The organism is Mycobacterium asiaticum (genome assembly GCF_001673635.1).
GTDB lineage: Bacteria > Actinomycetota > Actinomycetes > Mycobacteriales > Mycobacteriaceae > Mycobacterium > Mycobacterium asiaticum_C.
Map to the genome: position 1 here is coordinate 1 of NZ_LZMH01000012.1, position 53,657 is coordinate 53,657.

Sequence of the window (53,657 nt, forward strand, 5' to 3'; positions counted from 1 at the left end):
GTGGCGACGGCTTCTCGCCCCTTACCGGTCCGGGCGGTAACGGGGGTCCGGCGGGCCTGATCGGCTCTGGCGGCCGCCCCGGCACCTCCCGCGCCGCCTCGGCCGCCAGAGCCGATCAGGCCGGCCGCCCCGCCGTTGCCACCGGCTTTCCCGGCCGTCCCGCTCCCCCCGGCGCCGCCATTGCCCCACAAAATCCCGCCGGCACCGCCGTTCTGGCCGCTGCCGGCGGCCGCGTCTGCGCCGTTGCCGATCAGCGGTCGGCCGAACTGCGCGTAGAAGGGTGCGTTTACCGCGTCGAGCGCTTGTTGTCCGGCGGTGGCCGCTTGGAGTTGCAGCTGCGCGAGATTGGTCGATTCGGCACTGGCGTAATTGATGGCGGCTGCGTGTAAGGCCTGCGCAAACCGCTCTTGAATTGCGGACAGGTCCGCCGCCAAACCCTGGTAGGCGACGCCGTGCCCGGAGAACAGCGATGCGACGGCCGCTGACACCTCGTCGGCTCCCGCCGCCAGCACCGACGTTATTTGGGGACCTGCCGCGAGATTGGCTGATCTGAGCACCGAATTGATTCCGGTTACGTCGGCGGCTGTCGACGCTAGCGTTTCGGGGGTCACTGACACGAACATTGCTGTCCTCGCTCTCGTGACAATCGAAGAGACGACTCTGCGTGCTCGTGGAGGCTATCGCTAATTCGCTCGCTGGATGACTTGTTCGAAAATTTCGGCGACCATTTCCCTTTAGAACTCGACAGGCTGTCCGGGGCAAATCGAGGTCGGGTTTTGCGCATTCTGCTCATCGCCGCGTGGTAGTGTCCCGGCATGCCCGGTCGCATCGACATGCGGCTCGCCAGCCGGGTGCTGTTGCTCCAGCTGGTGCTGGTCACGCTGACGCTGATCGTCGCATTCGTGCTGTTTGCCGAGTTCAACCGGCACCGGCTGGACCTGCAATACGGTGTGCACGCCATGGACATCGCCCGCGTCGTGGCCTCATCCCCCACGGTGCTGAACAACATCGCCCGGTATGACGACGTTGCGATCACGCCCGATCCCGCCACGGTGTCCGAGCTGGCGACCGGCCCCCTGCAGACCGTCGCCTCCCGCGTCGAGCAGCGCACCCACGTGTTGTTCGTGGTGATCACCAACACCCAAGGGGTACGCCTGGCCCATCCGCATCGCAACGAACTGGGCCGCAAGGTGAGCACCGATCCCGCGCAGGCGTTGGCCGGGCGCGAGCAGGTGCTCCATCAATCCGGCACCCTGGGCCGGTCGATTGTGGCGAAAGTGCCTGTGCTGGAACCTGGTACGAACCGGGTGCTGGGCATGGTCAGCGTCGGCATCTCCACCAAGGAGTTCGACGAACAGTTCTCCAAAAACCTGCGGGTGCTGGCCCCGCTCGGCGGCGCGGCTCTGCTGATCGGTGTGGTCGGCTCGGTGGCACTGGCGCGGCGGTGGCGCGGCATGACCCTGGGGTTGCGGCCGGCCGAGATGGCCGAGCTGGTTCGCACCCAGGCGGCGGTGCTGCACGGGATCGGCGAGGGTGTGCTGGCCGCCGACGAGACCGGCAACATCACCTTCGTCAACGACGAGGCGTGCCGACTGCTCGAAATCGGTAGCCGGCTGGGCGGCCGGATCGACGAGATCGGTTTGACACCAAGAGTTCTCGACGTGTTCCACGCCGCTGAAGCCGCACCGACGCTGGCCACCGTGGGTCATCGGATCGTGGTGGTGTCGGCGCGCAAGGTGCAGCGCGAGGGGCGCGAGCTGGGCACCGTGCTGGTAATACGCGACCGCACCGATGTCGAGTCGCTGACCCGGCAACTCGACGCGGTGCAAGTGATGAGCACCGCGTTGCGCGCCCAGCGCCACGAGTTCGCCAACCGGCTGCACCTGCTCAACGGGCTGTTGCACACCGGCCACCTCGAGGAGGGGCTGGAGTATCTGGAGGAACTGCTCGGTGCCGGTCCGCTGGGTGTGACCGTGCCCGGCCTCGACGCCATCCGCGACACCCACCTGCAGGCATTCCTGGCGGCGAAGGCCGCCGCCGCCCGCGAGGCGGGCGTGACGCTGAAGATCGGCGAGAACACCTGGGTGTCGGGTCGGCTCGAACTCCCAGTAGACGTCACCACGGTGGTGGGCAACTTGATCGACAACGCGATCGATGCGGCCCGGACCGGCGGCAACAGCACAAAGGCGGTGGAAGTAGACCTGCTGCAACAGGATTCGACCCTGCACGTCACCGTCGCCGATAGCGGCGACGGGGTGCCGGCTGACTTCATGGACCTGCTGTTCACCGAAGGCACCTCTACGAAGCCGGACTCCGGAATCCCGGGCGGCCGCGGAATCGGACTGGCGTTGTCCCGCCAGATCAGCCGTGCGCTCGGCGGCGAACTCTGGTTGTCGAGTCCGGGCGACCCGACTGCACCGCGGGGGCTGACCGGTGCGGAGTTCATCGCCCGACTTCCGGGTGTGATGGCCGAGGAGGAGCAATGGGCAGCGCAGACCTGACCGTGCTGGTGGTCGACGACGATTTCCGGGTCGCCAACATGCACGCGGGAATCGTCGAAGCCATGCCGGGTTTCACGGTGGTCGCCACCGCGAACACGCTCGCTGCGGCCCGGGACGCCGAGCCGGTGGACCTGGCGTTGGTCGATGTCTACCTGCCCGACGGCTCCGGTGTCGACTTCGTCCGCGAACTGCGCGGCGACAGCATGGTGCTGACCGCGGCCACCGAGGCCGAGACGATCCGCGCCGCGCTGGCAGCCGGCGCGCTGAGCTATCTGGTGAAGCCGTTCGCAACCACCGAGTTGGCCGCCCGGCTGGCGGGGTACTCGCGCTACCGCAAAATCCTGTCCAGCCCTAACCTCAGCGCCGCCGATGTGGACTCCGCGCTGGATGCGCTACGCCCCAGAGTCGCTGCCGCCCAAGCCTCGGCCCCCGTGACGTCCCCCACCAAGAAGCTTGTCCTGCAGGCATTGGAAGCGGCGCAGGCACCGATGTCGGCGGCGCAGGTCGCCGGTGCGATCGGTATCTCCAGGGCGACCGCGCAGCGCTACCTGGCCGCGTTGGCGACCACCGGCGAACTCACGGTGGGGTTGCGGTACGGGACCACGGGACGGCCCGAACAGGAATTCGCCGCGGCGCCCAAGCCGGCCGCGCGCCCTACGCGCTGACCCGCGGACCCGGCCCGACGTGGTTACGCCGCCGGCCACCGAGCCGACGTCGGCAGCGCACTGAACACCACCGCGCGGGCCGCCGATTCGTCGACGTCGATGTATGTCTGCGCGATCTCGATGAATGCCGTACCCGCGCGCATCAGTTCCTGCTGGGCCGCCGCGTGCAGTCGCAGCAGCGAGGCCGCTTCGTTCTGGAAGGCGGACGAAGCCAGTGCGGACACCTCGTCGCCCCCGGCCGGGGGCAGGCCGGTCACGGACAGCGACGAACGGTCACCGGCTTGGAGGGCGTCGCCGCCGAGTTGCACTACCTGCGCGCCGAGGTCGGCGACGACGGGGTGAAAAGTCATGGGTTCCATGTGTGTGCTCCCTCGTTTTCGCGAGTTGTCCGGCGGCGGCCGATCATTGGCGCCGCACTTCACGTGATGCGTTGAGAATCAACGTATGGCGCTGTCCGGGACCCGTCGCGCTTTGATGCGATAGTCGGCGTAAGCGACGATTTCGTAGTTTTGCGCATTGTGCTCATGCGCGGGAAAAGGTGCATCCGGCACGCGTAACAGACCTTAGAATTGATGTGTTGTCCAGCGCCGGTCGGAACGGAGGTTCCGGCGGAAGGTGCGGTCACATACACAGGAGCAAGACGCAGATGGCAATGGACTCCATGTCCCACAACCCAGCGGCGGGCGATATCGGCTCGCAGCTGGTCGACATAGGTAGCCAGGGCATCAGCGCCGGCTCGACGGCGGCGATGTCGGTGTTGAGTGGGCTTATCCCGGCTGGTGGCGAGGAGGTCTCCGCCCAGGCGGTGCTGGCGTTCGCGCAAGAGGCCGCGACCATGCTGGCGTCGAACACGGCCGCCCAAGAGGAACTGATGCGTACCGGTAGTGCGTTGACTGACATCGCCCGGATGTACGGCGAATCCGACGATAACGCCGCCGGCGCCCTGCTGTTCAGCGCGAACCCGATGTCCCGGCTCGGCTCGGCGGCGGCGTCGAGCGGCGGTGCCGGACTGGGTGCGGCCGCATTGCAGAGTGAACTCGCCGCGGCGGCGAGCAATCCTCTGGTCGCCGGAGCCGCCGAAGCGTCGACATCCTCGGTCACCTCTGCCACCGCGAATGCCGGGTCGGCGGCGTCGAGCGGCGCGGCCCCGCTGGGCAGCGGGATGGGAGCTGGTTCGTCGGCCGGCGGTGCCTCGAAACCGAGTCTGGCGTCGGCGACGGCGCCCGATGATTCGGACGACAGTCAGCGCGAAGATCGCCAGGATCGCGAGGACCTGCAGGACCGCCAATTCCTCGAGCGTCTGCTCTGATCGATCCCCGGGTGTCCGCCCCAGATCGCTCCCCCCGCGGGCGCGGGGTCTCCTACGCTAACGCTGACACTCGATCGTGAAGGAGCGGTTCTGTGACCGATGAGCCCGACATGGCCTCCATCCTGCGGCAAATGAAGGTCCCCGAGCGGATGACCGGCAGCAAGGCGCTGCGCGACTTCCTGCAGATCTATGTCGACGACCGAGAAGCGATCGAGAACAACCCCGAACGCCTCAAGCAGCTCAACGGGTTGCTCATCCTGTCGCAGCTCGAGGTCATCAACGCGCTCGGGGTGCTCGAAGAGGCCGCCGTGCAGCGGCACGCGCAGCGGTCCCGCAGGCGCCGGTGGTTCTGAACGGTCGTGCGCTGGATCGTCGACGGCATGAACGTGATCGGCAGCCGCCCGGACGGCTGGTGGAAGGACCGCCGGCGCGCGATGGCGACGCTGGTGGAACGTCTTGACGCGTGGGCGGTTTCCGGTAGCGAGGCGGAGCGGGTCACGGTGGTATTCGAGCGGCCACTCGCGACTCCCCTTCGCTCATCGGTGATCGAGGTGGCCTATGCCCCAAGGGCGGCCGCTAATTCGGCCGATGACGAGATCGTCCGGATGGTGCGGGCCGACCCCGCACCGGGCGATATCCGGGTGGTGACCTCGGATCGGGCACTGACCGAACGGGTCCGGCGCCTCGGCGCCGACGTGCACCGCGCCGAGGGCTTTCGCGACCTCGTCGATCCGCGCGATCCCAAACCCGGAGGCCCGCATGGCGGTTGACCAGACCCGGGACTCCGGGATCAACCGGCTCTGCGCGCTGGCGCGGGTCGAAATCCCGATCATCCAGGCGCCGATGACCTATATCGCCGGCGCTCAACTCGCCGCGGCGGTATCCAATGCGGGCGCGTTGGGCATCATCGAGACCACGTCCGAGCAGGGCCGCGCCGACGTGCAACGGGTGCACGAGCTCACCGACCGGCCGGTCGGGGCGAACATCGCGCTGCTGTTCAACCGGGACCCGGCCGTGGTGGACCTGTTGGTGGCCAACGACATTCGCTTCGTCACCACCTCGGCCGGCGACCCGAGACTGTTCACCGCGCGGCTGCACGACGCCGGCATCACCGTGTTCCACGTGGTGGGCACCCTGGCCGCCGCCAAGAAGGCCGTCGACGCCGGTGTGGACGGCCTGGTGGTCGAAGGCGTCGAAGGAGGCGGGTTCAAGAACCGGTTCGGCGCCTCGACCATGGTGCTGCTGCCGTTGGTGGCCGCTCATGTCGACGTGCCGATCGTTGCCGCGGGCGGTATCTGCGACGCCCGATCAATGGCCGCCGCGTTCGTGCTCGGTGCCGACGGTGTCCAGATGGGTACTCGCCTGCTGGCATCGGCGGACTCCCCCGTGCACGGCAACCTCAAGCAGGCGGTCGTGCGGGCGGACGAGACGTCGACCGTGCTGCTCCCCCTGGACGGCCGGCGCATGATGCGGGTCATCCGCACACCGGCCGCCGAAAAGCTGGACGCCTCAGCCTCTCTCGAAGAGGGCGGCGCCGCGTTGCAGCGGGTGCAGCGGTTGTATTTCGAGGGTGACATGGATGCCAGCGTCGCCAACACCGGTCAGGTGGCCGGCCGCATCGAGGACCTGCCGCCGGCGGCCGACATCATCGCGCACATGTGGGCCGGTTGCCGGCAGGTCCTGGCGGCAACCGCCGAGCGGTTGGCCGGCGGTGACGGGTAAGCCCCGCATCACTGCGGCGGCATCGCCGGTGGTGGGTATCCGCCCCGCAGGATCCACGGGAACCAGCTGATGGCGTACTCGACCTCGTCCGTGGCGTCGTAGTCGGGGCTGGGGTCGAGCGGAACGTTCTCCGGCAGGGCCACCACGGCGGGCGGCTTCGTCGTGCTCGGCGGTGCGGGGGTGGCGCCGTCTGGCTGTCCGTAGACGGCCACCACCACCGTGCGATCCGGACTGTTCTCCGACCACACCCCGACCTGGCTGTTGGCGCAGTTCGACATGATCGCGAAATACGCAGGCTGGTAATACCATTGGTTGAGGATCTCGACGCCGCTGATGGCCACGGCGGGATTGATCGCTACCGTCTCGGCCACCCGGCCGTGGAAACCGGCGGCCGCCGCCCGATCCTGCGGCATGGATCCGTCGGAGCCGTTGTCGCCGCCGAGGTCGCGGTGGCCCAGCAGGTCGGCGGCGTGCCATTGGGCGGCCAGTTGCAGGGGCGGACTGATCCTGACGTCGTTGGTGCAGCCGGCCTGGTGCTGCACTGTGTAGATGTTGGCCACCACGCTGTCGTTGAGGCGTTTGTTGTCGGCGTGTGCGGCGGGTAGTTCCATCACGGCGCCCACGGCCAGCACGATGGGTAGGACGAACAGCAAGCGTCGCATGATATCTCCCTTACCGGGCCGCTGACTTGCGCAGCTGCCAGATCAATGCCGGACAGAGTTCGTTGACCGCCTGGCTGAGCAGATACGAGGCCTGATACTCATCCGCGGTCGCGAAGTCGGACTCGATGTCGCCGAGGACTTGGGCATACCTGCGGCCCTGAGCTACTTTGTCGCACAGGGCGTGTCCGTAACTCAACGCGGCGTCGGCATTGGCGAAGTCGTACCCGGGTCGCATGGTCACATTGACCAGATAGGCGACCGTATCGGCGTGCGCACCGGGTGCGGTCAACCCGAAAAGCAGTGCGCCGGCCACAATCCCGGCGCGGATGGGTTTTCCGGTTCGGTGGCGTCGGCGTGGCATCGGGTAGGGCTCAGATCGGGTCGAACTGTGAGATGAGCCAGCGTCCGCCGATGCGCTCCAGGGTGACTCGCACGTTGGATGCGGTGCTGGTCGGAGCGTCCTGACCGACCACGATGGTCTGGTTGACGAACAACAGCACAACGGCGTGACTGGCCGAAGCTGAAACCGCCCCGGCGGCCGGCACGGTGGCCACCGCCGAGATCTGCTTCTGCTGTGCGCCCGGGATCACCACGTCGTGGGTCAACTGGGTGTAGCTGTTGAGGAACGTCCCGGTCAACCGGCCCCGCGCGGCCTCGAGATCATGTTGGACGGTGTCGGGCCGGTACGACAGCAGGGCGATGGTCGCCTGCGTGGCGGCTTGCACCGACTCGACGCGGGCAACGGCGGCGTCGCGCTCGGAGCCGTCCCGCCACTTCAGCGCGGCCGTGGCGGCTGTCAGCGACAGGGCCAGGACGGGCAGCAGCACGTAGCCGATTGCCTTCGGCCAGCGAATGGCTCTGCATAGCATACTTTTTGGCGCGACGGCGATCATGCCACGAACCCGACGTTGGCGACCTTGACCCCGGCGCCGATCCGTTGCACCGTGATCCGCATTCGCCACACTCGCGGAACCGGTTCTGGTGTGCCGGCGTTGGAGGTTTGCACGGACACGACGACGAGCGCCTGTGCGGTATCGGCGGTCTGCGATTCCAGCGCCGCCTCCGTGATGGTGCCGACCGTGCTGGCCTTGGCTTCCTGCAGGACCTCGATGAACGGCTGTGACCGCTTGGCGAAGTCGTTGTGGAACTCCCCGGTCGCACTGTCCAGTATCCGGCGCACATCGCCGTCGGCGTGTCGCCAGTCGATGGTCGTCAGATTCAGCGCCGCCTGCCGCGCTACCTGCAGGAACTGATTGCGCTGAGACAGTTCCTGCTGGTCTTGGTGGACGCGGAAGCCGAACCAGCACAACAGTGTTGCCAACGCGGTCGCGGCGGCCAGCCCGAACGCGATGGCCCGACGGGGTTGTTTCGCTGCCGTCCCGGGTGCGGCGATGTCCGCCGCAAGTTCCGATTCGACTTCGGATTCGGTTCCGAATTCGGATTCGGCTTCGGTTTCGGTTGACACCGACATCGGTCCTCCCTCAGCTGCCCGGCGGCAGCAGCATCGTCTGCCATGTCTTGTCTTTCGGCGCTGCCTGCGCCAGGTCGGATTGGGTGTAGCGTCGCCCGTCGGGTCCGATGTAGGTGCCGGTGGCCGGGTCGTATTCGGCTGCCGCGATGGGCGGTGCGGGCGGCAACTGGGGGATGTCTTGCCCGGACAGGGTGGCGTTCGGGTCGCCCTTCCAGTTGAAGCCGTCGTTGAGCGGCACGTACAGTTCGTTGCTCTCGCACAGTCTCACGGTCGGCGCGCGTTTGCCCGGCACCGTTTCGCAGGGGATGTTCCGGGCGCCGCGCACGTTGAGCGGCGAGTCCTGCGGCACCCGGCAATACAGGTCGCCCGCCGGGCGCGCCGGGTAGTCCTCGAAGGTGGGGACGCGTTGTTGTTGCGCGGGAAGGAATCCCGTGGTGCACGGCGGTGGCAGATTGAGATTGAGGTTGAAACTCAGGTATTGGCCCCGGTATGCCTGCTTGGTGTTCAGGTTGGCCAGGATGCCGGCTTGCTCGGCGCTGATCGCCATCGGGAACACCACCAACAGCTGCTCGATGTCGTTCTGGTAGGTCAGCGCGACCTGTCCGACGCTCACCAGGTTGGCCAGCAAGATCGGCAGAGTGGGCTGCAGGCGCTCGGTCAGCTCACGCACCTCCCCTAGTGCCGGGCCGCCCCGATCGATGACGGCCGCGACGGCCGGGTCGTGCGTCTGCAGTTCGGCGGTGACCGTGGCCAGATGCGCCGCCCATGAAGCGATCTCGTCGGAGCTGCGTGTCTGGGAATCGAGCACCGTTGGGGCACGGTCGATCAGCGCCACCAGGGGGTCGAGATTCTCGCGCGCATCGATCGCGAGTTTCGACGAGCCCAGCACCAGCCGGGACAGCTCCGGTCCGAGCCCGCCCACCGCGGTGTAGGACTCGTCGACGACCGTTTTCAATTTCTCGCGCGGGATCGCCGCCAGGGCCGTATTCGCTGCGCTGAGGAGAGCGTTGATGTCCGGCGGCACCGAGGTGTCGGCCAGCGTGATCACGTCCCCGTCCCGCAGTGGCCGTGATGTGGCGTTGCGGGGCAACAGGTCTAGATACGACTCGCCGATCGCGGTATGGCTGTGGACCTCGGCTCGCAGGTCGGACGGGATGTCGATGCCGGATTTGAGGGACAGCATCGCGACGACTCCCGTGCGGGTGCCGGCGCCGGTTTCGATGTCGGCCAGCCGTACCGATTCCACTCGGCCCACCTCGAAGCCGCGGTAGGTGACGTTCCCGGTGCCGTACAGTCCGCCGGCTTCGGGCAGCTGCACCGTCACTGTGTAGCGTCCGACGCCGAACAGCATGGCGGGCAGCTTGACGAAGTGCAGGAAAGTCACCGCCAGCACGCCGACCGCGATCGCGGTGAACACGGTCAGCTGAATGAAGATCCGGCGCGGGAGATGCAGCATCTAGGGCCCTTGATCCCAGTGGTAGGCAGTGGTCAGCGGGTTCCCTGGGGTGCCGCGGTATCCGGCGGTGCATGGGCTGGGGAACTGGCCGATGGTGCGCCCCCACTGCAGTTCGAGCTGAGTCAGGTGACACTCCCAGCGGGTTCCGGTGAACAGGCCCTGGTCGATTCGGCTGAGCGTGAGGTCGACGATGGCGGTGAGGTTGGCGTAGTCGCCGCGCTGGAAGTTTTCGAATGTCTCGTTGGGGAAGGGGAAGGTGCCCAGCAGCGACAACGACCGCGTGAGGCTGGGCCCGGCGTTGGCCAGCGATTCGAGCACCGGCCCGATATCGGTGAGTTCTTTGACCAGGTTCGCTTTGGTCCTGGTGACGGAGTCAACCGTCAGCGCTGCGAATTTGCTGAGTTTGTCGGCGGCCTCGACCAGTTTGTCCCGCTCCTCGTCGAGCACCGTGAGCGCGTCGGGGATGGTTGCCAGCGCCCGGTCCAGCACCGGTTGTTGGGCGGCGAACTTGCCGACGAGGCGATCGAGGCTGTCGGTGGCGGCGATGATGTCACCGGACTGGTCGTTGAGGTAGGCGGCGAACTTGTCCAGCTCGCCGATCAAACTGCGCAGATCGTGTTCGCGGCCGCGGAACGCGGTGCTCAATGCTTCGGTGATGTCCTGCAATTGGCCCAGCCCGCCGCCGTTGAGCACCAGCGACAGCGCGGCCAGCGTCTGTTCGGTGCTCGGGTAGGCGCCCCCGCGCGCCAGCGCAATGACCGATCCGTCGCGCAATCGGCCTTGCGCCGCTTCACCTTTCGGTGCGCCCAGCTCGATGTGGTAGGAGCCGAGCAGGCTGGTGGTGCCGATCTTGACGGTGGCGTTGGCGGGCAAATCCACGTCGCCGTTGAGCCGCATGGTGACCAGGGCGTGCCAGCCCTGCCGTTCGATCTTGATCACGTGGCCGACCGTCACGTCGGCGACGCGGACCCGCGAGTTGGCCTGAATGTTGTTGACGTCCGGCATCTGTGCCTGGATCACGAAGGAGCCCGGACCGTTGCCCTCGGTGCCGGGCAGCGGCAGCGAGTTCAGCCCCCGCCAGCCGCAACCGGACGCCGCCGCCACGATCATCACCAGGCTCACCAGCCGGCGGCAGATGTTCATGGGCCTGCTTCCGGGGGAATCATCAGGCCGCGCAGCCCTGCCGCGGGGTCCACCGGTGTGTTCGTGGCCGGCGGAACGAAGTCCGGCCGCATCCAGTTCTCGCTGTAGGTGACTTCGTTGGGCCGGGCCTGTGCCCCGACGAAGAGGTTCTCACCGATCGGCGGGAAGTTGTACTGGCGGTTCTTCACGATCGGCGCCATGTACTGCACACAGAGCTTCGCCGCTTCCTCTCCGCCCAGCCGGGAGGCGGCTTGAATCGCGCCGCACAGGAAGGCGATTGGGTTGGCCATGTTGGCACCGGCCAGCGCTCCGGTCAGCGAGCCGTTGGCCGGTTCGAAGATGTTGTTGAAGTTCTGCAGCACCGTCGGGCTGATGTGCAGGGTCTGCTTGAGGTCATCGAGGCTGGACACCAGCACCCTGGTGATGGACGTGAGTTTGTCCGACGCCGTGCCGATCGCCTCGCGATTGTCCGCCGTGAAGCTCTGCACGTCGTCGACCACGGCATTGAGGTCCTCGGCCGCCTGCGCGATCTTGGTGGGGTCGTCGGCCAGCACCGAGGAGACCGAGGCCAGGTTGTGGTTGAGCTGTTCGAGCAGATCGGCGCTGTCGTGCAGGGCGCCCACCAGAGTCGACAGATTCTTGACGGTGGTGAAGATGTCGTTGCTGTGGTCGGCGAGCGACGAAACCGCTTGGGAGAGTTTGACGATGGTGTCGCGGATGGTGGTGCCCTGGCCGCGCAGGTTGTCGGCGGCGGTGTTGATCAGGGCACCCAGGGTGCTGACGCCGCCCGGCTGGGTGGGTTTGAGCAGTTCGGTGAGTCGCTGCAGCTGGGTGCGCAGATCGTCCCACTCCACCGGAACCACCGTGCGTTCCTGCGGAATCACGGCCCCGTCGGCCAGCGTGGGCCCACCGGAATACGGCGGGGTCAACTGGATGGCGCGGCCGGTGACGAGTTGCGGCGACAGAATCGCCGCGTTGGCGCTGGCCGGAACGCGGTGCTTGCGGTCGAACCAGAACGTGATCTTGGACCGCAGCGGTTGCGGCTCTATCTTGGTGATCTTGCCGACCGGCACCCCTCGGATGCGCACATCGTCACCGGCGAACACACCGTTGCTGTTCTCGAAGTAGGCGATCACGACGGTTCGAGCGGTCTCGTCGGCACTGCGCATTGCGACGATCACCCCGGTCGTCAGCACCAGGGTCAGGATGGTCGCCAGCAGGGACCGCCGCCGCCTGAGTTCCCTTGTCACGGTTGACCTCCCGGCGGCAGCGGGGCCGGAGGCTCCGGGCGGTACGGGTAGCGGGGGTCTCCGGGGTTGCCGGTGATGGCATCCGGCAGGTTCAGTCGTGGCTCGCCGCCCTGGCCGGTGCGCGGATACGGGATCGGTAGCGCGGGCGTGCCGGGCTGCCCGGTCGGCGGGTCGGTCAACTGCGAGGGCAGCAGGGTGGCCGGGTCCAGCCCGAGGTCGGAGAACGCGGCACCGATGAACGGCTGCACGAACTGGCCGGGAAGCAAATTCACCACATACGCTTTGAAAAACGGCCCGGATGACAATGATTCACCCAGCGACATGACGTAGGAGTTAAGCAGCGGGATGGCCTGCTTGATGCGTTCCTTACGCTCATCCACGATCGACAGGACACCGTTGAGCTTGTCCAGCGCCGGTCGAAGTTGCTGCCGGTTTTCCCCGATGAAACCCTGAAGTTGCCGCGACACCGCCGAAATGTTTCCCCAGATCTGCTCCAGGGCCGCGCTTTGCGTCCGCAGTTGGGCCAGCAGCGCTGTCGTGTCCCGCACCAGACCGACGATCTGGTCGCTGCGTTTGGCCAGCACGCTTGTCGCCTTGGCGGCGTTGTCCAGCAGCCGGCGCAGCTGGGCGTCCCGGTCATCCAGTGTCTGTGCGAGCCGGGCCACGCCCTTCATCGCGTCGCGGAAGTCGGCCGGGGTATCGGCGAAGGTATGCGCCAGTGTGTCCAGCGATCGGGACAGCTGGTTGGTGTTCAGTCCGCTGATCGTGGTGGCCAAATCGCCCAGCGCGTCCGGCAATTGGTAGGGCGACATGGTGCGCTCGAGCGGGATGGGTCCTTCCAGGCGGCCATCGCCGCGGGGCGTGATGTCCAGAAACTTGCTGCCCAACAGCCCTTTGGTCTTGATCGCCGCCTCGGTGCGGCTGCCGAGGCGAATATTGTTGTCCACCTCGAATGTGACCAGTACGCCCGGTCCGTCGAGTTCGATGCTGGCCACCTTCCCGACCGGATAGCCGGAGACCTCGACGGTGTTGTCGGTGCGCAAACCACCCGCGTCGAGGAAGTAGGCGGCGACCGTTCGGCCCCGATCGCGGAAGGGCAGGTGCTGGTATTGCAGGGCGGCCGTGACCGCGCCGGCAACCAGCACGATGCCCACGGTGCCGATGACCAGCCGGTTGCGCTCGGCGAAGGATTTCATTTCGGCGCGCACCGCCCGGTGGCCTGCCCGGCCACCTTGACGTAGACCGGCTGACCGCCCTTGCCGTTGACCTTCAGCACGACATCGCACAGGTAGAAGGCGAAGAAGTCGCCGTACATCCCCTGGCGCACCAGCGCCTGATATTTGTCGGGCAGCGTGTTGAGCAGGTTGTCCAGGTAGTCGTGGTCGGCGAGCGCAATGCTCGCGACCCGATCCGTCTCGTGTACCGCCTTCGATATCGGCGTGCGGGCCTGGGCCAGCAGGTCCGCGATCGAACCCGTGGCGGCGTTGGTATAGGCCACCGCATTGGACAGATCGGCCTTGCGTTCGGCCAGTCCGTGCACCAACTGCGCCAGCGAGGTCACCGCCTGATCCAGCCGATCACTCTGGCCGCCAAGCGAACCCAGCACCACATTGAGGTTGTCGATCACCTGCCCGATCAACTGATCACGGTCCGCCAGGGTGTTGGTCAGGGCCGCGGCCTGCTCCAGGAAGGAGGTGATGGTGGGCCCCTGGCCTTGAAAGGCCTGCAGTAGTTGTTCACTCAGCGCGTTGACCTGGTCGGGATTCAGTGCGCGAAACAGCGGCTTGAAGCCGCCGATCAGCGCGTCCAGATCCAGCGCCGGTTTGGTGCGCGTCAGCGGGATCGTCTGTCCGGGGCGCAGCACCGCGAGCCCGCCCGCTCCTTCCTCCAAGGCCAGATAGCGGTCGCCGAACAGGTTGTCGTACCGGATCACGGCCAGGGTGCCCTCGGTCAGGACGACCGAATCCTCGGCGGTGAACTCGACCCGCACCGTCGCGTCCGGGTTGACCGAGATCTTGCTGACCTTGCCGACTTCGACCCCGGCGATGCGTACCAGCTTGCCCTGCCGGAGATTTGACACGTTGGTGAACTCGGCGTAATAGGTTTTGCCGTCACCGAATCGCACCTCGCCGAAGACGGCGACGAGCAGGAACGCGGTCAGCAGGCAGACCGTCAGGAACGCCGCGAGGCGTACGACGACGCCCCGGAGGTTCTCCCTCATGGGTGCTCACCCACTTGGACGTCGGGCTCATCAAGCGGGATTGCCGGCGGGATTCCGGGCCAGAGCGGCACTCCCCCCGGCCCGTACAGCGCCGCCCCGTACGGTGGCCCACCCGGATTCGGGCCGGGCGCCGGGCCGGGCAGGCACTGGCGGATTGACGGCGGTTTAGGCACCGCGCGCGTGACCGGGAAGTAATCCGCCCAGCAGGGATGCCCGAGGCCAGGATTGGGCCGGATGTCCAGTCCCGTTCCCCAGCCGGTGTCGGTAATCAGTTGGCGCACCGGGAAGTTCTTGGAGGCATCCGGCAGTGACCCGCAGCCGGGCTGTCCGCCCGGACCGCCCTTGGCCGCGACGCGTGGCAGGTTGTCCGGGGTGACGTAGGGGTCGTTGCCGAGGAGCAGCGCCACATCGAGTTGCAGGGTCCGGCCGTCGGCACCGCCCCACGCGGAGTATCCCCCATTGTCGAGGTACCACTTGGTGCCCTGCAGGAAGCAGGTGTACTCGGGGCTGTATTTGGACAGCAGGCTCATGGTCGGTTGGAGGACGTTGACGGAAGCCACCAGGCTGTCCCTGCTGTGGCCGAGCAGTGTGGTACCGCTGTCGGACAGTCCGATCACGTTGAGCAGCAGCGCATCCAACTGTTTCGCGTGGTCCGTGACGGTGACGCTGGTGGTAGTGGCGGCATTGAGGATCGCCACGATGTCGTGCGCGGCGGTGTCGTAGGTATCGGCGAAATTGCGGACCGACCGCCAGTTCCGGCCGATGGTCTCGCCACGCGCATTCAGCGCCTGCAGCACCTGGTTGAGGCTGGTGGTGGCCTGGCCGATCCGCTCGCCCCGGCCGCGAACGGCATCGGCTACCGCGGTCAGCACCGCGTTCAGCTTGAGCGGGTCGACCATGTTGAGCAGGTCCACGACGTTCTCGAAGACCGTGTTGATCTCCGTGCTGACGTTCCGCGAACGCACCACCGCCCCGCCGGATAGCCTGGCGGCGCTTGGGTTTTCCGGTATCACCAGGTCCACGAACTTGGCGCCGAAAGCGGTCGTCGCGCTGATCTGGGCCTCGACATTGGCCGGGATGAATTGGGTTTGATCCGGGTCGATCTCCAGCGCCAGGCTGGCGCCCTTGTTGTCCTGGCCGATCCGGCTGACCCGGCCGACCTGCACACCGCGCAACATCACCTTGGCGCCGGTGTCCATGACCAGGCCGGAACGGTCGGAGACCAGCGTCACCGGCACGAAGGAGCGCAAGGTGCCGGTGAAGGACACCGCGGTCACCAGGACGACCACACCGATCACCGCGAGCAGGATCAGCGTCCACCACCCGTCCTTGACCCGATGTCCCCCCGGCCCGCGACCCATGTAACTAGCTCGCCAGGTGGAAGTTCGGGGACTGGCCGTAGATGGCGAGCGTCATGATGACGATGGCGATCGAGGCAACGACCATCGAGGCGCGCACCGCGCGACCTACCGCTTCACCGACGCCGGCCGGTCCGCCGTGCGCGGTGTACCCGTAGTAGGTGCACACCAACATGATCATCAGCGCCACGACAACGACTTCCAGCGATGACCACAGCACGTCGGACGGTCGGAGAAAGGTGTTGAAGTAGTGGTCGTAGACACCGGACCCCTGCCCGTAGACCGCGGTGGTGCCCAGCCGGGCGGCTAAATAGGCCGTCATCAGACCCACGCAAAACAGCGGAACGGCCACCACCACCCCGGCCAGCACCCGGGTGCTGGCAAGATAACTGACGCTGCGGATCCCGATCACCTCGAGGGCGTCGATCTCCTCGTTGATCCGCATCGCCCCGAGTTGCGCGGTGGCCCCGGCGCCGACGGTGGCCGCCAGCGCGACCATCACGGTGCCAGGCTGGATCTCGCGGGTATTGAAGAACGCCGAAGCAAAGCCGGTCAGCGCCTCCACGCCGACTGAGGCGAATTGGTTGTAGCCCTGCACCGCCACGATGGCGCCGGTGGTCATGGCCAGGAAGCCGACGATGACCACCGTTCCCCCGATCACCGCAAGCACCCCGGTGCCCAAACCCATCTGGGCGATCACCCGTAGCAACTCGCCGCGGTAGTTCATCACGGCATCGGGAATCCCGGTCAGCGTGCTGACATAGAACCGCATCTGCGATCCCACCCGATTCCACTCGCCCGCAACGGTTTTTGTCAGTGTCATGGCCTCACCTCAGGACACCATGAACGGCATGCCGACGGCGGTGACGATGATGTTGATGACGAACAGGACGATGAAGGCGAAGACCACGGTTTCGTTGACCGCTCTGCCGACCCCGGCCGGGCCCCCGCCCACCGACATGCCTTTGTAGCAGGCGATCAGGCCGGCCATCAGCCCGAACAGCGTGGCCTTGATCATCGAGATGAAAACGTCGATCGTGTGGGTGAGCGTGGTCAGTCCCGTTACCCAGGCACCAGCCGAGACGTGCATGAGGAACACCGAACAGAAGAATGCGCCGATCAGACCGGTCGCGGTGACCACCGAACTCAATGCCAGCGAGACGGTCGTCGCTGCCAGCACCCGGGGCACGGCCAGCGCTTGAATCGGGTTGATGCCCATCACTCTTAGCGCGTCGAGTTCTTCGCGGATGGTGCGGGCACCTAGATCGGCGCACATCGCTGTGGACCCCGCGCCGGCCACCACCAACACGGTGACGATCGGTGCACTCTGGTCGACGGTGAAGATCGCGCAGCCGGTCCCGGAGAAGTCGGCGGCGCCGATGTCGGTCAGCAGCACGTTGAACAGGAATCCCGAGATCACCGCCCAGGGGATCGTCATCAGGATGCCCGGCAAGGTGGAAACCCGCGCCACGAACCAGCATTGGAACAGGTATTCGCGCCACGCAAAGGGCCGACGGAACATGCACACGAAGGTGTCGAGCGTCATTGCGAAGAAATCGCCCATCGCACCGAGTGGCTTGATGGCTGCGACGGGCGCCTTGCCGACCGCGATCACCATCTCGCTGCGCACCGCCGGTGAATCATCACGCTGGCCCCCCGGACAGGTCGAAGTGGACGAGTGACACCCGCGAGGTTACGCGGCGCGATACCCTCATGTCCATAGTCAATACGCAATAATTCAGGCAACCGCAGCGTAAAAACCGATGCAAATGGCCATATACGCTGTATGATGTATTTAGGCAGTACACGTTGTCTGTCATGCCGGCGTCAGTCGTAGTGCCCCCGACGGACACAACTTGACCGCCGTCCGCACCCGGCCCTCCTGGTCGCCCGGTACCTGTTGAGAGGCCAGCAGGACGATGCCGTCGGGGTGATGACCGTGCTGACCCGGCGCGAGGTCGAGGTCTTGCGGCTGATGGCGGCTGGGCCGCACCAACCAGCAGATCGCCGACGAGCTGGTGATCTCGGCAGGCACGGTGAAGTCGCATGTTAAGCGGGTGCTGCGGAAGCTGAACGCGACCAACCGCGCCGAAGCCGCGTCGGCTTACGTGCGGCTGGCCAGTGTGCCGGACATCAACTGAGCTACGCTAAGTCCATATTCAATAGCTGCGGTTCAGTCGATGTCGTCAATGAACAAGCATGTAATAGCGCATTTATCCCGCATCATGTAATTTGGTGATCCGGTAGATCAGAGGAGTTGCCGGATGCCTGACACCAAGGAAGCCAGCGAGAAGCTCGTTCGCGACTTCCTCGGGTCCTGGGAGGGGCGCAGCCTGGACACCATCTGCGCCGCCTTCGCCGACGACGCCATCTACCACAATGTGCCCGTCCGGCCGATCGAGGGCATTGCCGGTATCCGCGCGATATTCCAGGGATTCCTGGATGCCTTCGCGTTCGCCAAACTCGACATCGTCAAACTGGCCGCCGAGCCCGGACTGGTCCTCGCCGAACGCGTCGATTACTTCACGATGCACGACGGCCGCAAGGTCGTGCTGCCGGTGACCGGCGTGTTCGAGGTCGAGAACGGCAAGATCACCCGTTTCAGTGACTACTTTGACCTAGCGGACTTCGAGCAGCAAAGCGGACTCAAGCTGTAGCTGGGCTTAACGGAGGGGGTGTACGTCGATGGAGACCGCCGTTCAACCCGTGCGGCGCCGGCCGAAGGACCGAAAGCAGCAGATACTCGATCAAGCCGTCAAGCTGTTCATCGACCGCGGCTTTCACTCGGTCAAGCTGGAGGACATCGCCGAGGCGGCCGGTGTCACCGCCCGCGCTCTGTACCGGCATTACGACAACAAACAGGCGTTGCTCGCCGAGGCGATCCGCACCGGCCAGGATCAGTACCAGAGCGCGCGTCGCCTCACCGAGGGTGCGGCCGAGCCGACGCCCCGCCCGCTGAACGTCGACCTGCCCGATCTGATCGCCGCGGCCGTCGCATCCCGATCGCTGACCGTCCTATGGCAACGCGAGGCTCGCTATCTCAACGACGAGGACCGCGGGGAGGTTCGTCGGCGAATCAACGCGATCGTCGCCGGCATGCGGGAAAGCGTTGTGCTGCAAGTACCCGGGCTCAGTCCACCACACGCGGAACTGCGCGCTTGGGCGGTGTCGAGCACGCTGACCAGCTTGGGCAGGCATAACCTGACCCTGCCCGCCGCCGAACTCAACGAGCGGCTCTATGAGGCGTGTATGGCGGCGGCCCGCACACCTTCGGCCGCCGAACTCGTGCCGATCGAGGACGCCCGCGCCGGTGACGCCGATGTGGTGTTCTCCCGCTCCGAGACGCTGCTGGCCACCGGTGCACGACTGTTCCGGGCGCAGGGGTATCCGGCGGTCAGCACCAGCGAGATCGCCAAGGGGGCGGGGATCGCCGGTCCGGGCCTGTACCGCTCGTTCTCATCGAAGCAGGCCATCCTGGACGCGCTCGTCCGCCGTATCGACGAGTGGCGCAGCCTGGAAACGATCCGGGCGCTGCGTGCGAAATCCGATCCGGCACAACGGCTGCGGGACCTGGTCCGGGGTCACGTGCAAGTCAGCCTGGACTCGCCGGACCTGGTGGCGGTGTGCGTCACCGAGTTGTCGCATGCTTCCACCGAAGTGCGGGACGGCTACTTGCGCAATCAGGCTGACCGCGAAGGGATCTGGATAGACCTCGTCACCGGGCTGGTCCCGCAGACCAGTGCGGCAGAGGCAAGGCTGCTGGTCGCCGCGGCGATCAGCTTCATCGAAGACGCTGTCCGCACCTGGCATCTCACCCGCTACGTCAGCGTCGCGGACGAGATCACGGCGATCGCGTTGTCCATTCTCACCAGCCGGACCTGAGCCCCGACCGCTCACCAGAGCGCGGCGACGGTGCCGCCGTCGGCGATCTGCGTGGTCCCGGTGATCATGGCCGCATCGTCGGACAGCAGGAACGCCACAATGCCGGCCATCTCCTCGGGTGTGGCCATCCGGCCCTGTAGGCGGTCAATCATGTTGCGCGCCCCGCCTTCTCCGAGGGTTCGGTCGAACATCGTCATTGCGGTCTGCTGCATCGGCGTATCGACGAAGGCCGGCAGCAACGCGTTGGCGCGGATGTCGACGGCACGCAATTCTGCGGCGGTAACCCGGGTCAATTGGCTGATGCCCGCTTTCGACATGCCGTATGCGCCGGTCCCGGCCACCCCGATATGACCGGCCAGCGACGAGAGGTTGACGATCGCTCCCCCGCCACGCTCGATCATTCGTGGGACGGCGTGCTTGGTGCACAGCCAGGCGCCCCGTAGGTTTACCCCAATCACCCGATCGAAGTCCGCGACGGAGGTGTCGACAAGCGAAGCCATGTGCACCACACCGGCGTTGGCCACCAGTTTGTCCACCCCGCCGAACTCGTCGACGCAGGCTGCCACCATGGCGATGACTTCATCCTCGACGCTGACATCGGCCCGGTGACCCAGCGCGCCCGCACCCACCTTCGTGGCGGCGGTGTCGGCGGCGATGGCATCGATGTCCGCACACAGCACATTGCAGCCCTCGACGGCGAGCCGTTGCGCCACGGCCAGGCCGATACCGGCGCCGGCTCCGGTTACGATGGCGGCCTTGCCGGCCAGGCCTGAATGCCCCACCGATCAGCCCGCGACCGCGAGAGCCTGTGTACCGATGCCCCGCTCGCGAATCGCCCCGAACAACACAAGACCGAATCCTGGTACTTCCTCGGATAATTCGAGCGCGAACACCCCGAGATCGCGCAGCATCCAGGCGACGGTGTCCGAGATGTTCCGGTGGGTGACGGCGGTCGCGGGTGCGAACAGACCGCACGCGCGCGGTGGGCCGGACGGACGCAGGTACAGCACGACACCGCCCGCCTGTGCCCTCATTCTGGTCATGGCACGGTCGAGTTCGTCACCACACCGACAAGCGTTGGAGCCGAACACGTCTCCGGTCAGACACTCGACGTGGACGTGCAACGGCAGCGGCACCCCCGCACCGGCGGCTCCCACGATCAACGCCAGGTGTTCGCCGCCGTCGTAGACATCTCGGTATCCGATCGCCCGGCAGTTGCCCGCCCGGGTGGGCAGGATCGTCTCTGTCAGCCGAACCACCTGCGGTTCGGTTCGCCGTCGGTACGCCACCAACTCGGCCATGGACACCACGGCCAGTCCGTGCGCGACAGCGAATTCCACCGGCTCGGGGCCACGAGCCAGCAGCGCGGGATCGCGCCGCGAGACGATCTCACTGAAGGCCGCGCAGCGTCCCCGCCCCGCAAGGAATGCCAGATCGGCGGCAGCCTCCGCGGGCCCGCGTCGGCTCAGCACCCCGTTGGCCTCGACCCGGACCGGGATCACGTGACCCGGACGCTGCAGGTCCGAGGCGACCGTGGCGGGTGACGCAAGCGCGGCTATGGTCCGCGCCCGATCCGCGCCCGAGATGCCGGTGCCAGTGCCGCGGGCGTCCACCGACACGCAATGGGTGAGCGCAGCATCGGCGGCGTGCGACATCGGCGGCAGGTTCAGCCGCAGGCATTCCTTGTCCGGCAATGCGACTCGCACGTAGCCCGAGGTATGGCGGATGACGAAGTGCAGTAGCGCTGGGGTCGCGGTCTCGGCGGCGAACACCAGCTGGCCGTCGCCGTCGGCGCCGTCGCTGAGGACGACGGACCGTCCGGCGGCCATCGCGGTGATCGCACGCCGCACCCGTACATCGGTTGTTTTCATGCACTGTCCTGGAGTGCCAGCCGCCGAAACCGGCTGCCGTGGAAAACGAGCGGCGGTACGTGTGGATCGGCGGTCAACGAGCGAATTTCGAGCACCGCGATCAGGTGGTCCCCGGCCGCAAGCTCGTCGCGAAGGCGGCATTCCATGCGGGCGGTGGCTCCCGTGACGACCACGCCACCGCCAGGCAGTTCGGTCCAGCCGATGCCGACGAAGCGGTTGCCGTCCTTGCGGGACAGGGCGATACACGCCTCATCATGCTGCTCGGCGAGGACGCTGACCCCTAGATACGTCCGCTCGCGCAACCGCGGCCACGTGGTGGAGGAATGCTGGATACAGATGGACACCAACGGCGGGTCGAGCGAAACGCAGGTGAAGGAACTCGCGGCCATCCCGACCGGCACACCGTCGACTACCGCGCAGACCGCGACGACGCCGGACGGGAAGCAGCCGAACGCCCGTCGCAACGCTGCTTCGTCCAGTCGGTCAGTGATCATTATCGAAGTCCGTCAAGGAATTCCAGCAGTAACCGGTTGGTTTCCTCGGGCGCCTCCTGCTGAATCCAGTGTCCGACATCGGAAATCAGGTGCGAACCACGGTAGTCCGACATCACCTCGTCCGCCCGCTGCAGCGCCTCGGCCCCCCAAGTGGTCCCGACGTCGTATTCGCCGCCGATGAACAGCGCAGGCGGGGTCAGCGGCTTGCCTTCTTGGTCCGCCAGGTCATGCCAGTCGTTGTCGATGTTGTGATAGAAGCTCAACGGGCCGCCAAAGCCGGAGCGTTCGAATTCGCCTGCGTAGAAATCGACGTCGGCGTCGGTGAACCAGGCGGGCATCGTCTCGGGATAGAGGAACGCATCTTTGAGCTTTGCTCCCTGCGCCATGCACAGCGGGCCCGCCCGGATCACGTCGATCGGGTCCATCGACGCCAGGTCGACCCCGGCGTCGACGGCGGCCTTCGTCGCCGCCATCATTCCTTCGCCCGACACCGTATAAGTGAGGCCCAGCAGCCATGAGCGGACGTCTTCTTCGATCTCGGCGATGACGCCGTCCTGGGCTGCGAAGTAGTCCTGGTACCAGACCCGGCCCTCTCCGGCCAGTTCCAGGTGGTAGTCGTTCGGGCGGTGCTCGCCGAATGGGCTGCCCGGCAACCCGATCACACCGCGACCCGCGAACGGCACGCTGATGCCGACCACACCGGCACACCGGTCCGGGTGCAGCCACGCGAAGGTCCACGCGACCGGCGCGCCCCAGTCATGACCGACCACGTAGGCGTTGTCCTCGCCGTAGGCGTCGATCACACCGACGATGTCGCCGACCAGATCCTTGATGCGGTAGGCCGAATTCAAGAAGTACTTCGACGAGCGGCCGTAGCCACGCTGGTCAATGGCCACCACGCGGTAGCCGGCATCGGCGAGGGCGGGTAGCTGGTGGCGCCAGGAGTACCACGACTCCGGAAAGCCATGAATCAGCACCGCCAGTGGACCGGATCCCTGCTCCACGGCATGGATCCGGGTGCCCCGGCAGTTCAGCGTTCGATGAACCTTCGCCATGGTCGCCTCCCTCATGGTCTGCTGGCGCCGACCAGCTGGTCGGCGGGTTCGGCTGGTATGGGCCGATTTTGGTAATTCAGTGCGATCAGTGTCTTCTCGCCGGACAGCCGGGTGCGGGCCCACTTGCCGAGCACTCGTGACGCAATGCCCGGTTTCATCAGCGCCAGCGGCGGTTTGACGAGGTGGACCACGGCCAGGAACTCCCGGTACGCTTCGAGGTCGTCGTGCACCAGTTCCAGCAAACGATCCATGTACCAGGTCAGGACGCCGAAGTAGAACGGACGCTTCTTCTGCACGTCCTTCATCCAGTTGAACCGCAGATTCTGCTCACGGATCACGAACCAGGCGGTGTCGGCCATCTTGGCGATCGAGCGATAGTAGCGGTGCGGTAGCTCCCGGTGCCCCGGACCGTATTTGGCCAGCAGCACCTGCATCTCGCGAACCTCTTTGAGCGCCAGACTCATTCCCAATCCCGAGACCGGGTCGGCACTGGTGTAGGCGTCTCCGACCGCCACCAGTGCGCGGGGCAGGTTCCGCTTCTTCTCGTAATGCAGGCGCAGCATGTTCGGGTAACGGAAGTTGTAGATCGGCGACGCCGGTTCCAGCCCGTCGATGTTCTCGCCCACGATGGGCGACGGCATCCGATCGGCGAACTCACGGAACTCCTTCGCCGTCCGCGGCGGGGAGTAGCAGTTGTAGGCCACCAACGACGTGGACAGCAGCGTGCGGGAACTGTCGGTGTAATACTGCGCGGCATAGGTGTCTTCGAAGGGACGGTAGGCGTAGCAGATCACCATCACCTTGTCCTGCCACTGCCGCTCGGGCGGAACACGGTGCTGCATGGTCGAGTAGAAGCAGTTGATGATGTCCTGTTCGACTTCCGGCGCGCCGATACCCAAGCGCTCCAGGTACTCCGGCACCCGGGTGTTCTTGCCCGACGCGTCGACGACGAACTCAGCGGGAATGACCTGGGCGTCCTCTCCCACTGCGACGCCGATGACGCTGTTGTTCGCGCGGTCGAGTATTAGGTCGGTCACCTCGGACTCGTAACGGAAGTCGATTCGTGGCTCCCCGTCGAGCCGGCGCCGCACGCACCACTCGAGCAGCGGTCTTCCGGCGCAGACGATCTCGATGTCACTGGTGCCCGGTTTCTTCCACGACCCGCCCAGCCTGATCCGGTACTGCGCGGCCATGTCGACCCTGAACGCGCCCTCGCGGACCATGTCGTCGACAATGCCTGGGAAGAAACGCTCCAATTCGATCTGCCCGGCGGTGAGCAGGTGGTGCAGATGCCAGCCCTGAGCCGCGCCGGGCCGGCCTTCGCGGCGCCGGTGTGCGTCGTCTTGTTCCAGCACGATGACGCGCTCGAAGGTCTCGCTACACGCTTTCGCCGCGGCGATTCCGGCGATGCTGCCGCCGATGATCACGGCGGTACCACGACCGCGCCGCCTGATGTCATCGACATCGAGTCGGGCCTGATCAAGCCGGACCGGGGTGCGGCTTCTCGCCGCCCCGCTGGGAACGAACTTCTCGTAGTACAACCCGACGCGGTGGAACCCGTTGTCGCCCAGCCAGCTTCGGGTGGCCTCAACCATCGGCGCCGGGCCGCAGAGGTAGACGTCGGCGTCGCCACCGGCCAGCATCTGCTCGTCCAGCAGGTCGGTGACCAGTCCGGTGCGCCCATCCCACCCGTCGCTGGACTCGACCACGGTGACGCGCACGTCCACGGCGGCGACCCGATGCTGTAATTCCCTGAGTTCATCGAGCTTGCACAGATCCGCGGCGTCGGTCACTCCGTAGAGCAGGTAGACCGGCTGGCAAGTGTGAGCACTCAGGCTCTGCGCCATCGCCAGGATCGCCGAGAGACCGGTGCCGCCCGCGATCAGGATCACCGGCCGCGCCACGGGCCGCAGGTAGAAGCTGCCCTTGCTGCATCGCAAGGAGATTCGGTCCCCTGGCTTGGCGCGGTCGCGCAGATAGTTCGACATCACTCCGTCGGGGAGCAACCGGATGATGAATTCCAGTTCCCCGCCGCCGTCGGCCGGGTGGGCGTAGGAATAGTTGCGCCAGATGTCGGTGCCCGGCACCTGTAGCTGCGCGAATTGGCCGGCCTTGTAGTGCAGCGCTGTTCCCCAGCCCGAGATGTCGACGCGCAGCAGAGCGGTGCTGGGCGATATCAGCTCCACTCCACTCACCAGCGCGTCACCGGTGACCAACAGCGCGGCGTTGTCGTCGGCCGGATACTGCAACTCGATGCGGCAATCCGAGGTGGCGAACGTCTGACAAGTCAGGATCTTTCGGGCGGCACGCTCGACATCGGACAGGCCCTCGGTGCGTCCCATCTCATACGTGCCGGTGGTACATGAAGCGACGCAGGTGCCACAGATCCCACTCTGGCATTCGTTGACGATGGCGACGCCGTGCTCCTCGGCGGCATCGAGCATCGTCTGGTCCGGCCGGACCGGCATGATTTTGCACGTCCCGTCCGAATAGCCGACGGTGACCTGGCGAACCGGCATGACCGACACCGCTAGACGACCAACGCGACTGGCTTGCGGGCGATGCGGGCGTTGAGTCTGGGCATGACCTCCTCGGCCAGCAGTCGCAGCGATTCCTTCCAGGGACCGGGGTTCTCCCGGTAGTCGAACCCGAGCACCAGCAGATGGCCGAAGCCGCCGACCTGATCGTAGGTGGCCTCCAACTTGTCGACCACAGTCTCGACGGAACCGACCACAAACGTGTTCTCGGCGAGGTATTCCGCGGTCACGTCGTCGTCGGCGACGGACGGGTGGTGCTTGTAGAACTTGGTCATGCCGAACATGCGGAAGGTCGGCAAGGTGTACTCGCGCATGGCGCGCCCCATCGCGCCATCGACGGCGTAACGGAAGGCTTGCTCGTCGGTCTCGCCCACCAGCACCTCGCGTACCAGCCGCCAGTCGCGGCGGTCCGGCGTGCGGCCGCTGCGCTCGGCGCCTTCGAGTACCGCATCCCAGTGCGTGGCAACGTATTCGGTGTTGAGGTCGAGACTCATCGGCAGGTAACCGCGTTCGCCGGCCAGCTTGAGCGTCTCGGAGCCCGCGCTGAAGCCGGTGACACCGATGGGCGGATGCGGATTCTGGAACGGCTTGATGTGGCGCCGCATCAGACCCTCGAACATCGGCGCGATCCCGTTGGCGTTCCAATACTTTCCGCGATGTTCCCAGGGTGCGTCCTCGGTCCAGATGCGCAGCATGATCTCCAGCGCTTCGCGGGTCATCTCGCGGTGTTCACCGTTCTTGCCGTCAACGTCATAGAGCGCCCAGTCGCCGGGGATACCGCTGGCGCCTACGCCAAGCATGAAGCGGCCCTGGGCGAGGTGGTCGAAATACGCGACGCGGTGCGCCAATTCGACCGGGTGATGATAGGGCAGCAGGTGTGCGCCCGGTGCGACCTTGATGTTCTTGGTTCGCAGCAGCGCCTGCGCCAGCAGCAGATCCGGCGCGCAGATCGGCTCCCACGGCACGGTGAAGTGTTCGCCGACCCAGGCCTCCACATACCCGAGCTGGTCAGCCAGCTCGATGATGTCGAGATCCCACTGGGTCGCGTCGTACAGGGTGCGCTCCGGTGGATGGGCCGGCATCAGGAAGATTCCGATCTCCATCGTTAACCCTTCGTCGTCGGGTGCCAGGTCGGCCTGTCTGTAGGTCTATCACAGTACTAGCAAGATACTTCGTTGTACACAAGAGCCTTTTTGCTTGGTGATTCTTTCCGATCCACCCGCTAACAACGCGTACTGGCTATGGACATAATGCGGAATGCGCGCGTAATCTCGCACGGGTCACGCGTTCGCCGTGTGCATTGAGCAGCGAGGAGCCGTTATGAGCGTTACCGGGGTGAGTTCGATCGATCACCGGCCCAATGGGGAGCGGCCCGGAACCGACTTCAAGTTCCTGCGCTACGAGACGATCGACGACGGCCGGATCGCGGCAATCACGCTGGACCGGCCGAAGCAGCGAAACGCGCAAACCCGCGGACTGCTGGTGGAACTCGGTGCCGCGTTCGAGCTCGCCGAGGCGGACGACGCCGTCCGCGTGGTGATCCTGCGCGGCGCGGGCCCGGCATTCTCGGCCGGACACGACCTCGGCTCGGCCGACGACGTTCGCGAGCGCACGCCCGGACCGGACCAGCACCCCAGCTACCAATGCAATGGCGGCAGCTTCGGCGGCGTTGAGTCGCGCAACCGCCAGGAGTGGCACTACTACTTCGAGAACACCAAACGGTGGCGCAACCTGCGCAAGATCACGATTGCCCAGGTCCACGGGACGGTGCTGTCGGCGGGCCTGATGCTCGCGTGGTGCTGCGACCTGATCGTGGCCAGCCAGGACACTGTGTTCGCCGACGTCGTCGGTACCCGGCTGGGCATGTGCGGCGTGGAGTACTTCGGCCATCCGTGGGAGTTCGGGCCGCGTAAGGCGAAGGAACTTCTGCTCACCGGCGACTCGATCGGCGCCGATGAGGCCCACCGGCTCGGGATGGTCAGTAAGGTGTTTCCCGCCGGCGAATTGACGGACAGCACAATCGCATTCGCTCGCCGAGTCGCCAAGGTGCCGAGGCTGGCGGCGCTGCTCATCAAGGAGTCGGTAAACCAGACCGTCGACGCGATGGGTTTCACGACGGCCCTGGACGGGTGTTTCAAGATCCATCAGCTCAACCACGCCCACTGGGCCGAGGTGACCGGCGGACAGCTGTCCTACGGAACCGTCGAGTACGGCTTGGACGACTGGCGCGGCGCTCCCGAAATCCTTCCGGCCGACAAGCAGCGGCCCTGAGGGGCCCGCGACGTGGACATCACGTATCCGCCGGAGGTCGGGGCTTTTCGCCATCGCATCCGGGAGTTCCTGGCCGATCGGTTGCCGGTCGGCTGGTCCGGCCTCGGGGCCCTTGCACCCGATGAGCGCGAGGACTTCGCCGCCCGGTGGCGGCAGTCGCTGGCCGCCGCCGGACTGGTGGCGGTGTCGTGGCCCAAAGAGTATGGCGGCGGTGGCCTCTCCCCCCTCGAACAGGTGGTGCTCGCCGAGGAGTTCAACCGGGCGGGCGCCCCGGAACGCGCCGAGAACGACCTGCTCGGCATCGATCTGCTCGGCAACACGCTGATCGCCGTCGGGTCCGAGGAGCAGAAGGCGCATTTCCTGCCGCGCATCCTGTCCGGCGAGGACCGCTGGTGCCAGGGCTTCTCCGAGCCCGACGCCGGGTCGGACCTGGCGGCTGTGCGCACCCGTGCGGTGCTCGACGGCGACGAATGGGTGATCAACGGCCAGAAGATATGGACTTCGGCCGGTGGCACAGCGAATTGGATCTTCCTGTTGGCGCGCACGGACGCGACCGTGCCCAAGCACAAGGGGTTGTCGTTGCTGCTGGTGCCGATCGATCAGCCGGGCATCCTCGTCCGGCCGATCGTCAACGCCGCTGGCCATTCGTCTTTCAGCGAGGTGTTCTGCGCCGATGCCCGCACGGCGTCGGGCAATGTGCTGGGTGGGGTCGGCAACGGGTGGGCGACCGCGATGACGCTGCTGGGGTTCGAGCGCGGCTCAGCCGTGACGACGGTCGCCCTCGAGTTCGGTCGCGACCTGCAGCGGTTGTGCGACCTCGCGCGCGAACGCGGCCTGAACGCCGAGCCGCGTATCCGAGATAGGTTGGCATGGTGCTTCTCCCGCGTGCAGATCATGCGTTACCGCGGCTACCGCGGCCTGACTTCGGCGCTGAACGGCGAGCTGCCCGGCGCCGATGCCGCGATCAGCAAGGTCATCTGGAGCGAATACTTTCGCCGTTACACCGATCTGGCCGCAGAGATCTTGGGGCTCGACGCGTTGAGCCCGGACGGGCCGGGTAACGGCGCAGCGCGGGTGGTGCCCGAAGCCGGCACGCCGAACTCCCCCGCATGCTGGATGGACGAGTTGGTGTACTCCCGCGCCGCGACGATCTATGCCGGCAGCTCGCAGATCCAGCGCAACGTCATCGGCGAGAAACTTCTCGGATTGCCGCGCTGACATGGACTTTCAATACAGCACCGAGCAGGACGAGTTCCGCGCGGTGCTGCGCGGGTTCCTGCAGCGCCCCAGTGCTGAGGAATACGACGCCGCGCTGTGGCACCGGCTGTGCGGTGAACTCGAACTGCCCGGCCTGCACATCCCGGCCGAGTACGGTGGCGCCGGCGCCACCCTCGTCGACACCGCCATCGCGTGCACCGAGCTCGGCCGAGCACTTGCCCCAGTTCCGTTCGCAACCAACGCCTTTGCGGTCGAAGCAATTCTGCGACTCGGCGACGAGGAGCAGCGCAAAGAACTGCTCGCCGACCTGCTGTCCGGTGCGCAGATCGCGGCGTTCGGCGCCTGGGGCCCCGGCGCGGCGAGCGGCGCGACCGTGGTAGCCGAACGACGGGACGGGCACACCCTGCTCACCGGCACGTGCACACCGGTGCTGCACGGTCACGTCGCCGACGTATTCGTGGTGCCGGCCGTCGCATCCCTCGGTGAAATCACCGCCTTCCTGGTACGGGTCGATGCACCCGGCCTCACGGTCGAGCGGCTGCCGTCGTTCGATATCACCCGGCCCCTCGCGCGGTTGCGGCTGAGTCAGGTGCCCGCCGATGCGCTGTGGGCGGGCCGGCCCGGGGGCCTGTTGCCGGTCGTGGACATCGCCCGGGTGCTGCTCGCGGCCGAGATGCTCGGCGGCGCGGAAGCCTGCCTCGAGACGGCCGTCCAGTATGCGCGCCAGCGCACCCAATTCGACCGGCCGATCGGCTCTTTCCAAGCGGTCAAGCACATGTGCGCTGAGATGCTGGTCGAGATCGACGCCACCCGCGCTGCCGTGATGTTCGCGGCCATGAGCGCCTCCAGCGGCGAGGAGCTGGAGATCGCGGCGCCACTGGCGAAGGCGCAGGCCGCCGACACGTTTGTGCAGTGCGCCGAATCCGCCATCCAGATCCATGGCGGCATCGCGTTCACCTGGGAACACCGCCTGCACCGGTACTTTCGCCGAGCCAAGACCACCCAAGCGCTGTTCGGCAGCAGTGCGCAGCACCGGGCGCTACTTGCCGACCGCGCGGGATTGTGAGGCCCATGACGTCCACGCCGTCGTTGATTTCCCGAAACCGCGACGGGGAAGTCCGCGAAGTTGACATGCGATCGCAGACCGCGGAATGGGTCAGCGGTTGTCAACGTACTTGGCATGAATCATGTTCGCCATCAATGTGTTTCGAGTTCCACCAGGAATATAAGAAGTTCCCAGCAATTTCGAAACAGCTATTCCCGGCGAGGGGGCGCGACGCTAGCATTTCGCTGCAACCGACCCGAGGAGCCGAGATGACCGACAAACAGAGAACGCTGGCGGTCCGGGTGGCTTTGGGCGTGGTGATGACGGCCGTCGGCGGGTTCATGCTCGCCGGCTGCCCGGTCACCGCCCACCCGCCGCTTGAGCTTCGTGCGGCGGTCTGCGCGGCGCTACCGGGTTAGGACTGCAGGGCGCCGAGCGCCGCGTCGTAGTCGGGCTCCTGGGCGATCTCCGGCACCAGTTCGGTGTGCGCGACGTTGCCGTCGGGGCCGATCACCACGACCGCACGGGCCAGCAGACCTGCCATCGGGCCGTCGGCGATGGTGACGCCGTAGTCCTCACCGAAGCTGTCCCGGAACGCGGATGCGACGTTGACGTTCTCGATGCCCTCGGCGCCGCAGAATCGCTTCTGTGCGAACGGCAGGTCCTTGGAGACGCACACCACGGCTGCACCGGTCCCGGCGACCCGTTCGTTGAAGGTCCGCACACTGGTCGCGCACACCGGGGTGTCCACCGACGGAAAAATGTTCAGCAGCACAGCTTTCCCGGCGAACTGGTCCTTACTGACCGGGCCCAGGTCGCCGCCGGTCAGCGTGAAGGCAGGGGCCGGGGATCCAACGGCGGGAAGCTCGCCGACGGTGTTGATCGCATTTCCGCGCAAGGTTATCTGTGCCATGCGCACAGTCTGCCAAGAAGCGCAGTGCGGTTCTTGCCCGGGTCCGGCGTCGAACCCGCAGCGCCGCTCGTCGTGATGTCCTAATTCGTGGGGTGCAGGGCGTAGACGCCACGACGACGGTGGCCGAGACTGGCTCCATGGCTCGCAAGGTGGTCATTGCCGGCTTCCCCGGTGTGCAGGCGCTCGACGTGGTGGGACCGTATGAGGTCTTCACCGGCGCTGCCCTGTTGACCAAAGGTGGCTACGAGGTGATCGTCGCCTCCCCCGGCGGACAGCCCGTGAGCACCCCGACCGGCCTCAGCTTCAACGCGGCCCCACTCCCCGACCCTCGAGAACCGGTCGACACCGTCGTGCTACCCGGTGGCGCCGGGATCGATGCGACGCGCACCGACCGGGAGTTCATCGACTGGGTGAAGGCGATCTCCCGATCGGCGCGTCGCGTTGTCACCGTTTGCACGGGCGCGTTCCTGGCCGCCGAGGCGGGACTGCTCGACGGCCAGCGCGTCACCACCCATTGGGCCTTCGCCGACCGGTTGGCCGAGGAATTCCCGTCCATCGACGTCGACCCCGACCCGATCTTCCTGCGCAGCGGGGAACGGATCTGGACCGCCGCGGGTGTCACCTCGGGGATCGACCTCGCCCTGTCGCTGGTCGAGGACGACCACGGCACCGAGGTTGCGCAGACGGTGGCCCGCTGGCTGGTGCTGTACCTGCGCCGGCCCGGCGGACAGACGCAGTTCGCCGCGCCGGTCTGGATGCCGCGGGCCAAGCGGACGTCCATCCGTGATGTCCAGGAAGCCATCGAGTCCGAACCTGGTGCGGTGCACAGCGTGGACGAACTGGCGCGGCGGGCCGCGATGAGCCCCCGCCATTTCACCCGGGTGTTCACCGAAGAGGTCGGTGAGGCGCCGGGTCAGTACGTGGAACGCATCCGCACCGAAGCCGCGCGCCGACAACTGGAAGAGACCGACGACACGGTGGTGGCGATCGCCTCGCGCTGCGGTTTCGGCACGGCGGAAACCATGCGCCGCAACTTCATTCGCCGGATCGGCATCCCGCCCGACCAGTACCGCAAGGCTTTCGCCTGATAACCACCAGTGAGGAGCACACCGATGACCCAGATCGCCTTCGTGGCCTACCCGGGATTCACCGCCCTGGACATGATCGGCCCCTATGAGGTGTTGCGCCAATTACCGGACGCCGACGTGCGGTTCGTCTGGCACGAACCCGGACCGATCACCGCCGACTCCGGGGTACTGGTACTGGGCGCCACCCACTCCCTGGCCGAAACGCCTTCGCCCGACGTGGTTCTGGTGCCGGGTGGCCCGGCGACTCCGGTGCATGCCCGCGACGAGAAACTGCTCGAGTGGTTGCGTCAGGTCCACCAGACCGCGACGTGGACCACCTCGGTGTGTTCGGGTTCGGTGATCCTGGCCGCCGCCGGGTTGCTGCAGGACAAGCGCGCCACCTCGCACTGGGTCGCGCTGCCGGTGCTGAAGACGTTCGGCGTCATCCCGGTGGATGACGAGCGGATTGTGCACCAGGACAAGGTAATCACCAGCGCCGGGGTATCGGCGGGCATCGACCTCGGGCTATGGCTTGCCGGGCAGATCGGCGGCGAGGGCCGCGCGAAAGCGATCCAGCTGGCCATCGAATACGACCCGCAGCCTCCGTACGACTCGGGCCACATGTCCAAGGCATCGGTGAGCACCAAGGCCGCCGCAACCGCTTTATTGTCCAAGGACAGCCTGAAGCCGGCCAACCTCAAGGCCGCCACCCTGCTGGCCTGGGAACAGGCCATTTCGGCGGTTCGATCCCGGCGGCGCAAGCGGCAACCGGTGGGTAGTTCGACCTAGAAGCGGGACCCGTATCCGGTCAGGCTTTGGGTGCGGCGATTTTGTCGGTGGCAAGCTTGCCGCCCGCGCGCATCCATTCCGCGACCACCCGCGGCGCATCGCGGTTCGGGTTGTAGATGTCCTCTTCACTGGAGAACAATCCGTCACCGGCGTAGACCAACCGGGTCCAGTTCGGGAACCAGAACGGCTCGCCGTTCGGATCGGTCGGATGGTCGAGGAGGTTCTTGATCATGATGACGACGGCGTCGTTGTCCTCGTCGAAGGCGATCCACTCCGACGGAAACCGCATGTGCGGAAACGGCGCCATCACGTCGACGATCCACTCGCGCACCGCCTCACGGCCATGGAAGACTCCATAGTGGTGTTCGGTGTAGACGACGTCTTCGGTGAAGAGGTCCGCGAAAGGGCGCCAGTCCCCGGACGCGGAACACCCCGCGGCGACCTCGGTGTAGTGGTTGACAGCTTCTTCGATCTCTATTTTGGCGAACTTGCCCATACCGGACACACTAGAGCGTATGAGCGTCTTGGACCTGTTCGACCTGCGCGGCAAGAGGGCCCTGGTGACGGGTGCATCCAGCGGCATCGGCAAGAAGGTGGCCCTGGCTTACGTCGAGGCCGGCGCCGAAGTAGCAGTCGCGGCAAGGCATTTGGACGCCCTGGAGCAATTGGCCGACGAGATCGCGGCGGCGGGCGGACGGGCGGTGCCCATCGCCTGTGATGTCACCCGCGAAGAGCAGGTGAGCGCCATGGTCGACACGGTCGTCGCGGAGCTGGGTGGCATCGACATCGCCGTGTGCAATGCCGGCATCGTGTCGGTGACGCCGATGCTGGACATGTCGCTCGAGGAGTTCGAGCGAATTCAGAGCACGAATGTGACCGGCGTCTTCCTGACCGCGCGGACCGCGGCCCAGGCGATGATCAGCCAGGGACGGGGCGGGTCGATCATCACCACCGCCTCGATGTCGGGGCACATCATCAACATTCCGCAGCAGGTGGGCCACTACTGTGCCTCCAAGGCGGCGGTAATTCACCTGACCAAGGCCATGGCGGTCGAGTTCGCCCCGTATGACATCCGGGTCAACGCCGTCAGCCCGGGCTACATCCTCACCGAACTCGTCGAACCGCTGGCGGAGTACCACCGCCAGTGGGAGCCGAAGATCCCGATGGGACGGATCGGCCGGCCCGAGGAACTCACCGGTCTTTACCTCTACCTGGCCAGCGCGGCTTCGAGCTACATGACCGGCTCCGATGTGGTGATCGACGGTGGCTACACCTGCCCCTGAGCCGGGCGCGGCCCAATTCTCCTGCGCAGTCTGCGGCGAACCGGCGGGCAGCGTCCGGTTCGTCACCCCTGCCGACGCGCTGGCGGACGACACCAGGCCGGCGCTGCAGGCGCTGGTCGAACTCGACGTGCTGGAACGGCCCGGCTGGCAGGCGGCCCTCTTGGTGGACACGTTCTTCGGCGCCGCCACGCACCCCGTCTCCAGCGAGAGCGTGGAATGGCTGGTGTACGCGATCGCGGACGCCGACGCCGCGGCCCTCTACCGAATGGGCTACGCCTACGCGCCCTTTCACTGTCCCGACTGCCCGGCGTGCTACTGCGGGAAGCACTGGGACTGGCGAGAATTCGACGACGACCCGTTCAGCGGCATCGAAGGCAACTGTCCCCGTGGGCATTTCCGTGTGCTGTCCTACTGAACCAGGCAGGGCCGGCCGAAAAATGTTCGAACGCCGGCGGAATACGCCGCCCGTAACCGATCGCCGCACGACGTGACACCCGCCGCGGCGACGAGTTCGTCACGTAGTTCCACGACCTCGGCCACCCGCAGCGGCCATGCGTCGTGTTCGTTGGGAACCCACCAGGTACGGCCGGCCTTGCGGGTGTGGGCTCCCCACCGGGCAGTGAGCCACACTTCCAGCGGTGTCGGCTCGATCACCTCACCGACGTTGACAGTCACCAGGCTGCGTAGCCCGCGCCGCGGCCAGCGCCGCACGCTGTGGTAGGTGATCTGGTTGCCCGAGCGGGTCATTCGCATTTTCGCCCAGGTGTACGGGATGCCCAGGCCGATGCGGGTGACGGGCACGACCGCCAGCCGGGCGGTTTCGAGCGACCGGAACAGCACCCCGTGCCGCCCGGCATCGTCGACCGAGTAGAGCCGGACGTTCGTCTCGAGGAACCGGCCGAAGTATGGAAGCGGTACCGCGGTACCGAGTTTCGTGCCGGCCATGGCGAACGGGACCAGTCCGACATAAGTGTTTCCGTCGGCGAAGACGTCGGGACGTGTCCCCGGCGGGTAAAGGTGGGCGATGCCGTCCGGGTTCACCGGCCAATGCACAAACGTCAGATTCGACCAGTGCTGGTCGAAGGTGACGGGAGGCGGCAGTGGCGGTGCGGTAGCCGGATAGCCCGCGAGATCCGGTGCATCCTCAGATCCGAAACCGGGGAGTTCAGGCACGACGGGCATCGCACCATCGTGTCACCCAGCGCGGACCTTGATGAGCTGTTGGGCCGCTGCGCTGGATTCAATCCCCCGAACATACTGGGACGGTGCCACCGGCCAGTGGATGGCGACTAATGACTGCCCAGAACATTGTCGAGGTATGCGGCCCGGCAGGCCACCCGCGCCAGCTTGCCGCTGGTAGTGCGAGGAATCGCGCCAGCGGGCAGAAAACGCACGTCGGTGAGGGACAATCCGTGCCGCTCCTGCACCGCCACGCGGATGGCCTCGACCGCGGTTTTCGGGTCGACGCGACTGGTGCCCGTTGCGCGCTCGGCGATGACCACCAGGCCTTGACCGTCAGCCTCGGGCACCGCGAATGCCGTGACGTATCCCTTCCGCACCATCGGCGAGGCCGCCGCGACGGTGGCCTCGATGTCCTGCGGATAGTAATTCTGTCCATCGATCGTCACCAGGTCGGCGATCCGGCCGACGACATAGATCTCGCCATCCAGGTACACCGCCAAATCGCCGGTGCGCAACCAATTTCCGTCGATGTGCGCGCCGGCGGCGTGGCTGCCGTCCGGCAGCACCGATCGCAGTTTGGCGCCGAAGGTCTCGCGGGTCTGTTCGGGCCGGCCCCAGTAGCCGCGCCCGACGTTGTCGCCCTGCAGCCATGGTTCGCCTACCCGGCCGTCCGGCAACTCGGCACCGGTGTCGGGATCGACGATCACTGCCCACAGGCTTCGCGCGGGCTGACCGCACGACACGTGGACCATCGCCTTCGGGTCGTCCGCGGCGACCCGAACGGCCTCGCCCGCTCCCAGCCGCTCGCGGTCCAGATACACCACGGACGTCTGGGCGTCGTGGTCGATCGTGGCGATCATCAGCGTCGCCTCGGCGATGCCATAGGAGGGTTTGAACGCCGTGCGCGGTAATCCGAAGGGCACGAACGCATTGTTGAATGCGTCGACAGCGTCGATGCTGACCGGCTCCGAACCGATGATCAGCACGACATTGCTCAGATCGACGTCGTCGCCGTCGGCTGGGCGTCCCCGTTGGGCCGCCCATTCATAAGCGAAGTTCGGCGCCGCGGTCACCACCTGTCCGGTCCGCGACCCGTCCGACAGCGCCTGGATCCACCGCTGCGGTCGTCGCACAAACGCGGTCGGCGACATCAGCGTGGTGTGTCCGCCGTACACCGTGGGAAAGCCGATCATCGACAGGCCCATGTCGTGGTAGAGCGGTAACCAGCTGACGCCGTGGGTGTTTCGGTTCAGCAGGTCGATCGACAGGATCATCTGGGCCAGGTTGGTGGCGACCGCTCGATGGGTGATCTCGACGCCGATCGGCGGGCGGGTCGCTCCCGAGGTGTACTGCAAATATGACACGGCGTCCATATCCAGGTGGACGGGGACGAACGACTCCTGCGCCGAGTCGGGTATCTCGTCGATGACGAGCACCGCCGGCTTGGGCAGGTCGGGCAGCGTGGCCAGGAAGTCTTCGATACCCGCCCGGGCCGCGGCGGTGGTCAGGACGACCGACGGCCGCGAATCCCGCAGCGCCGTTTGCAGGCGTTCGGCATGGCCGGGCAGTTCCGGGGCGAACAGCGGCACCGCCACGGAGCCGGCTTTGATCGCGGCGTAGTAGCCGGCCACCCAGTCGATGCTCTGTGGCGCCAGGATGGCCACCCGGTCGCCGGGACCGGCTAGCTGCTGGATCTGTGCGCTGATGGCGCGCAGCCGGACCCCGAACCGGTCCCAGGTCACTTCGAGGGCGCGTCCCTCCCCCGATCCGGTGTAGTCGAGGAAGCGATAGGCGATCTCCCCGCCGACGTACTTGATGTTGCGGTCGATCAACGAGATCAGGGTGGTTTCCGGTGGCAACGCGATGTTGCCGTCGGCGTCCAGACAGTCCTCGATCTGCAGCAGGCCTTCGCGCACTGCCTGCCCGGACCGGACGCCGCCATTCATGCCCGCAGTCTATAAACCTTGTCGAGGCGAGCCGGGCACCCGCGGGTGTGGTTCTGGTTACCTGTCACCGGGCGCGGGCGGCCATGTTTTCGGTGTGACGAGGGTGCGCACAATGCCACCCGCACCGGCGTGTCGCCGTCCAACTGCGCACGCTCGCGCAGCTGTCGGGGCGCCCGTCACTCCCCAGCGGCGGGTTCCTGCTCGTCCGGGTCATAGAACGGCGCACCGAAGTGCGGCACCTCCAGCGGTCCCTCATTGCGCGCCGTGTTGACGGCGCTGGTCAGCAGCGGGGCCAGCCCGGCGAATGACCCGACGTCGAACAGCAGCAGCGTCAGCAGCCGGTTGTGCACGTAGCCGAACGAGCTGCCAGATTCCGGATCGGCCCAACCGACGGTGCCGCCGAGCCCGATGTGGCCGTAGCCCTCCAAAAAGCCTGGCACCGGCGATGATTGGTAACCCTGGTGGTAGGTGAACGGCAGACCGAGGTTCAGATCCGGCCACAGCTCGGCTTTGCCCTTCATGCTGGCCACCGCTTCCGACGACAGCAGCCTGGTGTCGTCGATCACGCCGTCGTTGGCCAGCACCGCGTACGTCTTGGCGAGAGCACGCGCGGTCACCACCCCGTTGACCGCCGGCAGTTCACCATCGAGGAACGGCATGTCATCCTGCAGCATCCCCATGATGCCCGGGAAATAGATGGATCCGAGCAGGCCGGAGAACGACAGCCCCGCCACCTTGGGCGCGATGAAGTCCAGTAGCGGGGTCGGAATCTTGGCCTGAGGCAACAGCGTCTGCGCAGCCTTGGTGGGTGACTCGGCCGGCGGGCGCCCCAGGTGCAGACCGTCGGTGTTCAGCGGGCGCGCGAGTTCCTCACGGAACAGTTCTCGCATCCCTTTGCCGGTCACCGCGCGGGCCAGCCCGGACAGCAACCATCCGTAGGTGATGGCGTGGTAGGCCATCTTGCCGTGTGCGTGGTCCACCGGGGCCGCGGCCAGGCGTTCCTCCATGCGCAGGTGGTCCATGATGGTGTCTTTGTCGACGCCTTTGAGGTGGGACAGTCCCGCGCGATGCCGCAACACGTCGCTGACAGTGATCTCGTCCTTGCCGTTGACCCCGAACTCGGGCCAGTACGTGGCGACCGGCTCGTCGTAGGCAAGCATCCCGCGGTCGACGAGCAGATGAATGATGGTGGCCGCCAACCCTTTTGTCGCGGAGAACACCATGGCACCGGTGTCGGCGGTCCAGGGCACGTCACCCTTGCGATCGGAGTATCCCGTCCATACATCGACCACCTGCCGGCCGTCGATGTAGACCGACAGCGCTCCGCCGCCGAACATGCGTCCGGGGTATAGCCCGGCGAATGCGCGGATCACATTCAGGAACCGTGAGTCGCAGGCTCCCTGCACTCCGGACGGAAGCCCATTGTCGGCGGTGAGAACGGACGGTTGCGCCATACCGTGAATGATTACAGTTCCCCCGGCGGCAAGGGCAGCGGAATCGCGATTTTGTTTGCCGGCGTCGGCTGCATCCACGACTTCGGCTACATCCAGATGTGGCCCAGCGCGTCGGCAAGGGCTTCGGGGTCCTGATTGTCGACGTTGCAACTGATCGCCACCGCGGTGCGTCGGTCGCTGCTGACACGGAACGCACTGACGAACCCCGCCCAGCCGCCGTCGTGATCGAGCATGCCGTTGGCGAGCGAGAAGATGCCCGCGCCATAACGGTCGCCGCCGCCGGGTTCGGTTTGCACCGCGCCGGCCAGTTGCGCATCCAGGAGCTGAGGACCCCCCACCTTGCCGGTGCGGTAATTGTCGGCCCACCGCACCAGTTCTGACGGGCTGGTCTGAATGCCGCCGTCGCCGATCTGCTCCCATTTCGCCTCGGCGACCCGGCCATCACCGGTGTACGACAGCGCCTTGTTCGGGATGCTTGCGACGGGGTCCATCACCATGGTGAGGCCCAGCGGTTCGAAGATCTGGGCGCGCAGGTAATCGGGCAGCGGTTGCCCGGACACCCGGTGCACGATCTCGCCGAGCAGCAAATAGTTCGAGTTCGAGTACTGGTAGCGGGCGCCGGGCTTGAACACCAATTCCGGCGCGCCGACCAGGGCCTGCAACGCCTGGGCTTGCGTGGTGCGGTCGGCGTAGCTGAAGCCTTGGTCCTGCAGCAGTCCGATGTAGTCGGGAATCCCGCTGGCCTGGTGCATCATCTGCGCGAGGGTGACGCCGGCTGCCCACGGGGGCATCTCTGGCATGTATTGGGCCAGTGAGTCGTTGAGGGTGAGCTTGCCGGTATCGGCCAGTAGCAGGATCGCGGTCGCGGTGAACTGCTTGGACACCGAGGCGATGTCGAAGACGGTGTCCGCGGTGATCTTGGCGCTGATCGCCAGGTTTGCCAGTCCGGCCACCCCGGTCCAGGCGACCTTGCCCTCGACGCCGATGGCAGCCGAGCAGCCCGGCCCGTCGGGTTTGACCGCGGAGTCCAGAACGTTCTGGCTGCTACTCGCCTTCGCCGACGACGTTGTCGCGCTGGTGGCCGGAGCGGAGTTGTGCGCGCCGTGAGCGGTGCACGCTGCCAACAGAAGCGCGGCAGCCAGCGCGGATATCGTGCGGGCGCCCGGTGACGGAACATTCAATTGTCTGCTCGAACCTGTCCTTCTGCTGGCCGGACGTGACAGTGCGGGAAAGACTACGCGCTGCCGGCCGGCGTGCGGTGGTGCGCCACACCCGCGAGCAGACGCGAAAGCACCCGACACGCCGGGCGTGCGGGTGCTTTCGCGTCTGCTCGCGCAGCAAATTGGGGCCGCTCGCGAGGGCACGGTAGGGTACCCGGCAGCAACTGGGCCGTCGTCATTTGGGATCGTCACTTGGGAGTAGCCATGTCGGGTCGAAAATTCTCGTTCGGAGTCAACAAGACCACCAGCGCGCCCCCCGCAACGGTGTTCCGCCTGGTTACCGACGGGGGGAACTGGTCGGCTTGGGCCAAGCCGATCGTCGTCTCGTCCAGTTGGGTGCGCCAGGGTGATCCGGCTCCGGGCGGTGTCGGGGCTATTCGCAAGCTGGGGATGTGGCCGGTGTTCGTACAGGAAGAAACCGTCGAGTTCGAGCAGGACCGCCGGCACGTGTACAAACTCGTCGGCCCGCGCACACCCGTCAACGACTACATCGCCGAAGTGGTGCTGACGCCGACGCCGTCGGGCGGCACCGAAATCAGCTGGAGCGGGTCCTTCGTGGAGAAGGCCCGCGGCACGGGCCCGGCGGCGCGCGTGGCAATGGGCGGGGCGGTGAATTTCTTCGCCGGCAAGTTGGTGAAGGCGGCCGAGCGGGAAGCGGGCACGGCCCGATAACGACTACGGGTTGTTGGCCTGCTGCTCGACCTGCCGGCCCTGTTGCTCGGCTTGCTGTGCCTGTTGCTCGGCTTGCTGTGCCTGTTGCTCGGCCATTTCGTTCTGCTCTTCGGCCTGTTGCTCCGCCTGCTCCATCTGCTGTTGAGCTTGCAACTGTTGCTGCAGTGTCTGGTCGTCATCGTCGGCCAGGCGAACCGAGGCGGGAGTCACCGCCTCGCGTAGAACGTCGTGACCCAGAACGAGTAACGCCGTGGTGGCGACGAGGGCTAAAGCCAATCGGACGAATCGGGCTTGCGGGGTGGCGGTAGTTGTCATCCTTCAGGTTTGCGCCCGGCGGCTGGCTGCCCGCTGAGCACCACTTAGCGGGCAGCTGTGAAACGGCTACTTCGATTCGACCTCGTGCTGATACTTCTTGGTCATGTGCTCGATGGCCTGCAACTGTGTTGCGGCTAGGTCGTCGCGCATGTGGCCGGCGCGGGCGGCCGCGTCCAGGGTCGGTTGCGCCTGACCCTGGAAATGCGGAATGACTTCGGCGGCGAACAATTCGGCGGACCGCTTGGTGGCCGCGGGGTTGGCCCATTCGTGGCCCATCTGCAGCATGCACCCGAAACCGCCGGATTGATCCCACAACCGCTGTACCTGTTCGCGGGCGCGTTCGGGCGTGCCGATCACTCCCGCACCGTTCTCGTTGATGATGTCGATCATCTCGTCGACCTGGTCCCCGGGCATTGTCATCTGCGGGAAGGCGGCGACCTTCTGGAAGTAGCGGAACCACGACTCGATGCCGAATTTGACGTCGGCGCGGGCCTGCTCGTCCGTTTCGGCGATGTGCATCGGCCCGACCAGGCTCCAATTGCTGCGGTCGACCTGGGTGCCGAAGACCGCGGCGCGCTCTTCGACGATGCCCCAGTGGTAGGCGAGCGCGTCGAAGCCCTCGACCACCAATGTCGCACCGATGGACAGCAGCCCGATGCCGTGCTTGCCGGCCAGTCGTGCACCCGTCGGCGAGGCGACCGCAGCGACCGATAGCGGAATGCCGCCGTCGGAATAGGGCGCGAGTTGCAGCTTGGCGTCGAACAACTGGTGGGTGGCGGTCTTCGCCGACACGGTCTCCCCCGCAAGCAGTCGGACCACGATGTCCAGGTTGGTTTCAAGAAGCTCGCGGGTGTCGGTGGGCGTCAACCCGATCATCGCCGAGTCGGTGGGCAGCGAACCTGGTCCCACCCCGCCGATGATGCGTCCGTGGGTGAGGTGGTCCAACAACATCAACCGATCCGCCACCCACAGTGGGTTGTGGTAGGACAGCGAAATCACTCCGGTACCGAACCGAATTCGCTTGGCGCGCTGGGCCGCCGCCGCAATGAAGACCTCGGGTGAGCTGATGATCTCGCTGCCGGCGGAGTGGTGCTCGCCGATCCAGGCCTCGTCGAATCCGAGGGCATCGAGATGCTCGACGAATTCCAGGTCGCGCTGGAGGGCGAGCGTCGGATTGGTGCCGGCCCGGTGAAATGGGGCGATGAAATATCCGAACCTGAGCTTCGCCATCTGGGGCTCCCTTGCGATCGGTGCTGACCGAACCCTAACCCCACGGAAAAACAGACAAGGACCGGGTAAGTGCCGGTCCTTGTCCGTTATCAGTCAGGTCTACCGATCACGGGATGCTGCCGCAGATGTTGCCCACGCAGCCGCCCCCGCCACCCGGTCCGCCGCCGCCGCCGCCGACACCGGGAATGGTGCCGCCGCCGCCACCGGGTCCGCCGCCGCCGGTGGGTCCGCCGGGCACGCCGCCGCCTCCGCCGCCGGGTCCGCCGCCACCCGTGGGTCCGCCGGGCACGCCGCCGCCTCCGCCGCCGGGTCCGCCGCCACCCGTGGGTCCGCCAGGTTGCGTGGCACCGCCGCCCGGTGCGGTTTCCGAGGGCACGGCGCCGCTGGGCAGCGTCGTCGTCACGGATGTGGGTGTGGTCGATGACGGCGTGGTGCTACTGCTGGGCGATTTGTCGCCCCCGCCACCGCAGGCGACGGTCAGGCAGAGCATTGCCCCACCACCCAACACCGCAAAAGCGGTCCTAGCTTCAGATCTCATCTCAACAATCTCCACTTCGTCACTAGAGCGCGTCTCATCAACGATGCGGGGGTCGCATACCCGCATATCCGGGGGTGGAAACCGCGCCGGACTGCAGCGGGCGGTTACCCGGTACCTCACAACGGGTTCGGGAGTCCTGCTTTCGTCTGCCGGCCGGCCCGAGGGTGAACGCGAACGCAACGCTCTTTTTGCCGTCGGACCCGGCTTCCGGCCAGGTAAGCTGCCCGGTTGGGACGTCGGGATCCTTTGCTGCAAAATGCCGGTGTTGTCGGCGCTTTTCTATGAACATCCTATTCATTTCACCGCATATGGAGCAGTTTCTGATCGGGCCTGATCGCCCTGTGATGGTCAGGGCTGGGCTCGTTGATCCACCTTGAGATATCTGAAATCGACTGTGCTAAAGCAGACTTGGTTTGCGCCTGAGGCGGGAGTGTTGACGTTGGGCAGCCGGCTGGCGCATTAGGCAGGCGTTGTAAATAAATTGTTCAAACGCCTCGTTTTGATATAACAGTTTGGTAACGGTTGTCTATTTTTCGTGTTATCAGTGCGTAGCTACCGCGTAGCTTCTACCGCGTAGCTTCTCCGCTACGTCATCACCCTGGTAGGCGACCCCCGGTTCGGGGCCGTGTGCGGTCGCCGCCGGATGACAAATCACGCATGCCCTCAGAGAGGTTGACGCATGAATTACTTTGTGCTGCCGCCAGAGATCAACTCGGCCCTGATCAGTGCTGGCGCGGGATCCGAACCGATACTGGCCGCGGCGGCGGCCTGGGAAGCGTTGGCCGAAGAATTGTCTTCTGCAGCTGCGTCTTTCAACTCGGTGACAGCCGGATTGATCAACGGAACATGGCAGGGTGCCGCCGCAGCCGCGATGGCGACGGCCGCCGCGCCCTATGCGGGCTGGCTCAGCGCTGCCGCGGCTCAGGCGGGGCAGTCGGCGGTGCAGGCCAGCGCCCTGGCGGCCGAATTTGACGCCGTTCGGCTCGCCATAGTGCCCGACGCTCTGGTGGCGGCCAACCGCAACGAGTTCGTGTCGCTGGTGCTTTCCAACATCTTTGGCCAGAACGCCCCGGCCATCGCCACCGCGGAGACGCTGTACGAACAGATGTGGGCCGCAGATGTCGCCGCGATGTCTGCGTATCATGCCGGGGCGTCGGCGATAGCGTCCGCGTTAGCGCCCTTCGCCCAACCGCTTCAAGCCCTTGCCGGCGCTCTTCCCGCAGCCGAGGCAACGTTGGTGACGCCAGACCGCGCCTTGATTGTCAACCTGGGTATCGGCAACGCCGGTGGCGGCAACACCGGTTTCGGCAATCTGGGTGACCTGAATATCGGGTTCGGCAACTCAGGTAGCTCCAACATCGGGGCAGCAAACCTGGGCTCGAGCAATTTCGGCCTGAGCAATCGTGGTAGCAACAATTTCGGCTTCGGCAACATCGGCAGCGGCAACTTCGGATTCGGAAACTCCGGATCCGGCAACATCGGCATCGGCCTGACCGGCAATGGCCAGATCGGTATCGGCGGGTTGAACTCGGGCACCGGAAATTTCGGGCTGTTCAACTCCGGCAACGGCAATATCGGTTTCTTCAACTCGGGTAGCGGCAACTTCGGGATCGGCAACTCCGGCAACTTCAACACCGGATTCTGGAGTTCGGGTTCGGGCAACAGTGGCTTCCTGAACGTGGGGTCATTCAATACCGGCCTGTTCAACGTCGGAGACGCAAACACCGGTAACTTCAACGTAGGCAGCTTCAACATGGGTGACCTGAACCCCGGCTGGTCGAACACGGGTAGCTTCAACAGCGGCAACGCCAACACTGGTTTCCTCAACGTCGGCAATCTCAACACCGGGGTCCTGAACTTCGGTGACATGAACAATGGCCTGTTCAACACGGGGCAGGCGAGCAACGGCGTCTTCTACCGAGGCGTCAACCAGGGCAGCACGCATTTCCTGATCACGACGCCCGACTTGACGCTTCCGCCCCTGGAAATTCCCGGCATCTCGATTCCGGCGTTCGACCTGCCGGCCTTGAGCATCCCGGGAATCAACGTGCCGCCGATCTCGATCCCGGCTGGGACGTTGTTGGGTGCGTCTGATTTGCCGACTCTCAGCATTCCAGCGATCGATATTCCGTCGATCCGTATCCCGGCGGGGACCGCGTTGGGCGCGTTCAATCTCCCGACGCTCAGCATCCCAGGGATTGATATTCCGTCGATCCGTATCCCGGCGGGGACCGCGTTGGGCGCGTTCAATCTCCCGACGTTGAGCATCCCAGGGATTGATATTCCGTCGATCAGTATTCCGGCGGGTACGGCGTTGGGGTCGATGGATTTGCCGACGTTGAGCATTCCGGGGATCAACGTTCCGTCGTTCTCGATTCCGGCCGGAACCACGCTGGGTGGTTTCAACTTGCCCGGACTGCACACGCCACCAATACCGGTGGGCGGCATCACGTCTGGTTCCTTTCAAACTCCCGGCATCTCCACCACGGGCAATTCCGGCTCCATCACCTTGCCTGGCTTCAGCCTAGGCGGGCTGAGCATACGCAACATCGTTGCCGTCCTACCAACCAACATATCCGCGCTGCAGCCGTTGCTGGACCTGGGCGGCCTGCCACAAATCGGTGGTCCATTTGTTTCGGCAAGCATTCTCGGAATCCCCGTTGCGTGGAATCAAGCGGAAGCCTACATAAGTACCGGGACGATCAGCCTTGGTGGCGGCCAGATCACCGGATTCGGTTTTTCCATCCCACGGCTCAATGTTGAGGGATTCACCTTGCCCAGCTTCACCATTCCCGGAATCGACATCGAGCCGATTCGCGTCGACGGCTTCGCCCTGCCGCAAATCACGACACCTGCGTTCACCACTCCCCAGCTGAACATCGGCCGAATCGGGTTGGGGCCGTTCAGCCTTCCGGACATCACCACGCCGCCGTTTGCGACGCCGCCGTTGGAGATCGGCCGGATTGGGTTGGGTGGGTTCGAGTTGCCCGACATCGTGACGCCTCCGTTTGCGACACCGCCGTTGGAGATCGGCCGGATCGGTCTCGGTGGGTTCACGCTGCCCGACATCGTGACGCAGGCGTTCCGGACCCCGCCGTTCACGATCGACCCGATCGGCCTGGGCGCGTCCGCCCTGCCGGACATCACGACACCGGCGTTCCGAACCCAGCCGTTCACCATCGATCCGATCGGTTTGAGCGCATTTGCATTGCCCGACATCACAACAGCGGCGTTCACCACTCCGCCGTTGAGCATTCCCCCGTTCGGGCTCGCGGCCTTCAATACTCCCCCGCTAGTGATCCCCAGCATCCACATGCCGAGCACCACCATTGCCGGATTCTCCATACCGCCGGCGCCTGGCTACCTCAACTCGACGATCGCGCCGTCTTCGGGCTTCTTCAACTCGGGCGCCGGAGGCAATTCCGGATTCGCCAACAACGGTGCCGGTCTGTCCGGTTGGTTCAATTCCAACGGACTGGGCCTGGTGGGTGGATCTGGTTACCAGAACTTCGGTGGCCTGGTCTCGGGCTTCAACAACTTCGGCAGCGGCGTGTCGGGGCTCGCCAACACCGGTGTCTTGGACCTGGCGCTGCGAAGCGTCATCTCGGGCTTTGGAAACATCGGCAACAACCTGTCCGGCCTGTTCTTCAAGGGCACCACTTAGCGACAGCCGAGCTAGCAACGCAATTCGCGCCGCGCCCCCCACCCGGCGGCGCGAATTGCGTTGTGCCGCAATTGCGGCAGCGTGAGTGCCGGCTGCACCAGCCCGCCGCGGCACTGTTAATCTGGCGTCGGCAACGCGTCTCCGGGGGCGTGCGCCGTATGCCACTTCTCAAAGTCGGTTTTTCTCCGGATAAACGCAAACATCAATCCAAAATCGTCAATTTGCTTGGCATGTGAACACTATGTGTAAAGGCTCAGCCAACGCTCCGAGACCGCAAACGCTTAGACAGGCTTCCTTAAACCCGCTGGTAGTCGCGGTGCGCCGGCCCATGGCCCGCCCGACCGAGCTTGACATTTTCGACGGAACTAATGCTCCGATAATCATTTGTAAAGCAACTAGTCACCGCAGGCATGCAAAGATCACGATCAAATAACGGTTAGATCACGGTTGAATAAAGCGAGCCATTCATGGCTAATTACGCTTGTACCTTTCCCGCTACAACACCGAGCTTGACGACAACCGTGTGTGCCGGGGGGCGCACGGGTTGCCGGGAGCTGTCATCGGTGTGACGCCACACAGGAGAGGTTCGGACGATGAATTTTTCGGTGCTACCCCCGGAGATCAACTCGGCGCTGATATTCGCCGGTGCAGGTTCGGAACCAATGCTGGCGGCCGCGGCGGCTTGGGAAGAGTTGGCGGACGAGCTGGCCTCAGCAGCATCGTCATTCGAGGCGGTGACTTCTGGCTTGGTCAACGGAGCATGGCAAGGGCCCGCAGCGACGGCAATGGCTGCCGCGGCCGCCCCGTATGCCGGCTGGCTCAGCGCGGCGGCGGCTCAGGCAGCGGGGGCAGCGGTCCAGGCCAGTACCGTGGTGGCCGAATTCGAGGCCGTACGTATGGCGGTGGTGCCCACTGTGTTGGTGGAGGCGAACCGTAGTTCGCTTATTTCCCTGGTTCTTTCGAATATTTTCGGCCAGAACGCGCCCGCCATTGCCAGCGTCGAATCTCTCTACGAGGAGATGTGGGCGCTGGATGTGTCGGCGATGTCGGCCTACCACGCCGGGGCCTCTGCCGTGGCGTCGGCGCTGGCGCCGTTCGCCCAACCTCTGCAAAGTCTGGCCGGCGCCATTGCCGGTGCGCCCGCCGCGGCCGCGACACCCACACTCACGGCGGACCGACTCCCCACCATCAGCCTGGGACTGGCCAATATCGGCGGCGGAAACCTCGGCAACGGCAACTTCGGCTTCAGCAATATCGGCGGTGGCAACCTCGGAAACTCGAACTTTGGCTGGGCCAACTCCGGAGCGGCCAACTTCGGCTTCGCCAACCTGGGTACCGGCAACTTCGGTCTAGGGAATCTGGGCGCCAACAACTTTGGCTTCGGCAATGCCGGCATCGGCAACATCGGCTTCGGCAACAGCGGTAACGGCAACATCGGCATCGGACTGATCGGCGACGGGCAGATCGGCATCGGTGGGCTTAACTCCGGCACCGGGAACTTCGGGCTGTTCAACTCGGGCAACGGAAACATCGGGTTCTTCAACTCCGGCAACGGCAACTTCGGCATCGGCAACTCGGGCAGCTTCAACACCGGGTTGTGGAGTTCCGGATCGGGCAACACCGGCTTGTTTAATACCGGCTCCTTCAACACCGGCGCTCTGAATGTTGGCGATGCCAACACCGGAACGCTCAATGTCGGCAACTTCAACATGGGGAACCTCAACCCTGGCGCGTCGAATACCGGTTCCTTCAACACCGGTTCGGCGAACACCGGCTTCCTCAACGCCGGAAACACCAACACCGGCTTCCTGAACTTCGGCGACATGAACAATGGCGTCTTCAACACGGGCCAGGCGAACACCGGCGTGTTCTACCGCGGCGTAAACCAGGGCAGTTACAACGTCGTCATGGCTACCCCGGATTTGATGCTGCCGCCCCTAGAGATTCCGGGCATCGACATTCCGGCGTTCAACCTGCCGGCACTGAGCATCCCCCCGATCAACATCCCGCCGATCTCGATCCCGGCGGGGACGGCGTTGGGTGCGTTCAACCTGCCGACGTTGACGATTCCCGATTTGACGATCCCGCCGATCACCATTGGTGCGGGGACGGCGTTGGGTGCGTTCAACCTGCCGACGTTGACGATTCCTGATTTGACGATTCCGCCGATCACCATTGGTGCGGGGACGGCGTTGGGTGCGTTCAATCTGCCGACGTTGACGATTCCTGATTTGACGATTCCGCCGATCACCATTGGTGCGGGGACGGCGTTGGGTGCCTTCAACCTGCCGACGTTGACAATGCCTAACCTGACGATCCCGGCCATTTCGATTCCGGCCGGTACCTCAATCGGTGGCTTTTCTCTGCCGGGAATCCAGACGCCATCGATTACTGTGCCCGCCATCAGTACGCAGCAATTCACCACCCCGACTCTTACTACTCCGTACATAACCGGGCCCCGGCTAGATTTCCCAGGGATTAGCATTCCATTCCGGCTATTCCTGCCCAATAATATTATTGCCCTGCAGACTGGTGTTGCCGGCCAGTACCCAGCGATTGGCACCTATTACGGAATGCCGGGCGCCGTCTTCGAGACCGGAGACTTCTCGATCGGCCCCATTGGATTCACCGGTTTCACCGTATCCCCGATCACGGTGTCTGCCTTCAGCCTGCCCGGGTTCACCATCCCAGGCCTCAACGTGGCTCCGATCACGGTCAACCCGTTCTCGCTGCCGGCAATAAGTACCCAGCCCATCTCAATTCCCGGGTTCACCATCAATCCGATAGGTGTGGGCAATACGCTGCTGCCGCAGATCACTACGGCAGCGGTGTCGATTCCTGGGTTTACGGTGGATCCGATTGGGTTGGGCAATTTGGTGTTGCCGGAGATCACGACGGCTCCGGTGTCGATTCCTGGGTTTACGGTGGATCCGATTGGGTTGGGCAATTTGGTGTTGCCGCAGATCACGACGGCTCCGGTGTCGATTCCTGGGTTCACGGTGGATCCGATCGGCTTGGGCAATTTGGTGTTGCCGCAGATCACGACGGCTCCGGTGTCGATTCCTGGGTTCACGGTGGATCCGATCGGCTTGGGCAATTTGGTGTTGCCGGAAATCACCACCGCCCCGGTGTCCATTCCAGGGTTCACGATCGGTCCCATCGGTGCGGGCGCGTTCACTCTGCCCGACATCACCACGGCGCCGTTCACCACGCCGGCGCTGGCGATCCCGCCCTTCGGGCTGGCGGCATTCACCACACCGCCGATCACCATACCGAGCATCCACCTGCCCGCCACCACGCTCGGCTCGTTCGCGGTACCGCCGGCACCGGGCATCCTCAACTCGAGCAGTGGCGGGTCATCGGGCTTCTTCAACTCCGGGCCAGGTGGCAACTCTGGGCTGTTCAACAACGGCACTGGGCTGGCCGGGTTCTTCAACTCGAACGGCCCGGGTCTGCCGGGTGGATCGGGCTTCCAGAACTACGGCGGATTCGTCTCGGGCTTCAACAACCTAGGCAGCGGCGTCTCTGGCTTCGCCAACACCGGCGCGCTGGATCTCGCACTGCGCAACTTCGTCTCGGGCATGGCCAACATCGGCAACAACATCTCCGGCCTGTTCTTCAGCGGCACGGTGTAATAGCCAACGGCACTAACGCAATTCGCGCCTGCTGCGACAGGCGCGAATTGCGTCGTGGGGCACGCGAGACGCTCAGTCCTACTTGAGAACCAGCTTCTTGAGGGCTTCGCGGTCCGGCTTAAGCAGTTCCTCGATGCGCGGCTTGTTCACCTCGGCGACGATGATCTCACCGACTTCCTGATACACCTCACTGAAGATGCCGTGCGACTTCATCTTCTCGGTCTGGTACTGGTTGTCCTCGGTCGGCGTCACGTAGTAGACCGCGTCGGCCTTGAACCGATGTACCAGCCAGAGGTGGATCAGCGTCATCAACCGCTTCTGCCGCAGTTTCTCGGCGAAGGTGTTCTGGTCGCGCACCTGCAGGATGCTGCGGCCATACCGGTCCTTGATCGGGTCGACGACGACGTTAGCCAACTGGTCGTCGCCCTCGCCGTAGATCCCAAGTTCCAGCACATCGGAGCCGGCGCGCCGCGGCCGCAGCGTCACCCGCAGCTTCTCACCGAGCTGATAGTGCTCGCTCCACAGCGCCAGCCACTCCTCGAGCAGCTTCTTGGGCACCTCGGTCTGCACCAGGTGCTGATGCTGCGTGGAGCCTTTGCCCATCGACTTGGTGGTCGCCGTGCGTCCGGACGAGGCGGCCAGCGCCGCATCGCTGCGCGGCCCGCCGACCAGGGTCTGCGGCGTCCGGTACGGCGATTCGACCAGTCGCATCTTGCGTTGCAACCGAGCCAGCGCCAGCATGCCGTCCTGCTTGAGGTTGGTGGCGAACTCTTCGGCCGCCACGCCGTCGATCTGATGCCCGCCGTAGGTGATGAAGTTGAAGACGAAGCCCATCTTGCCCAGCTCGGCGGGGAACTCTTTCATCTGCTCGTCGGTCATGCCGGTGGTGTCCCAGTTGAACGACGGCGAGAGATTGTAGGCCAGCATCTGGTTGGGGTACACCGCGTGGATCGCTTCGGCGAACTGCCGCGCATCGGCCAGGTCCGCGGTCTTGGTCTCCATCCACAGAATGTCGGCAAAAGGCGCGGCGGCAAGGGATTTCGCGATCGCATACGGGATGCCGCCGCGGATCTGATAGTAGCCCTCTGGGGTCTTCGCCAGCTCGCAGTCCCACGCCGCGTCGGCGCGCAGTTCCCTGGCCTTGGCGCGGGCGGCGTAAAGCGACGCGGTGGCTGCGAAGGTCCGCCACTCCTCGGAGCTCATACCGGCCTCTTCGCCTTCGCTCTCGCTGAACTCGAGCTTCTCGGCCACGGCCTCGCCGTAGGTCATCACACCGGCGTCGTCCTCCCAGGCGGCGACGAACCGAGACTCGACCTCGTCGTAGACGTCGTCGATCGACTTCTCGCTGTCCTCGCGCCAGGTGTTGACGGCCTCGGCGACCAGGTTCATGATGCCCTTGCGCTCCAGCCATGCGTCGGCGGCGGCATACTCGGCGTCGCCGAGCGCGTACAGCAGATGACCATTGATCTCTTCGGCGCCAAGGTCAAAGAATCGGCGCATCATTGCCAGGAAACACGCCTTGTAGGACGGGATATCGAGGTTGGTCGCGCCGAGCAGGAAGGGCTGGTCGCGCTCGTCGCCTCGGCTGTCGAGCAGGTTGGCGGCCTCCGCGTCGGTCCGGGCCACGATGATGCCGGGCACCCGCATGATGTCGAGCTGGAAGCGAGCGGCGTTGAGCCGCTTGATCTGTTCGTCGGACGGCACCAGCACCTTGCCGCCCTGGTGGCCGCACTTCTTGGTGCCCGGACGCTGGTCCTCGATGTGATAACCCGGCACGCCTACCTCGACAAAGCGCCGAATCAGGTTGCGCACGTGGGGATCCCCGCCGTGACCGGTGTCGGCGTCGGCGATGATGAACGGCCGGTAGTCATACAACGTGGCCGACGCCCGCTGCCGCTCACTCATGTTCAGGCGCTGATATTCCTGATTGCGGTCAGCCGTGAGCAGCGCACGCACCAGGACGGCGGCGTCGTCGGGCACCTGGCTCAACGGGTAGCTGGCCAGGTCCGGCCCCGGATCCTCGGTGGTGGAACCCTTGGCCGAGGTGGCCCAGCCGCCCAGGTAGATCCCCTCGATGCCCATGCGCTTCATGCTCACCGCCTGCCCCGGCGAGTACGGGCCGAAGGTGGTGATGCTCTCCTTGGCGGCGAACAACTCACGCAGGCGCTGGTAGAACGCGGTGGCCGCTTCCCGCGCCACCGTGTAGTCGGTGGGGATGGTGCCGCGCTGCTCGACGACTTGGCGAGCCGAATAAAGACGCGTGATCTCGGAGAACCGCTCGCTCTCGAAGTACCGCTGCGTGGCCGCCAGATCTTGCTCGAATGGTGATTGGACCGCGTTGTCCGTTTCAGCGATGGCCATGGCCTCCGACTCCTCCTCAACCCCGATTCCCCTGACGGAACCGAGTGTATGCCCCGCGATAGTGAGCTAGATCACCGGCCGAGCTCAGCTGACGCCAACCACACCACTGGATCGGTTCAGCACGCGGCGGCCGGGGCGACCCCACGGAGAACCCCGACGAGCCAACGGGTTACGTGCATTTTCTCGCTGGACGGATTGCTTTCTCGCTAGATGGATCGCACCGGCGTACCGTCGCATCATGAACGTGGACTTGCGCTTCGACCGGTGTATCTCCCGTTGTCAGTCCCCCTCGGGCTCGGTCCGAACAACAGCGAACTGCGCCTCGATGCCGAACACCTGCACGTCAAGATGGGCTGGGCTTTTCGCGCCGATATCCCGCTGGCCTCGATCACGAGGGCCGAGGTGAGCAATGCGAGGGTCTTCGAGGCGGGCGTCCACTTCCGCGGATCCCGCTGGCTGGTCAACGGGTCGCGCAAGGGACTGGTGGAGCTCACCATCGATCCACCCGCGCCGGTGAGGTTCTGGCGGATGTCGATGCGGGCGAGCACCTTGGTGCTCAGCGTGACCGACCCGGATGCTCTGGTGGCGGCGTGTAGCGCAGCCGCGCATTAGTTGCCGGCGAAAACTCAAGCAGCGCAACAATTGATCAGAGCGAGGAAAATACTGGGCCGGGTGCACCGAGGCTGGCACAGTGAGGATTCTCGCGGGTGTGGCTGAGTGGCTAGGCAGCGGCCTGCAAAGCCGTACACACGGGTTCGAATCCCGTCACTCGCTCTCTCTGCGCGGCGCCTCCCGACGCCCTAGTCACTGTCCTGACACCGCCTGAACCAGGGCCGACTCGGAGTCCGCGGAAAGCATCCACCCGCCCTGGTTCACGAACGTCAGGTTCTTGGTCACCGGCGCCGGCAGCTTGGGTCCGGACACGGCCACGTCGGCGCTGGCCCGGTTCGGACCGGCCGGCGCGATGTTGGACACGGCGAACGACAACGGCAATTCCCCGTTGCGGTACGCCTTGCGCAGTTCGTGGTCCACGACATGTCCCTCGCCCGAGCCGATACCGCCTTCGACCAGCCCCTCCTTGGTCCGGTATGACACGCCGGGGTCGGCGAGGTTGGTGAGCAGGCCGGTCAATTGATCGGCGGTCGGCAGCTGTTCGGCGGGGGCCGGCGGCGCCGGGGCGGGCGGCGACCGCTGAACTCGAGGCGGTCGAACCGGTAGTCCTAACGCCTGGGTCGCCGACGCACTCGGGGAACCGGC

Annotated in this window: 50 protein-coding genes, 1 tRNA gene and 2 pseudogenes; 22 read left to right on the forward strand and 31 right to left on the reverse strand. The window is 65.6% G+C overall.

The window, feature by feature from the left end:
• The coding region (locus A5645_RS03565) for a PE family protein (RefSeq protein WP_155767829.1) at positions 1-623 on the reverse strand (623 nt) is incomplete at its 3' end.
• Positions 624-815: 192 nt separating this feature from the next.
• Here A5645_RS03565 and A5645_RS03570 point away from each other — a divergent pair.
• Entirely contained in the window at positions 816-2,501 is a 1,686-nt protein-coding gene (locus A5645_RS03570; protein WP_231122947.1) for an ATP-binding protein, read from the forward strand.
• Entirely contained in the window at positions 2,483-3,166 is a 684-nt protein-coding gene (locus A5645_RS03575) for a response regulator (protein WP_065033890.1), read from the forward strand. Before A5645_RS03570 ends, A5645_RS03575 begins: the two co-directional genes overlap by 19 nt.
• A 23-nt stretch (positions 3,167-3,189) precedes the next feature.
• Here the strand turns inward: A5645_RS03575 and A5645_RS03580 are convergent, their stop codons facing one another.
• On the reverse strand, positions 3,190-3,525 hold the full coding sequence (locus A5645_RS03580; protein WP_065033891.1) for a PE domain-containing protein: 336 nt from the start codon (positions 3,523-3,525) through the stop codon (positions 3,190-3,192).
• 293 nt (positions 3,526-3,818) lie between these two features.
• Here A5645_RS03580 and A5645_RS03585 point away from each other — a divergent pair, with 293 nt between their 5' ends.
• The 4 genes from A5645_RS03585 (at position 3,819) to A5645_RS03600 (ending at position 6,197) form a co-directional block, all read left to right on the forward strand.
• Complete coding sequence (locus A5645_RS03585) at positions 3,819-4,475, forward strand: PE family protein (protein WP_065033892.1); 657 nt, start codon at positions 3,819-3,821, stop codon at positions 4,473-4,475.
• A 92-nt stretch (positions 4,476-4,567) separates the two neighbouring features.
• Positions 4,568-4,828: a hypothetical protein gene (locus A5645_RS03590; RefSeq protein WP_065033893.1), complete on the forward strand. Its 261-nt coding sequence runs from the start codon at positions 4,568-4,570 to the stop codon at positions 4,826-4,828.
• A gap of 6 nt (positions 4,829-4,834) precedes the next feature.
• On the forward strand, positions 4,835-5,245 hold the full coding sequence (locus tag A5645_RS03595) for an NYN domain-containing protein (protein WP_065033894.1): 411 nt from the start codon (positions 4,835-4,837) through the stop codon (positions 5,243-5,245).
• Positions 5,235-6,197: an NAD(P)H-dependent flavin oxidoreductase gene (locus tag A5645_RS03600; RefSeq protein WP_065033895.1), complete on the forward strand. Its 963-nt coding sequence runs from the start codon at positions 5,235-5,237 to the stop codon at positions 6,195-6,197. The genes A5645_RS03595 and A5645_RS03600 overlap by 11 nt, the downstream gene beginning before the upstream one ends.
• 8 nt (positions 6,198-6,205) lie before the next feature.
• Here A5645_RS03600 and A5645_RS03605 read toward each other — a convergent pair whose 3' ends face one another.
• The 12 genes from A5645_RS03605 to A5645_RS03660 are packed head-to-tail and all read right to left on the reverse strand — an operon-like array spanning position 6,206 to position 17,376.
• Positions 6,206-6,859, reverse strand: coding sequence for a CAP domain-containing protein (locus tag A5645_RS03605; protein ID WP_065033896.1), 654 nt, complete (start codon positions 6,857-6,859; stop codon positions 6,206-6,208).
• 10 nt (positions 6,860-6,869) lie between these two features.
• On the reverse strand, positions 6,870-7,220 hold the full coding sequence (locus A5645_RS03610) for a DUF732 domain-containing protein (protein WP_065033897.1): 351 nt from the start codon (positions 7,218-7,220) through the stop codon (positions 6,870-6,872).
• A 10-nt stretch (positions 7,221-7,230) separates the two neighbouring features.
• Positions 7,231-7,728 (reverse strand): hypothetical protein, encoded by a 498-nt coding sequence (locus A5645_RS03615; protein WP_436405463.1) that lies wholly within the window; start codon positions 7,726-7,728, stop codon positions 7,231-7,233.
• A 20-nt stretch (positions 7,729-7,748) separates the two neighbouring features.
• A complete protein-coding gene (locus A5645_RS03620) occupies positions 7,749-8,330 on the reverse strand; it encodes an Rv1363c family protein (protein WP_065033898.1) in 582 nt (193 codons plus the stop codon).
• A 10-nt stretch (positions 8,331-8,340) separates the two neighbouring features.
• Positions 8,341-9,786 (reverse strand): MCE family protein, encoded by a 1,446-nt coding sequence (locus A5645_RS03625; RefSeq protein WP_065033899.1) that lies wholly within the window; start codon positions 9,784-9,786, stop codon positions 8,341-8,343.
• Positions 9,787-10,929: a virulence factor Mce family protein gene (locus tag A5645_RS03630; protein ID WP_065033900.1), complete on the reverse strand. Its 1,143-nt coding sequence runs from the start codon at positions 10,927-10,929 to the stop codon at positions 9,787-9,789.
• Positions 10,926-12,179, reverse strand: coding sequence for a virulence factor Mce family protein (locus tag A5645_RS03635; RefSeq protein ID WP_065128496.1), 1,254 nt, complete (start codon positions 12,177-12,179; stop codon positions 10,926-10,928). The genes A5645_RS03630 and A5645_RS03635 overlap by 4 nt, the downstream gene beginning before the upstream one ends.
• Positions 12,176-13,375 (reverse strand): virulence factor Mce family protein, encoded by a 1,200-nt coding sequence (locus tag A5645_RS03640; protein ID WP_065128519.1) that lies wholly within the window; start codon positions 13,373-13,375, stop codon positions 12,176-12,178. Before A5645_RS03640 ends, A5645_RS03635 begins: the two co-directional genes overlap by 4 nt.
• Positions 13,372-14,400 carry a virulence factor Mce family protein gene (locus A5645_RS03645; protein ID WP_065128497.1) on the reverse strand — a complete coding sequence of 343 codons (1,029 nt, stop codon included), beginning with the start codon at positions 14,398-14,400 and terminating at the stop codon, positions 13,372-13,374. Before A5645_RS03645 ends, A5645_RS03640 begins: the two co-directional genes overlap by 4 nt.
• Positions 14,397-15,761, reverse strand: a complete 1,365-nt coding sequence (locus tag A5645_RS03650) for an MCE family protein (protein ID WP_065128498.1) — start codon at positions 15,759-15,761, stop codon at positions 14,397-14,399. The genes A5645_RS03645 and A5645_RS03650 overlap by 4 nt, the downstream gene beginning before the upstream one ends.
• A 4-nt stretch (positions 15,762-15,765) precedes the next feature.
• Complete coding sequence (locus A5645_RS03655; protein WP_065128499.1) at positions 15,766-16,581, reverse strand: ABC transporter permease; 816 nt, start codon at positions 16,579-16,581, stop codon at positions 15,766-15,768.
• Between the two features lie 9 nt (positions 16,582-16,590).
• Positions 16,591-17,376 (reverse strand): MlaE family ABC transporter permease, encoded by a 786-nt coding sequence (locus tag A5645_RS03660; RefSeq protein ID WP_036360049.1) that lies wholly within the window; start codon positions 17,374-17,376, stop codon positions 16,591-16,593.
• Positions 17,377-17,688: 312 nt separating this feature from the next.
• Here A5645_RS03660 and A5645_RS26810 point away from each other — a divergent pair.
• The 3 genes and pseudogenes from A5645_RS26810 to A5645_RS03675 all read left to right on the forward strand — a co-directional run.
• Positions 17,689-17,899, forward strand: a pseudogene (locus A5645_RS26810) (response regulator transcription factor); the annotation flags it as partial.
• 123 nt (positions 17,900-18,022) lie between these two features.
• The gene (locus tag A5645_RS03670) at positions 18,023-18,415 is read left to right on the forward strand and encodes a limonene-1,2-epoxide hydrolase family protein (RefSeq protein WP_065035754.1); all 393 of its coding nucleotides are present in this window, start codon (positions 18,023-18,025) and stop codon (positions 18,413-18,415) included.
• Positions 18,416-18,443: 28 nt separating this feature from the next.
• Positions 18,444-19,640, forward strand: a complete 1,197-nt coding sequence (locus A5645_RS03675) for a TetR/AcrR family transcriptional regulator (protein ID WP_065128500.1) — start codon at positions 18,444-18,446, stop codon at positions 19,638-19,640.
• An 11-nt stretch (positions 19,641-19,651) separates the two neighbouring features.
• Here the strand turns inward: A5645_RS03675 and A5645_RS03680 are convergent, their stop codons facing one another.
• Genes A5645_RS03680 through A5645_RS03705 form a run of 6 tightly spaced genes read right to left on the reverse strand, consistent with a single transcriptional unit; the run spans position 19,652 to position 26,700 of the window.
• Positions 19,652-20,422, reverse strand: coding sequence for an SDR family oxidoreductase (locus A5645_RS03680; RefSeq protein WP_065128501.1), 771 nt, complete (start codon positions 20,420-20,422; stop codon positions 19,652-19,654).
• Positions 20,423-20,425: 3 nt separating this feature from the next.
• The gene (locus A5645_RS03685) at positions 20,426-21,511 is read right to left on the reverse strand and encodes a 3,4-dihydroxy-2-butanone-4-phosphate synthase (RefSeq protein WP_065128502.1); all 1,086 of its coding nucleotides are present in this window, start codon (positions 21,509-21,511) and stop codon (positions 20,426-20,428) included.
• Complete coding sequence (locus A5645_RS03690; RefSeq protein ID WP_065128503.1) at positions 21,508-22,005, reverse strand: flavin reductase family protein; 498 nt, start codon at positions 22,003-22,005, stop codon at positions 21,508-21,510. The genes A5645_RS03685 and A5645_RS03690 overlap by 4 nt, the downstream gene beginning before the upstream one ends.
• Complete coding sequence (locus tag A5645_RS03695; protein WP_065128504.1) at positions 22,005-23,060, reverse strand: alpha/beta fold hydrolase; 1,056 nt, start codon at positions 23,058-23,060, stop codon at positions 22,005-22,007. The genes A5645_RS03690 and A5645_RS03695 overlap by 1 nt, the downstream gene beginning before the upstream one ends.
• Before the next feature lie 11 nt (positions 23,061-23,071).
• The gene (locus tag A5645_RS03700; protein WP_065128520.1) at positions 23,072-25,579 is read right to left on the reverse strand and encodes an FAD-binding oxidoreductase; all 2,508 of its coding nucleotides are present in this window, start codon (positions 25,577-25,579) and stop codon (positions 23,072-23,074) included.
• A gap of 11 nt (positions 25,580-25,590) precedes the next feature.
• Positions 25,591-26,700: an LLM class flavin-dependent oxidoreductase gene (locus A5645_RS03705; RefSeq protein WP_065035634.1), complete on the reverse strand. Its 1,110-nt coding sequence runs from the start codon at positions 26,698-26,700 to the stop codon at positions 25,591-25,593.
• Positions 26,701-26,917: 217 nt separating this feature from the next.
• Here A5645_RS03705 and A5645_RS03710 point away from each other — a divergent pair, with 217 nt between their 5' ends.
• The 4 genes from A5645_RS03710 (at position 26,918) to A5645_RS27510 (ending at position 30,550) form a co-directional block, all read left to right on the forward strand.
• Complete coding sequence (locus A5645_RS03710; protein WP_065128505.1) at positions 26,918-27,868, forward strand: enoyl-CoA hydratase; 951 nt, start codon at positions 26,918-26,920, stop codon at positions 27,866-27,868.
• A 12-nt stretch (positions 27,869-27,880) separates the two neighbouring features.
• Positions 27,881-29,086, forward strand: coding sequence for an acyl-CoA dehydrogenase family protein (locus A5645_RS03715; RefSeq protein ID WP_065128506.1), 1,206 nt, complete (start codon positions 27,881-27,883; stop codon positions 29,084-29,086).
• Position 29,087: 1 nt separating this feature from the next.
• Positions 29,088-30,152 (forward strand): acyl-CoA dehydrogenase family protein, encoded by a 1,065-nt coding sequence (locus A5645_RS03720; protein ID WP_065128507.1) that lies wholly within the window; start codon positions 29,088-29,090, stop codon positions 30,150-30,152.
• 248 nt (positions 30,153-30,400) lie between these two features.
• Positions 30,401-30,550 (forward strand): hypothetical protein, encoded by a 150-nt coding sequence (locus A5645_RS27510; RefSeq protein ID WP_155767830.1) that lies wholly within the window; start codon positions 30,401-30,403, stop codon positions 30,548-30,550.
• On the opposite strand, the gene tpx is transcribed toward A5645_RS27510, so the two are convergent.
• On the reverse strand, positions 30,547-31,044 hold the full coding sequence (tpx, locus tag A5645_RS03730) for a thiol peroxidase (RefSeq protein WP_065035639.1): 498 nt from the start codon (positions 31,042-31,044) through the stop codon (positions 30,547-30,549). The two genes, A5645_RS27510 and tpx, sit on opposite strands and share 4 nt — an antisense overlap.
• Positions 31,045-31,181: 137 nt before the next feature.
• On the opposite strand from tpx, the gene A5645_RS03735 reads away from it, so the two are divergent.
• Together A5645_RS03735 and A5645_RS03740 are read left to right on the forward strand one after the other, a co-directional pair.
• The gene (locus tag A5645_RS03735; RefSeq protein WP_065035672.1) at positions 31,182-32,132 is read left to right on the forward strand and encodes a GlxA family transcriptional regulator; all 951 of its coding nucleotides are present in this window, start codon (positions 31,182-31,184) and stop codon (positions 32,130-32,132) included.
• A 24-nt stretch (positions 32,133-32,156) separates the two neighbouring features.
• Positions 32,157-32,900 carry a DJ-1/PfpI family protein gene (locus tag A5645_RS03740; protein WP_065035640.1) on the forward strand — a complete coding sequence of 248 codons (744 nt, stop codon included), beginning with the start codon at positions 32,157-32,159 and terminating at the stop codon, positions 32,898-32,900.
• A 19-nt stretch (positions 32,901-32,919) separates the two neighbouring features.
• Here A5645_RS03740 and A5645_RS03745 read toward each other — a convergent pair whose 3' ends face one another.
• Positions 32,920-33,396, reverse strand: a complete 477-nt coding sequence (locus A5645_RS03745) for a nuclear transport factor 2 family protein (RefSeq protein WP_065128509.1) — start codon at positions 33,394-33,396, stop codon at positions 32,920-32,922.
• 19 nt (positions 33,397-33,415) lie between these two features.
• Between A5645_RS03745 and A5645_RS03750 the strand changes: the two genes are divergently transcribed.
• Positions 33,416-34,183 (forward strand): SDR family oxidoreductase, encoded by a 768-nt coding sequence (locus A5645_RS03750; protein WP_065128510.1) that lies wholly within the window; start codon positions 33,416-33,418, stop codon positions 34,181-34,183.
• Complete coding sequence (locus A5645_RS03755; RefSeq protein WP_065035643.1) at positions 34,164-34,598, forward strand: hypothetical protein; 435 nt, start codon at positions 34,164-34,166, stop codon at positions 34,596-34,598. Before A5645_RS03750 ends, A5645_RS03755 begins: the two co-directional genes overlap by 20 nt.
• Here A5645_RS03755 and A5645_RS03760 read toward each other — a convergent pair.
• The 4 genes from A5645_RS03760 to A5645_RS03775 all read right to left on the reverse strand — a co-directional run bounded on the left by A5645_RS03760 (position 34,592) and on the right by A5645_RS03775 (position 39,946).
• On the reverse strand, positions 34,592-35,365 hold the full coding sequence (locus A5645_RS03760; RefSeq protein ID WP_065128511.1) for a YqjF family protein: 774 nt from the start codon (positions 35,363-35,365) through the stop codon (positions 34,592-34,594). The genes A5645_RS03755 and A5645_RS03760 overlap by 7 nt on opposite strands.
• Before the next feature lie 107 nt (positions 35,366-35,472).
• Positions 35,473-37,311, reverse strand: coding sequence for a fatty acyl-AMP ligase (locus A5645_RS03765; RefSeq protein ID WP_065128512.1), 1,839 nt, complete (start codon positions 37,309-37,311; stop codon positions 35,473-35,475).
• A gap of 176 nt (positions 37,312-37,487) precedes the next feature.
• Positions 37,488-38,765 (reverse strand): lipase LipD, encoded by a 1,278-nt coding sequence (gene lipD, locus A5645_RS03770; RefSeq protein ID WP_065128513.1) that lies wholly within the window; start codon positions 38,763-38,765, stop codon positions 37,488-37,490.
• An 86-nt stretch (positions 38,766-38,851) separates the two neighbouring features.
• A complete protein-coding gene (locus A5645_RS03775) occupies positions 38,852-39,946 on the reverse strand; it encodes a serine hydrolase domain-containing protein (RefSeq protein WP_065035649.1) in 1,095 nt (364 codons plus the stop codon).
• Positions 39,947-40,189: 243 nt separating this feature from the next.
• Here A5645_RS03775 and A5645_RS03780 point away from each other — a divergent pair, with 243 nt between their 5' ends.
• Positions 40,190-40,657, forward strand: a complete 468-nt coding sequence (locus A5645_RS03780) for an SRPBCC family protein (RefSeq protein ID WP_065034453.1) — start codon at positions 40,190-40,192, stop codon at positions 40,655-40,657.
• Between the two features lie 3 nt (positions 40,658-40,660).
• On the opposite strand, the gene A5645_RS03785 is transcribed toward A5645_RS03780, so the two are convergent.
• The 3 genes from A5645_RS03785 to A5645_RS27515 form a co-directional block, all read right to left on the reverse strand.
• Positions 40,661-40,972, reverse strand: coding sequence for a hypothetical protein (locus tag A5645_RS03785; protein ID WP_155767831.1), 312 nt, complete (start codon positions 40,970-40,972; stop codon positions 40,661-40,663).
• Between the two features lie 66 nt (positions 40,973-41,038).
• A complete protein-coding gene (locus A5645_RS03790; protein ID WP_065128515.1) occupies positions 41,039-42,202 on the reverse strand; it encodes an LLM class flavin-dependent oxidoreductase in 1,164 nt (387 codons plus the stop codon).
• 106 nt (positions 42,203-42,308) lie between these two features.
• A complete protein-coding gene (locus tag A5645_RS27515; protein WP_436405464.1) occupies positions 42,309-42,692 on the reverse strand; it encodes a hypothetical protein in 384 nt (127 codons plus the stop codon).
• A gap of 727 nt (positions 42,693-43,419) precedes the next feature.
• Between A5645_RS27515 and A5645_RS03800 the strand changes: the two genes are divergently transcribed.
• Both A5645_RS03800 and A5645_RS03805 read left to right on the forward strand, forming a co-directional pair.
• Positions 43,420-46,404 carry a PPE family protein gene (locus A5645_RS03800; protein ID WP_065128516.1) on the forward strand — a complete coding sequence of 995 codons (2,985 nt, stop codon included), beginning with the start codon at positions 43,420-43,422 and terminating at the stop codon, positions 46,402-46,404.
• Between the two features lie 593 nt (positions 46,405-46,997).
• Positions 46,998-50,039, forward strand: coding sequence for a PPE family protein (locus A5645_RS03805; protein WP_065128517.1), 3,042 nt, complete (start codon positions 46,998-47,000; stop codon positions 50,037-50,039).
• 78 nt (positions 50,040-50,117) lie between these two features.
• Here A5645_RS03805 and aceA read toward each other — a convergent pair whose 3' ends face one another.
• Positions 50,118-52,400 (reverse strand): isocitrate lyase ICL2, encoded by a 2,283-nt coding sequence (gene aceA, locus A5645_RS03810; RefSeq protein WP_065036323.1) that lies wholly within the window; start codon positions 52,398-52,400, stop codon positions 50,118-50,120.
• A 238-nt stretch (positions 52,401-52,638) separates the two neighbouring features.
• On the opposite strand from aceA, the pseudogene A5645_RS03815 reads away from it, so the two are divergent.
• Both A5645_RS03815 and A5645_RS03820 read left to right on the forward strand, forming a co-directional pair.
• Positions 52,639-53,012: pseudogene (locus A5645_RS03815) on the forward strand (hypothetical protein).
• Between the two features lie 91 nt (positions 53,013-53,103).
• Positions 53,104-53,174, forward strand: a tRNA-Cys gene (locus tag A5645_RS03820).
• Positions 53,175-53,204: 30 nt separating this feature from the next.
• Here A5645_RS03820 and A5645_RS28040 read toward each other — a convergent pair.
• The coding region (locus A5645_RS28040) for an MTB12 family secreted protein (RefSeq protein WP_065128522.1) at positions 53,205-53,657 on the reverse strand (453 nt) is incomplete at its 5' end.

Bases quoted from the DNA above. Each gene is read 5' to 3' on its own strand.
- A5645_RS03620 (WP_065033898.1), bottom strand. From the start codon at position 8,330: ATGTCGGTGTCAACCGAAACCGAAGCCGAATCCGAATTCGGAACCGAA.
- lipD (WP_065128513.1), bottom strand. From the start codon at position 38,765: ATGGCGCAACCGTCCGTTCTCACCGCCGACAATGGGCTTCCGTCCGGA.
- A5645_RS03740 (WP_065035640.1), top strand. From the start codon at position 32,157: ATGACCCAGATCGCCTTCGTGGCCTACCCGGGATTCACCGCCCTGGAC.
- A5645_RS03760 (WP_065128511.1), bottom strand. From the start codon at position 35,365: ATGCCCGTCGTGCCTGAACTCCCCGGTTTCGGATCTGAGGATGCACCG.
- A5645_RS03615 (WP_436405463.1), bottom strand. From the start codon at position 7,728: ATGCTATGCAGAGCCATTCGCTGGCCGAAGGCAATCGGCTACGTGCTG.
- A5645_RS03580 (WP_065033891.1), bottom strand. From the start codon at position 3,525: ATGGAACCCATGACTTTTCACCCCGTCGTCGCCGACCTCGGCGCGCAG.
- A5645_RS03600 (WP_065033895.1), top strand. From the start codon at position 5,235: ATGGCGGTTGACCAGACCCGGGACTCCGGGATCAACCGGCTCTGCGCG.
- A5645_RS03720 (WP_065128507.1), top strand. From the start codon at position 29,088: ATGGACTTTCAATACAGCACCGAGCAGGACGAGTTCCGCGCGGTGCTG.
- A5645_RS03570 (WP_231122947.1), top strand. From the start codon at position 816: ATGCCCGGTCGCATCGACATGCGGCTCGCCAGCCGGGTGCTGTTGCTC.
- A5645_RS03765 (WP_065128512.1), bottom strand. From the start codon at position 37,311: ATGAATGGCGGCGTCCGGTCCGGGCAGGCAGTGCGCGAAGGCCTGCTG.
- aceA (WP_065036323.1), bottom strand. From the start codon at position 52,400: ATGGCCATCGCTGAAACGGACAACGCGGTCCAATCACCATTCGAGCAA.
- A5645_RS03605 (WP_065033896.1), bottom strand. From the start codon at position 6,859: ATGCGACGCTTGCTGTTCGTCCTACCCATCGTGCTGGCCGTGGGCGCC.
- A5645_RS03800 (WP_065128516.1), top strand. From the start codon at position 43,420: ATGAATTACTTTGTGCTGCCGCCAGAGATCAACTCGGCCCTGATCAGT.
- A5645_RS03750 (WP_065128510.1), top strand. From the start codon at position 33,416: ATGAGCGTCTTGGACCTGTTCGACCTGCGCGGCAAGAGGGCCCTGGTG.
- A5645_RS03660 (WP_036360049.1), bottom strand. From the start codon at position 17,376: ATGGTGATCGCGGTCGGCAAGGCGCCCGTCGCAGCCATCAAGCCACTC.
- tpx (WP_065035639.1), bottom strand. From the start codon at position 31,044: ATGGCACAGATAACCTTGCGCGGAAATGCGATCAACACCGTCGGCGAG.
- A5645_RS03700 (WP_065128520.1), bottom strand. From the start codon at position 25,579: ATGCCGGTTCGCCAGGTCACCGTCGGCTATTCGGACGGGACGTGCAAA.
- A5645_RS03705 (WP_065035634.1), bottom strand. From the start codon at position 26,700: ATGGAGATCGGAATCTTCCTGATGCCGGCCCATCCACCGGAGCGCACC.
- A5645_RS03790 (WP_065128515.1), bottom strand. From the start codon at position 42,202: ATGGCGAAGCTCAGGTTCGGATATTTCATCGCCCCATTTCACCGGGCC.
- A5645_RS03640 (WP_065128519.1), bottom strand. From the start codon at position 13,375: ATGAAATCCTTCGCCGAGCGCAACCGGCTGGTCATCGGCACCGTGGGC.
- A5645_RS27510 (WP_155767830.1), top strand. From the start codon at position 30,401: ATGACCGACAAACAGAGAACGCTGGCGGTCCGGGTGGCTTTGGGCGTG.
- A5645_RS03575 (WP_065033890.1), top strand. From the start codon at position 2,483: ATGGGCAGCGCAGACCTGACCGTGCTGGTGGTCGACGACGATTTCCGG.
- A5645_RS03630 (WP_065033900.1), bottom strand. From the start codon at position 10,929: ATGAACATCTGCCGCCGGCTGGTGAGCCTGGTGATGATCGTGGCGGCG.
- A5645_RS03780 (WP_065034453.1), top strand. From the start codon at position 40,190: ATGTCGGGTCGAAAATTCTCGTTCGGAGTCAACAAGACCACCAGCGCG.
- A5645_RS03735 (WP_065035672.1), top strand. From the start codon at position 31,182: ATGGCTCGCAAGGTGGTCATTGCCGGCTTCCCCGGTGTGCAGGCGCTC.
- A5645_RS03690 (WP_065128503.1), bottom strand. From the start codon at position 22,005: ATGATCACTGACCGACTGGACGAAGCAGCGTTGCGACGGGCGTTCGGC.
- A5645_RS03670 (WP_065035754.1), top strand. From the start codon at position 18,023: ATGCCTGACACCAAGGAAGCCAGCGAGAAGCTCGTTCGCGACTTCCTC.
- A5645_RS03710 (WP_065128505.1), top strand. From the start codon at position 26,918: ATGAGCGTTACCGGGGTGAGTTCGATCGATCACCGGCCCAATGGGGAG.
- A5645_RS03805 (WP_065128517.1), top strand. From the start codon at position 46,998: ATGAATTTTTCGGTGCTACCCCCGGAGATCAACTCGGCGCTGATATTC.
- A5645_RS03685 (WP_065128502.1), bottom strand. From the start codon at position 21,511: ATGAAAACAACCGATGTACGGGTGCGGCGTGCGATCACCGCGATGGCC.
- A5645_RS03675 (WP_065128500.1), top strand. From the start codon at position 18,444: ATGGAGACCGCCGTTCAACCCGTGCGGCGCCGGCCGAAGGACCGAAAG.
- A5645_RS03650 (WP_065128498.1), bottom strand. From the start codon at position 15,761: ATGGGTCGCGGGCCGGGGGGACATCGGGTCAAGGACGGGTGGTGGACG.
- A5645_RS03655 (WP_065128499.1), bottom strand. From the start codon at position 16,581: ATGACACTGACAAAAACCGTTGCGGGCGAGTGGAATCGGGTGGGATCG.
- A5645_RS03695 (WP_065128504.1), bottom strand. From the start codon at position 23,060: ATGGCGAAGGTTCATCGAACGCTGAACTGCCGGGGCACCCGGATCCAT.
- A5645_RS03645 (WP_065128497.1), bottom strand. From the start codon at position 14,400: ATGAGGGAGAACCTCCGGGGCGTCGTCGTACGCCTCGCGGCGTTCCTG.
- A5645_RS03745 (WP_065128509.1), bottom strand. From the start codon at position 33,396: ATGGGCAAGTTCGCCAAAATAGAGATCGAAGAAGCTGTCAACCACTAC.
- A5645_RS03785 (WP_155767831.1), bottom strand. From the start codon at position 40,972: ATGACAACTACCGCCACCCCGCAAGCCCGATTCGTCCGATTGGCTTTA.
- A5645_RS03610 (WP_065033897.1), bottom strand. From the start codon at position 7,220: ATGCCACGCCGACGCCACCGAACCGGAAAACCCATCCGCGCCGGGATT.
- A5645_RS27515 (WP_436405464.1), bottom strand. From the start codon at position 42,692: ATGCTCTGCCTGACCGTCGCCTGCGGTGGCGGGGGCGACAAATCGCCC.
- A5645_RS03625 (WP_065033899.1), bottom strand. From the start codon at position 9,786: ATGCTGCATCTCCCGCGCCGGATCTTCATTCAGCTGACCGTGTTCACC.
- A5645_RS03585 (WP_065033892.1), top strand. From the start codon at position 3,819: ATGGACTCCATGTCCCACAACCCAGCGGCGGGCGATATCGGCTCGCAG.